57 protein-coding genes, 1 tRNA gene and 1 riboswitch (2 of these 59 only partly in view) are annotated in these 54,792 nt (G+C 73.1%); of the genes, 38 read left to right on the forward strand and 20 right to left on the reverse strand.

What is annotated here, in order from left to right; all coding sequences use genetic code 11:
- A protein-coding gene (locus tag AB0B20_RS12955) for a hypothetical protein (protein ID WP_357470448.1) crosses the window boundary here: on the forward strand, positions 1 to 281 show its final stretch. The gene continues 412 nt to the left of window position 1, outside the view; 281 of the gene's 693 nt are visible here — the last part of the coding sequence; its start codon lies beyond the left edge, outside the window; it ends in the stop codon at positions 279 to 281.
- Between the two features lie 574 nt (positions 282 to 855).
- Here AB0B20_RS12955 and AB0B20_RS12960 read toward each other — a convergent pair.
- Together AB0B20_RS12960 and AB0B20_RS12965 are read right to left on the reverse strand one after the other, a co-directional pair.
- Entirely contained in the window at positions 856 to 1,389 is a 534-nt protein-coding gene (locus AB0B20_RS12960) for a kinase (protein WP_357470451.1), read from the reverse strand.
- Positions 1,389 to 2,270 (reverse strand): AAA family ATPase, encoded by an 882-nt coding sequence (locus AB0B20_RS12965; RefSeq protein ID WP_357470455.1) that lies wholly within the window; start codon positions 2,268 to 2,270, stop codon positions 1,389 to 1,391. The genes AB0B20_RS12960 and AB0B20_RS12965 overlap by 1 nt, the downstream gene beginning before the upstream one ends.
- Positions 2,271 to 2,439: 169 nt before the next feature.
- On the opposite strand from AB0B20_RS12965, the gene AB0B20_RS12970 reads away from it, so the two are divergent.
- From AB0B20_RS12970 to AB0B20_RS13030, 13 genes are all read left to right on the forward strand, one after another.
- Positions 2,440 to 2,757, forward strand: coding sequence for a hypothetical protein (locus AB0B20_RS12970; RefSeq protein ID WP_357470458.1), 318 nt, complete (start codon positions 2,440 to 2,442; stop codon positions 2,755 to 2,757).
- A 295-nt stretch (positions 2,758 to 3,052) separates the two neighbouring features.
- Positions 3,053 to 3,946 (forward strand): hypothetical protein, encoded by an 894-nt coding sequence (locus AB0B20_RS12975; protein WP_357470461.1) that lies wholly within the window; start codon positions 3,053 to 3,055, stop codon positions 3,944 to 3,946.
- A gap of 85 nt (positions 3,947 to 4,031) precedes the next feature.
- Positions 4,032 to 4,904, forward strand: a complete 873-nt coding sequence (locus AB0B20_RS12980; protein ID WP_252454779.1) for an FtsK/SpoIIIE domain-containing protein — start codon at positions 4,032 to 4,034, stop codon at positions 4,902 to 4,904.
- Complete coding sequence (locus AB0B20_RS12985; protein ID WP_210883953.1) at positions 4,901 to 5,113, forward strand: hypothetical protein; 213 nt, start codon at positions 4,901 to 4,903, stop codon at positions 5,111 to 5,113. The genes AB0B20_RS12980 and AB0B20_RS12985 overlap by 4 nt, the downstream gene beginning before the upstream one ends.
- Positions 5,114 to 5,197: 84 nt before the next feature.
- Entirely contained in the window at positions 5,198 to 5,635 is a 438-nt protein-coding gene (locus AB0B20_RS12990; protein ID WP_357470464.1) for a hypothetical protein, read from the forward strand.
- Entirely contained in the window at positions 5,635 to 5,934 is a 300-nt protein-coding gene (locus tag AB0B20_RS12995) for a hypothetical protein (protein ID WP_357470467.1), read from the forward strand. The genes AB0B20_RS12990 and AB0B20_RS12995 overlap by 1 nt, the downstream gene beginning before the upstream one ends.
- On the forward strand, positions 5,931 to 6,281 hold the full coding sequence (locus AB0B20_RS13000; RefSeq protein WP_357470472.1) for an RRQRL motif-containing zinc-binding protein: 351 nt from the start codon (positions 5,931 to 5,933) through the stop codon (positions 6,279 to 6,281). Before AB0B20_RS12995 ends, AB0B20_RS13000 begins: the two co-directional genes overlap by 4 nt.
- Positions 6,278 to 6,574: a hypothetical protein gene (locus AB0B20_RS13005; RefSeq protein ID WP_357470476.1), complete on the forward strand. Its 297-nt coding sequence runs from the start codon at positions 6,278 to 6,280 to the stop codon at positions 6,572 to 6,574. The genes AB0B20_RS13000 and AB0B20_RS13005 overlap by 4 nt, the downstream gene beginning before the upstream one ends.
- Positions 6,561 to 7,316, forward strand: a complete 756-nt coding sequence (locus AB0B20_RS13010; protein ID WP_357470480.1) for a hypothetical protein — start codon at positions 6,561 to 6,563, stop codon at positions 7,314 to 7,316. The genes AB0B20_RS13005 and AB0B20_RS13010 overlap by 14 nt, the downstream gene beginning before the upstream one ends.
- Entirely contained in the window at positions 7,313 to 7,576 is a 264-nt protein-coding gene (locus AB0B20_RS13015; RefSeq protein WP_357470484.1) for a hypothetical protein, read from the forward strand. Before AB0B20_RS13010 ends, AB0B20_RS13015 begins: the two co-directional genes overlap by 4 nt.
- Positions 7,576 to 9,363, forward strand: a complete 1,788-nt coding sequence (locus tag AB0B20_RS13020; protein ID WP_357470488.1) for a replication initiator — start codon at positions 7,576 to 7,578, stop codon at positions 9,361 to 9,363. The genes AB0B20_RS13015 and AB0B20_RS13020 overlap by 1 nt, the downstream gene beginning before the upstream one ends.
- A gap of 60 nt (positions 9,364 to 9,423) precedes the next feature.
- A complete protein-coding gene (locus tag AB0B20_RS13025) occupies positions 9,424 to 9,591 on the forward strand; it encodes a helix-turn-helix domain-containing protein (protein ID WP_225853851.1) in 168 nt (55 codons plus the stop codon).
- Complete coding sequence (locus AB0B20_RS13030; protein WP_357470492.1) at positions 9,591 to 10,829, forward strand: site-specific integrase; 1,239 nt, start codon at positions 9,591 to 9,593, stop codon at positions 10,827 to 10,829. Before AB0B20_RS13025 ends, AB0B20_RS13030 begins: the two co-directional genes overlap by 1 nt.
- A gap of 77 nt (positions 10,830 to 10,906) precedes the next feature.
- On the opposite strand, the gene AB0B20_RS13035 is transcribed toward AB0B20_RS13030, so the two are convergent.
- The 5 genes from AB0B20_RS13035 to AB0B20_RS13055 form a co-directional block, all read right to left on the reverse strand.
- Positions 10,907 to 10,978: transfer RNA gene (locus AB0B20_RS13035), tRNA-Val, on the reverse strand.
- A gap of 83 nt (positions 10,979 to 11,061) precedes the next feature.
- Complete coding sequence (locus tag AB0B20_RS13040) at positions 11,062 to 11,529, reverse strand: peroxiredoxin (RefSeq protein WP_128138072.1); 468 nt, start codon at positions 11,527 to 11,529, stop codon at positions 11,062 to 11,064.
- A gap of 81 nt (positions 11,530 to 11,610) precedes the next feature.
- Entirely contained in the window at positions 11,611 to 12,045 is a 435-nt protein-coding gene (locus AB0B20_RS13045) for a DUF3052 domain-containing protein (RefSeq protein WP_013287823.1), read from the reverse strand.
- A gap of 111 nt (positions 12,046 to 12,156) precedes the next feature.
- Positions 12,157 to 14,721 (reverse strand): transketolase C-terminal domain-containing protein, encoded by a 2,565-nt coding sequence (locus tag AB0B20_RS13050; protein WP_357390299.1) that lies wholly within the window; start codon positions 14,719 to 14,721, stop codon positions 12,157 to 12,159.
- A gap of 62 nt (positions 14,722 to 14,783) precedes the next feature.
- Entirely contained in the window at positions 14,784 to 15,254 is a 471-nt protein-coding gene (locus tag AB0B20_RS13055; RefSeq protein ID WP_357390301.1) for a MarR family transcriptional regulator, read from the reverse strand.
- A 185-nt stretch (positions 15,255 to 15,439) separates the two neighbouring features.
- Between AB0B20_RS13055 and AB0B20_RS13060 the strand changes: the two genes are divergently transcribed.
- Positions 15,440 to 17,083, forward strand: coding sequence for an alkaline phosphatase D family protein (locus tag AB0B20_RS13060; protein ID WP_357470495.1), 1,644 nt, complete (start codon positions 15,440 to 15,442; stop codon positions 17,081 to 17,083).
- Between the two features lie 40 nt (positions 17,084 to 17,123).
- Here AB0B20_RS13060 and AB0B20_RS13065 read toward each other — a convergent pair whose 3' ends face one another.
- Positions 17,124 to 17,528, reverse strand: a complete 405-nt coding sequence (locus AB0B20_RS13065) for a secondary thiamine-phosphate synthase enzyme YjbQ (RefSeq protein ID WP_357390305.1) — start codon at positions 17,526 to 17,528, stop codon at positions 17,124 to 17,126.
- Between the two features lie 189 nt (positions 17,529 to 17,717).
- Between AB0B20_RS13065 and aceE the strand changes: the two genes are divergently transcribed.
- Positions 17,718 to 20,462 carry a pyruvate dehydrogenase (acetyl-transferring), homodimeric type gene (aceE, locus tag AB0B20_RS13070; RefSeq protein ID WP_357390307.1) on the forward strand — a complete coding sequence of 915 codons (2,745 nt, stop codon included), beginning with the start codon at positions 17,718 to 17,720 and terminating at the stop codon, positions 20,460 to 20,462.
- 131 nt (positions 20,463 to 20,593) lie between these two features.
- Here aceE and AB0B20_RS13075 read toward each other — a convergent pair whose 3' ends face one another.
- Positions 20,594 to 21,040, reverse strand: coding sequence for an SRPBCC family protein (locus AB0B20_RS13075; protein ID WP_357390309.1), 447 nt, complete (start codon positions 21,038 to 21,040; stop codon positions 20,594 to 20,596).
- 197 nt (positions 21,041 to 21,237) lie between these two features.
- Between AB0B20_RS13075 and AB0B20_RS13080 the strand changes: the two genes are divergently transcribed.
- The 3 genes from AB0B20_RS13080 to gltX are packed head-to-tail and all read left to right on the forward strand — an operon-like array spanning position 21,238 to position 25,284.
- Entirely contained in the window at positions 21,238 to 22,551 is a 1,314-nt protein-coding gene (locus tag AB0B20_RS13080; protein WP_357470660.1) for a GH1 family beta-glucosidase, read from the forward strand.
- A complete protein-coding gene (locus AB0B20_RS13085) occupies positions 22,548 to 23,825 on the forward strand; it encodes an MFS transporter (protein WP_357470500.1) in 1,278 nt (425 codons plus the stop codon). The genes AB0B20_RS13080 and AB0B20_RS13085 overlap by 4 nt, the downstream gene beginning before the upstream one ends.
- A 49-nt stretch (positions 23,826 to 23,874) precedes the next feature.
- A complete protein-coding gene (gene gltX / locus AB0B20_RS13090) occupies positions 23,875 to 25,284 on the forward strand; it encodes a glutamate--tRNA ligase (RefSeq protein ID WP_357390315.1) in 1,410 nt (469 codons plus the stop codon).
- Between the two features lie 148 nt (positions 25,285 to 25,432).
- Here the strand turns inward: gltX and AB0B20_RS13095 are convergent, their stop codons facing one another.
- Positions 25,433 to 26,032 carry a copper resistance protein CopC gene (locus AB0B20_RS13095; RefSeq protein WP_357390317.1) on the reverse strand — a complete coding sequence of 200 codons (600 nt, stop codon included), beginning with the start codon at positions 26,030 to 26,032 and terminating at the stop codon, positions 25,433 to 25,435.
- 191 nt (positions 26,033 to 26,223) lie between these two features.
- Here AB0B20_RS13095 and AB0B20_RS13100 point away from each other — a divergent pair, with 191 nt between their 5' ends.
- On the forward strand, positions 26,224 to 26,892 hold the full coding sequence (locus AB0B20_RS13100) for a hypothetical protein (RefSeq protein WP_357390319.1): 669 nt from the start codon (positions 26,224 to 26,226) through the stop codon (positions 26,890 to 26,892).
- A 58-nt stretch (positions 26,893 to 26,950) separates the two neighbouring features.
- Here AB0B20_RS13100 and AB0B20_RS13105 read toward each other — a convergent pair whose 3' ends face one another.
- A complete protein-coding gene (locus AB0B20_RS13105) occupies positions 26,951 to 27,280 on the reverse strand; it encodes a hypothetical protein (RefSeq protein WP_357390321.1) in 330 nt (109 codons plus the stop codon).
- Between the two features lie 104 nt (positions 27,281 to 27,384).
- Between AB0B20_RS13105 and AB0B20_RS13110 the strand changes: the two genes are divergently transcribed.
- The 5 genes from AB0B20_RS13110 to fabF all read left to right on the forward strand — a co-directional run bounded on the left by AB0B20_RS13110 (position 27,385) and on the right by fabF (position 32,423).
- Complete coding sequence (locus tag AB0B20_RS13110; protein ID WP_357390323.1) at positions 27,385 to 28,659, forward strand: helix-turn-helix domain-containing protein; 1,275 nt, start codon at positions 27,385 to 27,387, stop codon at positions 28,657 to 28,659.
- A gap of 97 nt (positions 28,660 to 28,756) precedes the next feature.
- Positions 28,757 to 29,926: an acyltransferase domain-containing protein gene (locus AB0B20_RS13115; RefSeq protein WP_357390325.1), complete on the forward strand. Its 1,170-nt coding sequence runs from the start codon at positions 28,757 to 28,759 to the stop codon at positions 29,924 to 29,926.
- The gene (locus AB0B20_RS13120; RefSeq protein ID WP_357390327.1) at positions 29,927 to 30,871 is read left to right on the forward strand and encodes a beta-ketoacyl-ACP synthase III; all 945 of its coding nucleotides are present in this window, start codon (positions 29,927 to 29,929) and stop codon (positions 30,869 to 30,871) included.
- An 83-nt stretch (positions 30,872 to 30,954) separates the two neighbouring features.
- Complete coding sequence (locus AB0B20_RS13125; RefSeq protein ID WP_007072348.1) at positions 30,955 to 31,194, forward strand: acyl carrier protein; 240 nt, start codon at positions 30,955 to 30,957, stop codon at positions 31,192 to 31,194.
- Between the two features lie 2 nt (positions 31,195 to 31,196).
- Positions 31,197 to 32,423, forward strand: a complete 1,227-nt coding sequence (fabF, locus tag AB0B20_RS13130) for a beta-ketoacyl-ACP synthase II (protein ID WP_357470503.1) — start codon at positions 31,197 to 31,199, stop codon at positions 32,421 to 32,423.
- Positions 32,424 to 32,517: 94 nt separating this feature from the next.
- On the opposite strand, the gene AB0B20_RS13135 is transcribed toward fabF, so the two are convergent.
- From AB0B20_RS13135 to AB0B20_RS13145, 3 genes are read right to left on the reverse strand one after another with little or no spacing between them, the layout of a single operon-like run.
- Positions 32,518 to 32,739, reverse strand: coding sequence for a hypothetical protein (locus AB0B20_RS13135; protein ID WP_357390331.1), 222 nt, complete (start codon positions 32,737 to 32,739; stop codon positions 32,518 to 32,520).
- A 54-nt stretch (positions 32,740 to 32,793) separates the two neighbouring features.
- A complete protein-coding gene (locus AB0B20_RS13140; RefSeq protein WP_357390333.1) occupies positions 32,794 to 34,518 on the reverse strand; it encodes a glycoside hydrolase family 3 protein in 1,725 nt (574 codons plus the stop codon).
- A 33-nt stretch (positions 34,519 to 34,551) separates the two neighbouring features.
- Entirely contained in the window at positions 34,552 to 35,043 is a 492-nt protein-coding gene (locus AB0B20_RS13145; protein ID WP_135241468.1) for a DUF3145 domain-containing protein, read from the reverse strand.
- Between the two features lie 326 nt (positions 35,044 to 35,369).
- Between AB0B20_RS13145 and AB0B20_RS13150 the strand changes: the two genes are divergently transcribed.
- A complete protein-coding gene (locus AB0B20_RS13150; protein ID WP_013287842.1) occupies positions 35,370 to 35,699 on the forward strand; it encodes a hypothetical protein in 330 nt (109 codons plus the stop codon).
- A gap of 21 nt (positions 35,700 to 35,720) precedes the next feature.
- On the opposite strand, the gene AB0B20_RS13155 is transcribed toward AB0B20_RS13150, so the two are convergent.
- Positions 35,721 to 36,359, reverse strand: coding sequence for a carbonic anhydrase (locus tag AB0B20_RS13155; RefSeq protein ID WP_357390335.1), 639 nt, complete (start codon positions 36,357 to 36,359; stop codon positions 35,721 to 35,723).
- Positions 36,360 to 36,506: 147 nt separating this feature from the next.
- Here AB0B20_RS13155 and AB0B20_RS13160 point away from each other — a divergent pair, with 147 nt between their 5' ends.
- From AB0B20_RS13160 to AB0B20_RS13175, 4 genes are all read left to right on the forward strand, one after another.
- Positions 36,507 to 37,421 carry an alpha/beta hydrolase gene (locus AB0B20_RS13160; protein WP_357390337.1) on the forward strand — a complete coding sequence of 305 codons (915 nt, stop codon included), beginning with the start codon at positions 36,507 to 36,509 and terminating at the stop codon, positions 37,419 to 37,421.
- 123 nt (positions 37,422 to 37,544) lie between these two features.
- A complete protein-coding gene (locus tag AB0B20_RS13165) occupies positions 37,545 to 39,659 on the forward strand; it encodes an AAA family ATPase (protein ID WP_357470507.1) in 2,115 nt (704 codons plus the stop codon).
- Between the two features lie 104 nt (positions 39,660 to 39,763).
- Positions 39,764 to 40,678 carry a cation diffusion facilitator family transporter gene (locus AB0B20_RS13170; protein WP_357390341.1) on the forward strand — a complete coding sequence of 305 codons (915 nt, stop codon included), beginning with the start codon at positions 39,764 to 39,766 and terminating at the stop codon, positions 40,676 to 40,678.
- A gap of 143 nt (positions 40,679 to 40,821) precedes the next feature.
- Positions 40,822 to 40,952, forward strand: a riboswitch (cyclic di-AMP (ydaO/yuaA leader).
- 4 nt (positions 40,953 to 40,956) lie between these two features.
- Positions 40,957 to 42,030, forward strand: coding sequence for a hypothetical protein (locus AB0B20_RS13175; protein WP_357390343.1), 1,074 nt, complete (start codon positions 40,957 to 40,959; stop codon positions 42,028 to 42,030).
- A gap of 23 nt (positions 42,031 to 42,053) precedes the next feature.
- Here the strand turns inward: AB0B20_RS13175 and AB0B20_RS13180 are convergent, their stop codons facing one another.
- On the reverse strand, positions 42,054 to 42,506 hold the full coding sequence (locus tag AB0B20_RS13180; RefSeq protein ID WP_357390345.1) for an SRPBCC family protein: 453 nt from the start codon (positions 42,504 to 42,506) through the stop codon (positions 42,054 to 42,056).
- Positions 42,507 to 42,607: 101 nt separating this feature from the next.
- Positions 42,608 to 42,967, reverse strand: coding sequence for an STAS domain-containing protein (locus AB0B20_RS13185; protein WP_354872311.1), 360 nt, complete (start codon positions 42,965 to 42,967; stop codon positions 42,608 to 42,610).
- Positions 42,968 to 43,385: 418 nt separating this feature from the next.
- On the opposite strand from AB0B20_RS13185, the gene AB0B20_RS13190 reads away from it, so the two are divergent.
- The 3 genes from AB0B20_RS13190 (at position 43,386) to AB0B20_RS13200 (ending at position 45,284) form a co-directional block, all read left to right on the forward strand.
- The gene (locus AB0B20_RS13190; RefSeq protein ID WP_357390347.1) at positions 43,386 to 43,790 is read left to right on the forward strand and encodes a hypothetical protein; all 405 of its coding nucleotides are present in this window, start codon (positions 43,386 to 43,388) and stop codon (positions 43,788 to 43,790) included.
- A gap of 160 nt (positions 43,791 to 43,950) precedes the next feature.
- Positions 43,951 to 44,625 (forward strand): BON domain-containing protein, encoded by a 675-nt coding sequence (locus AB0B20_RS13195; RefSeq protein ID WP_357391175.1) that lies wholly within the window; start codon positions 43,951 to 43,953, stop codon positions 44,623 to 44,625.
- Between the two features lie 107 nt (positions 44,626 to 44,732).
- Positions 44,733 to 45,284 (forward strand): thioredoxin domain-containing protein, encoded by a 552-nt coding sequence (locus AB0B20_RS13200; RefSeq protein ID WP_357391177.1) that lies wholly within the window; start codon positions 44,733 to 44,735, stop codon positions 45,282 to 45,284.
- 6 nt (positions 45,285 to 45,290) lie between these two features.
- Here the strand turns inward: AB0B20_RS13200 and AB0B20_RS13205 are convergent, their stop codons facing one another.
- Entirely contained in the window at positions 45,291 to 48,059 is a 2,769-nt protein-coding gene (locus AB0B20_RS13205) for a LuxR C-terminal-related transcriptional regulator (protein WP_357470510.1), read from the reverse strand.
- A gap of 151 nt (positions 48,060 to 48,210) precedes the next feature.
- Here AB0B20_RS13205 and AB0B20_RS13210 point away from each other — a divergent pair, with 151 nt between their 5' ends.
- The 5 genes from AB0B20_RS13210 to serS all read left to right on the forward strand — a co-directional run bounded on the left by AB0B20_RS13210 (position 48,211) and on the right by serS (position 53,827).
- Positions 48,211 to 48,654, forward strand: coding sequence for a hypothetical protein (locus AB0B20_RS13210; protein ID WP_357391181.1), 444 nt, complete (start codon positions 48,211 to 48,213; stop codon positions 48,652 to 48,654).
- Positions 48,651 to 49,787, forward strand: a complete 1,137-nt coding sequence (locus AB0B20_RS13215; protein ID WP_357470513.1) for an alcohol dehydrogenase catalytic domain-containing protein — start codon at positions 48,651 to 48,653, stop codon at positions 49,785 to 49,787. Before AB0B20_RS13210 ends, AB0B20_RS13215 begins: the two co-directional genes overlap by 4 nt.
- A gap of 31 nt (positions 49,788 to 49,818) precedes the next feature.
- Positions 49,819 to 50,994, forward strand: coding sequence for a saccharopine dehydrogenase NADP-binding domain-containing protein (locus AB0B20_RS13220; protein WP_357470516.1), 1,176 nt, complete (start codon positions 49,819 to 49,821; stop codon positions 50,992 to 50,994).
- A gap of 31 nt (positions 50,995 to 51,025) precedes the next feature.
- Positions 51,026 to 52,126, forward strand: a complete 1,101-nt coding sequence (locus tag AB0B20_RS13225; protein WP_357470519.1) for a MerR family transcriptional regulator — start codon at positions 51,026 to 51,028, stop codon at positions 52,124 to 52,126.
- A 417-nt stretch (positions 52,127 to 52,543) separates the two neighbouring features.
- Complete coding sequence (gene serS / locus AB0B20_RS13230) at positions 52,544 to 53,827, forward strand: serine--tRNA ligase (protein WP_184975299.1); 1,284 nt, start codon at positions 52,544 to 52,546, stop codon at positions 53,825 to 53,827.
- Here the strand turns inward: serS and AB0B20_RS13235 are convergent.
- Together AB0B20_RS13235 and AB0B20_RS13240 are read right to left on the reverse strand one after the other, a co-directional pair.
- The gene (locus tag AB0B20_RS13235) at positions 53,814 to 54,776 is read right to left on the reverse strand and encodes a cytochrome c biogenesis CcdA family protein (RefSeq protein WP_357470522.1); all 963 of its coding nucleotides are present in this window, start codon (positions 54,774 to 54,776) and stop codon (positions 53,814 to 53,816) included. The genes serS and AB0B20_RS13235 overlap by 14 nt on opposite strands.
- Positions 54,773 to 54,792 carry the final stretch of a redoxin family protein gene (locus AB0B20_RS13240; protein WP_357470525.1) on the reverse strand. Its footprint extends 568 nt past the window's final position, so the window shows 20 of its 588 coding nt (coding positions 569-588); its start codon lies beyond the right edge, outside the window; its stop codon occupies positions 54,773 to 54,775. The genes AB0B20_RS13235 and AB0B20_RS13240 overlap by 4 nt, the downstream gene beginning before the upstream one ends.

The following is a 54,792-nucleotide window of genomic DNA, read 5'->3' on the forward strand; positions in this document are numbered from 1 at the left end:
TCGCCGGCCGTCTTCTCTACTCCCGCGCCGCTTCGATTGCGGCTGCGGCCCCTGAAGTGCAATCGGCGACGGTGCCGGCCCGATGCCGGGCGACTACCCGCAAGGGGCAGCCCTGCCCGATCGGTCCCCGCCCGTCGGGTCTCTGCCACCTTCACGACCCCGCCGTGCAATGCGGTGCCCGCAAGAAGAACGGCCAACGCTGCGGCAATGCAACCGGCGGCGGGCGCTGCGCCGCCCACGAGAACAGCCCCATGTACAACGACGCACCCACCCTGCTTTAGCCGGCGGCAGCAGCCCCGAGCGGTGTTGCCATCCCGTCTGCCGTCGACCCGCCCTCCTGGGGAGCGGGCCTCCGCCCGGCCCGCCACGTCAAGACGTCCTTGACGCACGGTCGGACGCTGGCGGGTCGGGCGGTGGTCTGCTCGGCTTGCCCGGGTCGAGGGCAGGCGGGATGGCCCGCGCAACCACCCACGGACCGCAACCCGCCGACGGGGTTGCAACCATCTCGGAGCCCGAGCGCCCCCGCCGGAGGCGCAGTAACCGCAACCCCACGACCACCGCCAGCTCGCCGACGCGGTCGGCGTGCCCTCCCCTACGCCGCGCGGGCTCTTGGCCGCGCGGCCCGGCCGGCTGCCGGCTCGCCACCACCCGGTCAACCGTGCTGTCGTTCTGCGGCGGCCCCTTGGGCTCCCCGCTTCCGCGCCAGCCGCCGGGCGTGTTGCGTGGCCGGAGTCGGAGCGCCAGCGGAGCGACGGACGCGCGCCCAGGCGGCGGCGCGTGCGGCCCGTTCAGGGCCGCCTTGAAGACGTACAGAAACTTTGAACCACTTCGCCGGCGGCCGGCCGGCCATGCCCTCTACCGCGCCGCAGATCGCGCTGCCTGGTCAACGAGCAGTGCTGCCTCGTCCGGCTTTGCCTGCGACGTGTCGATGGTGATGTCGGCAGTCGACGTAGGCGCGGTCTCGTCCCATGCTCTGAGCCGCTCCCAGGTGTCGCCGGTCCCTCGCCGAACTATTCGCTGTTCGGCCACGTCTCGGGGGCAGATGAGAGCCACAACGGTCCAACGCACATCGGGGAAGGCTTGCCGTACAGCGTCGATCGCCTCGACCTGGCCGAGATGCACGACGGGGACGGCGTCGTCGAGCTGCTGACGAAGGCCGGGCCTGTCGACCACATACACCGACCCATACCGCCGGTTCTCCCAGACCACATCACCTGATGCCCGAAGTGCGGTCAGCTCGGCTTCGGTGGTCATGCGGTAGCCATCGGTGCGCCCAGGTCCAACCTTCAGGCGTTCGAACTGTTGGTAGTGGGCGTCGAGTCGGTGCAAGGCCGCTGTGATCGTGTCCTTCCCTGATGCTGGCGGACCATAGAGGATCACGCCGTGCATCAGTCGAGCTCCAACCCCATCAAGGACTTAACCAAGGTTTCCGCCTGTTCCTGTAAGGGCTTCGCAGACACACAGTTGTTGATGACCGTGTGATCGACTGGCGGCCGGAAACCTGTGTCGATGCGGCTGAGGTAGCCCGCCCAGTCAGCGAGCTTTGCGGCATCGCGTGCAGCTCCCCGTCTCCGCAGGTAGAGGTTCATCGTGTCCGCGTCGCAGTAAACCCAAACCACGCTCAGTGAGGCGTCCATGCTGGCGAAGCGTGCGCGCGTCCGGTCTAGCCACTGCGGGTTCTGAAACTCGGCAAGGAAGGGCGCAGTCACGATGACGCTGTTGCCGCACTGCACGTTCTCTTCCGCCGCAGCACTCAGGGCTTCGTACTCGCGGGGCCGGACGAGCTTCAGGTAAGTCTCCGACTCTCGGTCATGCGGTGACTGGCCCAGAATCTCCAACGCGGCTTCAACGATTGGCCGGGTCAGGGTGTCCTTGTCGAGCATGGGCCAGCCGGTGGCACGAGCAAGCATTCGGCCCAACTCGGTCTTGCCGCTGCCGGCGTACCCGCCGATGAGCACCACGCGCGGCTTCGGCAGGCGAACCGGCCCCCGTCGCTCCTGGTTGGGTGCGCGCACAACCCTCTTGGACCGGGACTTGCTCTCAATGACGCCTTCTGCTTCCAGCAGCTTCATGGCTGAGGTGACGGTGAAGGCGCTCGTGTTCCACTCGGCCGCCAGCTCGCGGCTAGATGGCAGGACATCGCCATCCCGTCTGATGCCAGCGGCGATCTCGTTCCGGATGTGCCGGGCGATCTGCTGGTGTACGGACTCGCCCCGGACCTGCCGAGGGCGTGACGAAGCCGGGTCCGGCTTCTCGGTAGAAGCGTCCACTACCAGAGCCTACCAGCGACCTAACATCTGGCTTCCCCTGTAACCGCAGGTCAAGTCGCCGTTTCAGATAGTGATGACCTAACAGTTGCTTTGCTTGCCAACCAACTGTTAGCTTCGGTGCATCGAGCAGTCGTCCACAGGGGATGCGCTCAACTACGGGAGGTCTGTTGTGAAGCTGTACGTGGACACCACGCGCAAGCAGGTGACGGCGTCGAAGGACCCGGAGCCGAAGCAAGACCAGAACGGCAATCAGAAGTCCGAGAAGAACACGGGCCGGCTCATGTGGTCCACGCAGGTCTTCGTTCTCGACGAGACGGGCGGCGAGGTCATCACCATCACCACGGCGGGTGAGAAGCCGGACGTGAAGGTGGGCGACTTCGTCGAGGTCGAGCAGTTGGAGGCCATTCCGTGGGCGACGAACGGGCGTAACGGTGTCGCGTTCCGGGCGGTGTCGCTGAAGCCGAAGACGGCGTCTTCGGGCAAGTAGTCCTTCGCACGTCGTGCTGTGTGAGCCGCTGGTGTCCGTGGCTCGCTGAAGCGGCCTGACGGGTCGCTGACCCAACCTCTGATGCGGTCCGGGAGTGTTCCTGACTCCTGCATCTCCCGGCCTGGTCGTCACCGGCGGTGGCGACAACAAGGAAATTGGCCCGGGGTCGGTACTGACTCCTACATCTGCCGACCCCGGTGCCGTCAACTCATCCGATCCCAACTGGCACTTGGGAGGACTCGTCGTGTCCAAGTCTAGCCCTCGCCGTTCCTTCGGCGGGAAGTCAACCGGAACGGTGACGGTCATTGAGGCCAGGGTTCACCGTTCCTCGGCCCGTAACGCCCGGCTGGCGTTCGTTCTGTCGGCGGTCATCGTCGGTCTTCTGTCGGCTGTGGTGGCCGCGTCGTACATGCACCCGATCCTGGCTCTGGTCCTCGGCGCGCTCGTCGGCGTGCCGGTCGGTGGCATCGCGTGGGTGCTGGTCCGGATCTGGCCGGTGCTGCGGCTGCTGTGGTGGTGGGCGATCGAGATCGTGCTCGCGGTCGCCGTGCTCACCTTCTGGGTGCAGCTCGCCGACCACACCCCGGCCGTGGTGACGCTGCTCGTGGTCGCCCTGGTCGTCGGTGTCCCGGCCGCCGTGCCGGTCTGCCGTCGCCAGGTGATCGCCTGGGCGTGGTGTCTCGTGGTGAGGCATCGGCTGCGGGTGTGTTTCTCGCAGTTCATCATCGCCAACCAGTCCGGTTCGCTGCCGCTGATCCTGTGGGCTCGTCCCACACCGGTCGGTGAGCGGGTCTGGGTGTACCTGCGCCCGGGCCTGTCGGCCAAAGACCTGGAAGGCCGCCTCGACAAGATCGCCGTGACCTGTCACGCCTCCACCGTGCTCATCGAGCGCGCCTCGGAGCGGACCGCCGCGTATCTGCGGTTCGACATCAAGCGCCGTGAGGTGCTGACCGCCACTGTGGGTTCGCCGCTGGTCGACGTGATCGACCCGGACGCCCCGACGGTCGAGCAGGCACCGCTGACGGTGCCGACCGCCCTGGACCTGCCGGACGTCGACGTCCCGACGATCACCCTCCCGGCACAGGGCAAACCCGCCGGCAAGAAGCCGGCCCCCACCACGACGGCCAACGGCAGCAAGCCCGCGGCCTCGTCCTCGACGCCCGAGGACGACGTTTCCGACTGGATCTAACCCCCATTTCACCTGGGACGCGAGGAGCCCTGCGGGCTCGTTCGTGTGGTTCCTCGCGTCCACCAACCGCCCAAGGAGGGCACCGATGACCGCGATTCCCGCCCCCGCTGCTGCGGTGCCGGTGGGTCCTGGCCTGTCGATGTTCGACCCGATCTTCATCGGGATCGACGAGTTCGGCCAGCCCGTCTACATCACCCTCGCCTACCGCAACCTTCTCGCCGGTGGTGAGCCCGGCGGCGGTAAGTCCGGGCTGCTCAACTGCATCGCGGCCCACGCCGCGCTCAGTGTCGACTCCCGGCTCGTGCTGCTCGACGGCAAGCTCGTCGAGCTGGGCCAGTGGGAAGACTCCGCTGATGCCTTCATCGGCCCGGACATCACCGAGGCCCTGACCGTCCTCAAGCGGCTGCAACTGGTGATGAACAACCGCTACGCCTGGCTGCGCGCCCACGGGCGCCGCAAGGTGACCGCCGACGACGGCCTGTCGGTCATCACCGTCCTGGTCGACGAGATCGCTTTCTACTCCGCCACCGTCGGCAGCAAGCAGGAGCAGGAAGAGTTCGTGGCTCTCCTGCGTGACCTGGTCGCCCGGGGCCGGGCCGCCGGTATCCCGGTCGTGGCCGCGACGCAGCGGCCGTCGTTCGACATCATCCCCACCTCGCTGCGGGACCTGTTCGGCTACCGGGCCGCGTTCCGCTGCACCACCCCGAACAGCTCGAACATCGTTCTCGGCCACGGCTGGGCCGAGCAGGGCTACACGGCCACCGACATCGCCCCCACCAACCAGGGCGCGGCCTACCTCATCGCCGAAGGCGGCGTCCCGCGCCGCATCAAGGTCGCCTATCTGACCGATGACCAGATCGCGGGCATCGCGGACTACGCCGCTTGGATCCGCCGTCCCCGCCGGTTACCGGACCAGGTTCCGGACCTCACCCGCGTCGACTTCGGGGTGGCGGCATGACCACCCGGGAACGCACCTACGCCAAGGCCAACAGCCAGCGGGCCGCGCAGTACACGGAACTGTGGATCGTCGGCCGTCCCGAGGACATCGCCGCCATGGTCCAGGTCGCCTCGGCCAGCGGCCGACTCGTCTACCTGTCCGCCCCGCGATCGATGGGCGGCGACGACACCCGACAGCGCCGCTACCTGCGGCTGCGCACCACCCGATAAGCGGCCGACAGGACCAGGACATCGCCTGGCAGCAGTGCTGGTCCTGCCGACCTCCACCAACAGCCCCGAAAGGACGTGGCTGCCATGAAGGCTACCCAAAACCCTGCCACCGGAGTCCAGGTCACACCCGCTGACCTGCTCCGCTGCGCTGCCCTCTACCTGCGCCGGCACGGCTGGCACCAGGGCACCTACTACGCCCCCACCACCGACACCCTCACCCCGCCGGCCTGCGCCGCCGGGGCCATCGGCATCGCCACCGCCGGACACCGCGTCGAGCACTTCGCCCAGCTCGACCCGAGCGCGCTCGCCGACTACCTCGCGGCCATGGCCGCGTTCGTCGACTACCTCGACGACCACGCCCCGGTCTTCCACATCGATGAAGACGGCTACCTGCTCGACGAGCACACCTCTCCCTACTCCTGGAACGACGACCCCGCCCGCACCGCCGAGCAGGTCATCACCGCCCTCGACGCGGCTGGCGACGAGTGGGACCGCCTCCACAACCGGGGAGGCGAGAACTGATGTTCACCGTCAAGGCGTCCTTGACGCGCACCCCCTCCCGCCGCAAGCGGCGTGAAGTCGTCGAGAACGACGCGTTCGCAGCGTTCGCCCGGCGCATCATCCGCGCCCACGGCCGCCGCGTCGCCGCCGGTGACGTGGAAGCCCTCCGCGACCTCGTCGCACTGTCGGCCAACCTCGACGACGCCATCGGGGAAGCCGTCGTCGGACTGCGGGCCTTCGGCTACTCCTGGGCCGAAATCGGCACCCGGCTCGGCATCTCCAAGCAGGCCGCCCAGCAGCGCTGGGGAGGCCAGTCATGACCACCTACACCTACGACCCGGCCAACCCCGCCGACGAATTCCCCACCTACCCGTACCGGCTGGCCCCCGACGGCCTGGCCACCCGCCGCCAGCTCCGCGCCGCCGGACTCCGTCCCGGCGGACATCACGCCGTCGCGCAAATCCTGTGGCGTCGCGGTAAGCGCGTCGCGTATCTCTACCGCCTCGACCTCGCCGCGCCCAAACGGGTCGCGACCCCGGCCCAGCGGGCCGCTATCGCCAAAGCCCTGCGGGCTCGCCGCACCTGCCGCGTCTGCGACGCGGTCAAGCCCTACTACATCCCCCGCCGTTACGGCTGCTGCCTCGACTGCCACGGAGGCGACCGATGACCTTCAACCTGTCTGACCCGTGCCTGTGGTGCATCGAGGGCAACTCGCCCGCTGGCGTCCACGACATCCTCGGCCCGGTCTACACGCCCTGCCCCGTCTGCCTCGGCCGCTGCGCCCTCTGCGAAGGCGACGGCCTCTTCCCCGCCGACTTCACCTGCCTGCCCTGTTTCCGCAACCAGCTCGCCGCCCAGAGCCTGGCCCCGATCATGTGCGCCCACTGCTCCGGCGTGGTCGACCTCATCCCCCTCGACAGCATCCCGGCACCGGAGGTGACCCCCCATGCCCACCACTAACCCGCCCGCTGCCTGGCCTGCCCGCCTGGAAGGCGGCGTCCTGGTCCTCATCGTCATCTTCGTCGGCCTCGCCGCTGGGGCGGCTTCCTTCACCCACGTCCACGACTGGACCATGGCCAACAGCCCGGAAGGCACTTCCGGCTGGTTCGGCTGGGCCAACGCCGTCATCTCCGAACTCGTTCCCGTGGCCTGCCTGCTCGTCATCCGCCGTCGTAAGCGCCACGGCGGCCCGATCGGCTATCCCCTGGTCCTCCTGATCGCCTTCGCCGGCTTCTCCCTCGCCGCGCAGCTCGGCGTCGCCGTCGGCCAAGTTGGCCCCTCCGGCTGGCTCCTGTCCGCCGTCCCCGCTCTGGCCTTCATGGCCCTGGTCAAACTCGTCCTCGCCCCCGTCAGAACCACCACCGACGACACCGACACCAACGACGCTGCTGACCAGCTCGTCGACGAGCCGCCGACCGTCGACACCCAGCCAGCCGTCGACACCCCGCCGGCAGTCCCGGCCGTCGTCGAGGCACCCGTCAACCCGGTGCCGATCACCCGACCCGAGGTGCCCGCGCACCTCATCCCCACCGCCCGCTTCGTCATCGGCCGCCACGAACAGAGCACCGGCCGCCCCATCACCATCGACGAACTCGCCGGACTGCTCACGGTCACCCCGGACATCGCCCGGGAACTGCTGCACACCCTTGGCGGACACACCCCGCCCGTCAATGGCACCCCCGTGACCGGTGGTGCCCGATGACCATTCACGTCGTCGACATCGAGCAGGTCACCCACACCTGCCCGGCCCACCCGGACGAGCCGCACCCCTACGACACCCGACGCACGGTCATCCACGTCATCCCCGGCGGTCCCTGCCGGACCCCGGTCACCATCCGCTGCGGCCAGACGACCGCCACCATCGCGTGCCACCGGCACGAACCGGCCGCCCGCCAGTGCGGCGCCTGCCGGATCATCGTCACGCAGCACTCCATCACCAACCGGCCCGAGGTGGCCGCCTGATGGCGTCGACGCTGGACCTCACCCCCCGAGCCTCGGCCCGGGGGGTGGGCTCGAACGCCGACACCACTACCCCCGTCTACGCCTACACCGCCGCCGGGTCTGCCTTTCAACGCGCCACCCGACCCGACTACTTCGGCTGGCTCGAACACGTTCGCGCCGCCGCCGGCTGCACCCGCCCAGTCCGCCTGTCCGGTCAGATCCTCACCGTCGAACAGGCCACCGGCCGTGTCCTGGACGCCCGGTACACCGACGGCATGCCCGACGCCGCCATCTACACCGCCTGCGGCAACCGCCGCGCCACCGTCTGCCCCGCCTGCGCGCAGACCTACCAACGCGACGCCTTCCAACTCCTGCGCGCCGGCCTGGTCGGCGGCAAAGGCGTCCCGGAATCGGTGGCATCGCATCCGGCGGTGTTCGCCACCTTCACCGCGCCGTCGTTCGGCACCGTCCACGCCCGGAAGGTGAAGCGGCACACCTGCCGCAACCGACGCCGCTGCGACTGCCGCGCCGAACCCTGCCACGCCCGCCGCGACGCCGGCCAGTGCGCACACGGCCGACCCGCCGTCTGCTGGGCTAGGCACGAGCAGGGTGACGCGGTGCTCGGGCATCCGTTGTGCCTGGACTGCTACGACCACGACCACCAGGTCGTCTGGAACATCTTCGCCGGCGAACTCTGGCACCGCACGAAACAAGCCGCGGAACGCTGGCTGGCGAAACTCGCCCAACGCCGCGGCGTCCCCCGGGTCCAGGTGGTCACCGCCTCCGGCAAGACCCGCAAAATCTCTCCGGTGCGGCTGTCGCCCGGGAAGGTCGCCGAACTGCAAGCGCGGGGAGCGGTGCATTTCCACGCCATCGCCCGCCTCGACGGCGTCGACCCCACCGACCTGGAAGCGGTCGTGCCCCCGCCGGCCGGTTTCACCGTCGACGACCTCGTCGACGCGCTCCGGCACGCCGCCCGGCAGATCGCCTTCCACACCCCGCCGCACCCCGACCGGCCCGAAGGATGGTCGATCGCCTGGGGCGAGCAGGTCGACTTGGAACCGATCGTCACCGACGGCTCGGGGGAGGTCACCGATGGGATGGTGGCGGGCTACCTTGCCAAGTACGCCACCAAGAGCACCGAGGCCACCGGGCACACCTCCACCCGACTGACCGCCGAGAGCATCGGGGACTACGCCGACCCCGACGGCGACCACACCGCCCGCCTCATCGACGCCTGCTGGCGCATCGGCCGACCCGTCCACACCCCGGCCCCACTAGCCGACCGGCCCCGGGAACCCCGGCCACGGCCCGGCTTCGTCGCCCGCTGGGAATGCCCCGACTGCGGCACCCACACCCGATACCCGGCCTGCCCCGTCTGCGTCGCCGCGCGTCAAGCCGCCCTTGACACCGAACCGGCGAAAACAGCAACGGCCACCCCGTACGCCCGGCTGCGGCGGTGGGCGCACATGCTCGGCTACGGCGGCCACTTCCTCACCAAAGCCCGCCGCTACTCCGTCACCTTCCGGCTCCTGCGGGACACCCGCGTTGCATTCCGGCGCCACGAGCACCAGGACCACGAACACCCGACCGCCAGCGGACCGCCCGCCGAGCAGGTCGACGAGGACACCACGCTCATCGTCGGCACCCTCACCTTCGCCGGAGTCGGCTGGCACACCTCAGGTGACGCGCTGCTCGCCAACACCGCCGCCGCTATGGCACGCGAGCGACGAACCGCCGGCCGCGAAGAACTCGCCCACGAACTCAGCGCCATCACCCCGGCCGGCATCACGCCGGTTGCCGCCTGACCACCGCCGACACACGAGGAAGGCCACCCGTTGGACACCCCGACTCCGATCACTCCTCGCGTGCTGCGCGTCGAGGAAGCCGCCCGAGCACTCGGCATCGGCCGGTCGCTCGTCTACGACCTCATCCGCTCCGGACGGCTGCGCTCCTTCAAGGTCGGCAGCCGCCGCCTCATCCCCGCCGCCGCCATCGACGAAGTCATCACCACACTCACCGAGGAAGCCGCCTGATGCCCAGACAACCCACGCCCCGCCAACCCGCCCGCCGCAACCCCAACGGCGAAGGCTCCATCTACCAACGCGCCAGCGACGGCCGCTGGGTCGGACAGGCCTACGTCCTCACCACCGACGGCACCCGCAAACGCAAGTTCGTCTACGGCGCCACCTGGGAGGAAGCCCACGCCAAACTCGTCGAACTCAAGTCGAGATCCCAGCGCGGCATACCCGTACCCGACCGGGCCTGGAAACTCGCCGACTACCTGCCCTACTGGCTCGCCGCCTACGTCACCGACCTCAAACCCACCACCGCACGCGGCTACGAAAGCGCCGTCCGACTGCACCTGATCCCGGCACTGGGCACCAAACGTCTCGACGGCCTCCAAGTCCAACACGTCAAGGCATTCATGGACGACTTCCGCCGCAAGTGCCTGTGCTGCACGGCTGGCCTCGACACCAGTCGTCGGCCGGATCGGCGCTGCTGCTCGGTTGGCCGCTGCTGCCAGCGCTACCCGAGCCCTCGGCAGATCCAATTCGTGCATGCCGTGCTGCGCAACGCCCTGCAACACGCCATGCGGGAAGAGTTGGTGTCGCGCAACGTCGCCAAGCTGGTCCGCGTACCGTCGCCTCGCTACCGGGTCGGCAAGGGCCTGTCGGTCGAGCAGGTCCGAAAGCTCCTCGCCGCCACGGAGGGACACCGGCTCCACGCGCTGTACGTGGTGGCCGCGACTCTCGGACTGCGGCGGGGAGAACTGCTCGGGCTCCGCTGGTCGGACCTTGACCTCGACAACGGCACCGCCACCATCGGGCAGACAGTGCAACGTGCTGGCGGCGAGCTGCGCCTACAGGACACCAAGACCGAGGACTCGGACAGCATCCTCCCGCTGCCCGACTGGACCTGGTTGGCGCTGCTCGACCACCAGGAGCGCCAGCGCCGGGAACGTGATCGCCTCGCCGAGGTCTGGCAGGATCACGGCCTGGTCTTCCCCTCCGAGGTCGGTACCCCGATGGAACCGCGCAACCTCAACCGACACTTCGCCGGCCTCCGGGAGAAAGCCGGCTGCCCCGAGGTCCGGCTGCACGACCTGCGGCACACCGTCGTCTCGCTGCTGATGGAGTTGGGCGTCCCGCCGCACGTCGTCCAGGCCATCGCCCGGCACGCCGACGTGAAGATCACGCTGAAGGTCTACTCGCATGCCAACCTCGACGCGATGCGTCAGGCGCTCGGCAAGCTCGATGGACGGCTGTCATAGACCCTATTGCTGTCAGCGTTGCTGTCACCGCCCCGAGGAACGATCTTCTCGGGGCGGTTTTTGCTGGTGGTGAAGGGTGGGCGCGGCAGGTTTCGAACCTGCGACCCCTCGCTTGTAAGGCGAGTGCTCTCCCACTGAGCTACGCGCCCGGAACGCCCGTACGGCGGGCCGGAGCGGCCAGCTTACCTGCCCGCCTCCGGCCCCGCGCAACGACGTGCCTGGGGTGTGGGACTCAGGCGGCGACGGCCTCGGCCAGCGCCTTGCGCCAGCCCTGCTGGTCGCGCGCCTCGCCGGGCATGTTCATCTCGGCGAACCGGACGACGCCGGCCTTGTCGATGACGAAGGTGCCCCGGTTGGCGATGCCCGCGACGTCGTTGAAGACGCCGTACGCCTGCGCGACCGCGCCGTGCGGCCAGAAGTCGGCCAGCAGCGGGAACTGGTAGCCCTCGCGGTCGGCCCAGATCTTGTGGGCGTAAACGGAGTCGACGCTGACGGTCAGCACCTGGACGTCGTCGTTCACGTACTCGTTGAGGTTGTCCCGCACCTCGCACAGCTCACCCTGGCAGATGCCGGTGAAGGCGAGCGGGTAGAAGACCAGCAGCACGGTCTTGCGACCGCGGAAGTCGGAGAGCCGGACCTCCTGGTTGTTCTGGTCCTTGAGCAGGAAGTCGGGCGCCTCGGCGCCAACCTCGATGGGCATGCGTGCTCCCTCGGGATCGGGTCTGGAAATGATCAGCCTGCCACACCCGGCGACCGTGGTCGCCGGGTGTGCGGCGCGTCCCTACTTCTTGCTCTTCGACCCGCGCCGCATGACGAGGCGGGCGCCGCTCCAGTCGCGGCCGGCGTTGATGGTGGAGGTCTGCTGCAACCCGGCGGTCTGCGCGCTCTCGGCGACCTCGCTCGGCTCGACGTGTCCGTCGCGGCCGGCCTTCGGGGTCAGGAGCCACACCACGCCGTTGTCCGCGAGCGGCCCGAGGGCGTCGACGAGGAGCTCGAACAGGTCACCGTCGCCGTCTCGGTGCCAGACCAGAACCGCGTCGACAACCTCGTCGGTGTCCTCGTCGACGAGTTCCCCACAGCGGTCGGTCAGGGCGTCCCGGAGATCGGTGTCTACGTCGTCGTCGTAGCCCATCTCCATGACGACCATGCCCGGCTCGATACCGAACCGGTCCGCCAGGCTGCGTACCCCGTCGGCCTGGCCAGCGGTCGCGCTCACTGTCGAGTGCCTCCTCATCTCATCCCTGCTCGTGGCGTCGGGTGACACCGTCGGGCTCAGTCCACACAGTTGCGGCTCGCCGCGCAAGTGGCGCACCGGGTGGAACGGAATTTACCGTGCCAGCAGCGTACGGGCACCCTCGGTGATGGCTTCCGCTGAGACCAGAACCTGACGGGCGGCCGGACCTAATGGTACAAACGAGTCAAGTCCGGCCACGCGCCGCGCGGCACCGACGTACCCGGTGTCGACCAGCGCGGACAGCACACCCTCGCCCACTCCGCCGGACCGCCGCGTCTCGTCCACCACCAGCACCCGGCCGGTCGCCGAGGCCTCCCGGATGATGTCGGCCACCGGCAGCGGGGCCAGCCAGCGCAGGTCCACCACCCGGCTGCCCACGCCCTCCTCGGCCAGCGTGGCGGCGGCACGCAGCGACATCCGCACACCGTTACCGAAGGTGATGATGGTGAGGTCCTCGGCGGAGCCGACCCCGTAGACGCGGGCCCGCCCGATCGGCACGTGGCGGTCCCCCCAGGCGCCCGGTTCGGCGTACTCGGCGGTCCACTCCTCGTCACCGTCCGTGTGCAGGTCACGGACGTGGTAGAGCGCGACCGGCTCCACGAAGACGCAGACGCTGCCGTCCACCCGGGCCGCCGCCAGGCAGGTACGCAGCATCGGCGCGGCGTCGTCCGGCCGGGCCGGCACGGCCACCACGAGCCCCGGTACGTCGCGCAGCGCCCCCAGCGAGTTGTCGGTGCGGTCGTGCCCGCCGAGCCCGTCCGGGGCCGCCAGGCCGGCCACCCGCACCACCATCGGGTTGCGGAACGCGCCCCGGGACAGGAAGCGCATGGTGGCCGCCTCGCCGCGGAGCTGGTCCTCGGCGCCGTGCAGCGACGCGAGGTGGCGGATCTCGGGCACCGGCAGCAGCCCGGCCAGGCCGGCGCCCAGCCCGAGCCCGAGGATCGAGGTCTCGTCGGGCAGCGTGTCGAACACCCGCGCCGCCCCGAACCGGTCCCGCAGTCCCCCGGTCACCCCGTGCGTCCCGCCCCGGGAGGCCACCTCGTGGCCGAACACCGCCATCCCGGGATGGTCAAGCATCCCGTCGGCGAGCGCGGCGGTGATGCTCTGCGCCAGCGTCAGCCGGCCGGTCAGCTCCGGCGGCTTGCCGCCGAACGCCTCGGCCCGCGCTCCGGCACCCGGCCCGGCCGCCCGTGCACCCGCCTCGGCGACCTCCCGGGACACCCGGACCGGCCGGCGCGGCGCGAGCTCCCGCACGATCTCGACCGGCGACGCGAGCTTCGGCTCGTCCAGCACCTCCTCGGCGACACGGCGCAGTTGCCAGCCCCGCTCGTCGTACCGGGCCAGCAGTTCCTCGCCACTGGCGTACCCGGAGGTCACCAGCAGCCGCGCGGTGGCCAGCAGCGGGTCGCGGTCCGCGTCCCCGTCATCCGGCTCCATCAGCCGGACGGCGCTCAGGTGCAGCACGGCGGGACGGCGCTGCTCGCGTACCCAGTCCGCCGCCTCGGCCGCGACCCGGTAGGTCGCGGCCACGTCCGTGCAGTCGGCGGCGAAGTACCGGATGCCGGGCCGGGACCGCAACGCGGTGGCCACCCAGCCCTCGGTGGAGGCGCCGGCGTCGGCGCAGACGAACAGCACCGGGATGCGCAGGCCGGTGTGGTCGTACCAGCCGGTCGTGTTGAGCGCGGCGGTGACCGTGGCCCGGTTGATCGCGCCGTCGTCGAAGGAGCAGACCACCACCGCGTCGGCGGGCCAGGACGCCGCCTCCGCCGCGCCCTCGGCAGGTCGCGCGCCGCGGCGCAGCCGCTCCAGCGCCAGTCCCAGGCCGACGGCACGCGGCAGGTGCGAACCGGCGGCCGAGGTGGTCGGCACGACCGCCAGGTCCGCGCGGCCGAACACCTTCGCCCGCCCGCCGGCGGCCGGCTCCTCGGCGGAGGCGACGATGCCGCGCAGCACGTCGCGCGCCGCCGCCGCGAACGCGTCGTCGGGCGCGGGCTGCGGCAGATCGGGTACGCCGACAGTCGCGTCCCCGTCCGCGTCCACGACCACCCCGGCCCCCACCGGAAGGCTCTCCGCCTCCCGCTCATCCGGGTCGACGTCGAGATCCTGGTACGAGACGGCCCCCAGCGGGGCACCTTCGCTCCGAGATCTTCCTGGTTCCCGGGGAGCGGAACGGTCGTCTCGGACAGCAGGAGCGGGGTGGGGATCGGCGTCGGAGTCGGTCGCGGGCGGCAGGTCCGGCGGGGTGGACGCGGCAGGGATCGGCTCGCCGGGTGAGGTGCCCGGGGCGGCGCCCGACGCGGGCGGCGGGGTGGCGGGGAAGGCGCCGGCGGCCTGGGCGGCGCGCAGGCAGTAGAACGCGCCGGAGCGGGCGTGCAGCAGCGCGGGGTCGGTCGGCCGCAGCGCGGCGGCCACCGCGGCGTCGCCCTCGTGCCCGGCCGACTGGATCGTGAAGTACCCCTCACCGAAGCCGGACAGCCACCGCCCGGCCAGGTCGAGCAGCCGGCTGGTCGACTGCGCGTCGAACAGCGCCAGCGCCTGCGAGCCGGTCAGCGGCCCGCCGTCGGGCAGCGGTTCGCCCAGGTCGCGCCGCTGGTCGGGCGCACCGAGCGCGGCCAGTGCGGCTCGGAGCCGGTCGTCGAGATCTTGCGGGGTGCTCACGCGGACAGCATTACCGACTCCGGCCCGCCGCGCCCAGTCGGACACGTTCCGCCCGGCGTGGCTCAGACCTCGCCGCAGTCCTCCGGGCAGCCGCCGTCGGAGACCTTGAAGACCAGGTCACGCAGCGCGGCCAGCTCGGCGGTGCTCAGGCCGTCGAGCAGCCGGGGGTCGGACATGACCTGACCGACCCGCTCACGGACCTCCCGGCCGCGCCGGGTGACCACCAGCGCCTTCTGCCGCCGGTCGGCCGGGTCGGTACGGCGTTCCACGAGCCCGGCCCGCTCCAGCTTGTCGGCCAGGCCGGTGACGTTGGACCTGTCGCAGCCGAGCTGCTCGGCGAGGTCACGGGCGGGCAGCGGGTGGTCCGGGTCGAGTTCGTGCAGCGCGCGGGCGGCGGCCGGGGTCAGTCCCAGCGCGGCGATCCCCTCGTCCTGGTGGTGCCGCATCGCGGCGGCGACGTGCAGGATCCGGCGCACCGTCTCCCCGGCCAGTTCGGCCCGGTCGCGGACGGTGGGAACGGTGGAATGCGCCATCCGTTCATGTTATGGGCGAGTCGATCTTCAATCAGCCGAACGGTGAGGCACCTCATGCAACCGATTGCCGATCATGAGGCGCTGTTCGGCGGAAATTCCCGCCCGGTCGTCCGCCCTTCACCTGGCGGCCATCGACGTCCGTGAGGCTTCCCGGAGTCGACGAACCGGACTCCGGGGAGGAAAACGTGGCTCTGTCCCGACGTACCATTTTGCTCAGCGGCGCGGCGCTCGGCGCCGCCGGCGCGGCAGCCGGCCTGCCGCTCGCGGCCGCCGCGTCGCCGGGCCCGCTGCGACGCGACCCGTTCACGCTCGGCGTGGCCTCCGGCGACCCGGACCACGACGGCTTCGTCCTCTGGACCCGGCTGGCGCCGGAGCCGCTGGCCGAGGACGGCCTGGGCGGGATGCCGTCGCGGGTCGTGCCGGTGGCCTGGGAGGTGGCCGCCGACGAGCGCTTCCGGCACGTGGTGCGCCGCGGCGTGGCCCTGGCGCGGCCGGAGTCGGCGCACAGCGTGCACGTCGAACTGGGCGGCCTGCTGCCCGGACGGGAGTACTTCTACCGGTTCCGCGCCGAGCGCTGGCTGTCCCCGGCCGGGCGGACCCGCACCGCCCCGGCGCCGTGGCTGATGCCGTCCGCCCTGGCGATGGGCTTCGCCTCCTGCTCGCAGTACGAGCACGGCTACTTCACCGCGTACCGGCGCCTCGCCGAGACCGAGCCGGAACTGATCCTGCACCTCGGCGACTACCAGTACGAGTACGCGCCGGACACGTACAACGTGCCCGGCGGCAACCCGCGCGACCACGAGGGGCCGGAGACCCGCACGCTGGCCAACTACCGGCAGCGGCACGCCCAGTACAAGACCGACACCGACCTGCAGGCGGCGCACGCTGTCGCGCCCTGGGTGGTGGTCTTCGACGACCACGAGGTGGAGAACAACTGGGCCGACGAGGTGCCCGAGGCGCCCGACCCGGACTTCCTCGCCCGGCGGGCGGCGGCCTTCCAGGCGTACTACGAGAACATGCCGCTGCGCCGCACCTCGATCCCGCGCGGCATCGACATGCGGCTCTACCGGCGGGTGCGCTGGGGCCGGCTGGCCACCTTCCACATGCTCGACACCCGGCAGTACCGGGACGACCAGGCGTGCGGCGACGGCTACAAGAGCTGCGACGCGGCGTCCGACCCGGCCCGCTCGATCACCGGCGCCGCCCAGGAGGCGTGGCTGCTGGACGGCTTCCGCCGCTCCGAGGCGCGCTGGGACCTGCTCGGCCAGCAGGTCTTCTTCGCCCAGCGGGACAACAACTCGGGCCCGCTGACGGTGACGAGCATGGACGCCTGGGACGGGTACGTCGCCTCCCGGGACCGGATCACCAGGGGCTGGCTGGCGGCCGGGGTGCGCAACCCGGTGGTGCTCACCGGCGACGTGCACGCGCACTGGGCCAGCGACCTGAAGCTGGACTACGCCGACCCGACCTCGCGGACGGTCGGCAGCGAGCTGGTCTGCTCGTCGATCACCTCGACCGGTGACGGCGCGGACTCGCCCACCGGCTCGCACCCGTGGCTGGCGTTCAACCCGCACCTGCGCTTCCAGAACAACCTGCGGGGATACGTCCGGACCACGATCACCCCGACCGAGCTGACAGCGGACTTCGACGTGTTGCCGTACGTGAGCCGGCCGGACGCGCCCGCGTACACCCGGGCCCGGTTCGTGATCGAGGACCGGGTGCCCGGGTTGAACCTGACGTACGACCGCCCGCCGGCCGCGGCACGCACCGCCGCCCCCGGCGTCGACCAGGGCCGGCAGACGGTGGAGACGGAGACGGTCCGCCCGTGACGGCGCGGCCGGGCCGGGCGCGTCGCGCCCGGCCCGGCCGTCAGCCGGCCAGGAACGAGAAGCGCACCTGACGGTCGGGGTTGTCGCCGTTGGTGTCGACCAGGCAGATCGACTGCCAGGTGCCGAGCTGGAGGCGCCCGCCGAGCACCGGCAGCGTCGCGTACGGCGGCACGAACGCCGGCAGCACGTGGTCGCGGCCGTGCCCGGGCGAGCCGTGCCGGTGCCGCCACCTGTCGTCGGTGGGGAGCAGGTCGTCGAGCGCCCGCAGCAGGTCGTCGTCGGACCCGGCGCCGGTCTCGATGATCGCCAGCCCGGCGGTGGCGTGCGGGACGAAGACGTGCAGCAGGCCGTCGCCGGCCCCGGACACGAACCGCTCGGCCTCGCTCGTGATGTCCCGGACGGCCGGCCGGGAGCCGGTCCGGACGGTGATCACCTCACTGCGCATAGGGCGCATTCTGCCGCAGCGTCCGACTCCGCGCCGCGCCCGCCGATAGCGCATCCCGTGATCGCGCAAAGTTACCGACGGGTACCTGTGTTCAGCGTCGCGTCTGGGGGTGGGAGAGGTGACGGCACGCGCCACCAGGGGGCAGGATGGCGCTAGAGACCTATCCCACACGAAACCGAGGGAACGCCTGTGGCTACGGAACGCAAGCGCCCGGTGATCACCGCTGGTCTGCCGAGCCAGCTTCCGGACATCGACCCTGAAGAGACCAGCGAATGGGTCGAGTCACTCGACGGTGTCATCGACGAGCGCGGGACAAAGCGAGCCCGGTACGTCATGCTGCGCCTGCTGGAGCGGGCCCGCGAGCGGCAGGTCGGGGTGCCGTCACTGACCACCACCGACTACATCAACACGATCCCGCCGGAGCGCGAACCGTGGTTCCCGGGTGACGAGCACGTCGAGCGGCGGCTGCGGGCGTACATCAGGTGGAACGCCGCGATGCTGGTGCACCGGGCGCAGCGCCCGGAGATCGGCGTCGGCGGCCACATCTCCACGTTCGCCAGCTCGGCGTCCCTCTACGAGGTGGGCTTCAACCACTTCTTCCGGGGCAAGAACCACCCCGGCGGCGGTGACCAGATCTTCTACCAGGGTCACGCCTCCCCCGGCATGTACGCGCGGGCGTTCCTGGAGGGCCGGCTCAGCGAGAACCAGCTCGACGGGTTCCGGCAGGAGCTGTCGCACCCCGGCGGCGGGCTGCCGTCGTACCCGCACCCGCGCCTGATGCCGGACTTCTGGGAGTTCCCCACCGTCTCCATGGGCCTCGGGCCGCTGAACGCGATCTACCAGGCGCGGTTCAACCGCTACCTGCAGCACCGCGGCATCAAGGACACCTCCCAGCAGCACGTCTGGGCGTTCCTCGGCGACGGCGAGATGGACGAGGTCGAGTCGCTCGGCGCGATCGGCGTGGCCGCCCGCGAGGAGCTGGACAACCTCACCTTCGTGATCAACTGCAACCTCCAGCGCCTGGACGGACCGGTCCGCGGCAACGGCAAGGTCATGCAGGAGTTGGAGGCGTTCTTCCGGGGCGCCGGCTGGAACGTCATCAAGGTCGTCTGGGGCCGGGAGTGGGACCCGCTGCTCGCCGCGGACACCGACGGCGCGCTGGTCAACCTGATGAACACCACGCCCGACGGTGACTACCAGACCTACAAGGCGGAGTCCGGGGCGTACGTGCGGGAGCACTTCTTCGGCCGCGACCCGCGGACCCGCAAGATGGTCGAGCACCTCTCCGACGACGAGATCTGGAACCTCAAGCGGGGTGGCCACGACTACCGCAAGCTCTACGCGGCCTACAAGGCGGCGATGGAGCACACCGGCCAGCCGACGGTGATCCTCGCCAAGACGATCAAGGGCTGGACGCTCGGCTCGCACTTCGAGGGCCGCAACGCCACGCACCAGATGAAGAAGCTGACGCTGGAGGACCTGAAGCTCTTCCGCGACCGCCTCTACCTGGACATCCCGGACAAGTCTCTGGAGGAGAACCCGTACCTCCCGCCGTACTACACGCCGGGCGAGAAGTCGGACGAGATCACCTACCTGAAGGACCGGCGTCAGCAGCTCGGCGGCTACCTGCCCACGCGCAGCACCGCGCGCAAGACGCTGGCCATCCCGGGCAGCGAGCGGTTCGCCGACGTCAAGCGCGGGTCGGGCAAGCAGAAGGTGGCCACCACGATGGCCTTCGTCCGCCTGCTCAAGGACATCATGAAGGACAAGGAGTTCGGCAAGCGCTGGGTGCCGATCATCCCGGACGAGGCCCGTACCTTCGGCATGGACTCGCTCTTCCCGACCCAGAAGATCTACTCGCCGCACGGCCAGCGCTACACCGCCGTCGACCGGGACCTGTTCCTGTCCTACAAGGAGTCGACCACCGGCCAGATCCTGCACGAGGGGATCAACGAGGCCGGGTCGGTGGCCTCGTTCACCGCCGCCGGCACGGCGTACGCCACGCACGGCGAGCCGATGATCCCGCTGTACATCTTCTATTCGATGTTCGGCTTCCAGCGCACCGGCGACGGGTTCTGGGCGGCGGCGGACCAGATGGCGCGGGGCTTCGTGCTCGGCGCGACCGCCGGCCGGACCACGCTCAACGGTGAGGGCCTCCAGCACGAGGACGGCCACTCGCTGCTGCTCGCCGCCACCAACCCGGCGGTGGTCTCCTACGACGCGGCGTTCGCCTTCGAGCTGGCGCACATCGTGGAGAACGGCCTGCACCGGATGTACGGCGAGGCGCAGGAGAACATCTTCTACTACCTCACCATCTACAACGAGCCGATCTTCCAGCCGGCCGAGCCGGAGGGCGTGGACGTCGAGGGCATCGTCAAGGGCATCCACCGCTACTCCCCCGCGCCGCAGGTCGGCGACGACGCGCCGAAGGCGAACATCCTCGCCTCCGGCACCGGCATGCAGTGGGCGCTCAAGGCCCAGCAGCTGCTCGCCGAGGACTGGGGCGTGTCCGCCGACGTGTGGTCGGTGACGTCCTGGACCGAGCTGCGCCGCGACGCGGTCCAGTGCGAGGAGCACAACCTGCTCAACCCGGGCGAGGAGCCGCGCGTGCCGTACATCGCGCGGAAGCTGGCCGACGCCGACGGGCCGAAGGTCGCGGTCAGCGACTGGATGCGCGCGGTACCGGACCTGATCGCCCGCTGGGTACCCGGGGACTACACCTCGCTCGGCACCGACGGCTTCGGCATGTCGGACACCCGGCACGCGCTGCGCCGCCACTTCCACGTGGACGCCGAGTCGGTGGCGGTGGCAACGCTGCGCCAGCTCGCGCTGCGCGGCGTGGTGCCGGCGCACGTGCCGGCCGACGCCGCTCGCAAGTACGCGCTGGACGACGTCAACGCCGCACCGGTCGGCGAGACCGGCGGCGACAGCTAGTACCCGTCATACGAGAAGGGCCCGGCGCCAGGTGCGCCGGGCCCTTCTCGTCCCCCGATGCGACGACGGCCCGGCGTCCCTGGCGGGAACGCCGGGCCGTCACAACGCGGGCGACGCCGGGACGGGCTCGGTCAGCCGACGGCGGCCAGGTCGGTCAGCCGGGCCAGCGAGTCCTCCAGGTCGGCGCCGACCCGGCGCAGGCCGAGCCGGAGCAGGGCCGCCTTGACGGGTCCGGCCGGCCACCGCACCACGATCAGGCGTACGACGCTGCCGCCGTCCTCCTCGTCCGGGGTCAGCTGGACGTAGATCTCGGTGCGTGCCTCGGCCCGGGCGCCGGCGCCCTTCGCGCGTTCACGCCAGCCGATCAGCGTCGGCTCCTGGAAGGCGATCACCTCGGCCTCGTGCGCGGCACCGCGTCCGGCCTGGACCAGCTGCCGCCGCCCGAATCCCTCCCCGGACAGGACCTCGGCCGCGCGGACCCCGGCCAGCCAGGCCGGCAACTGCTCGGCGCGCTGCACGACGTCCCAGACCACTTCCACCGGCGCCGCCACGTGTGCGCTGCGTTCCACGAGGATCATGAGTACTTTCCCCCACTTAAATCACATCCGCGATATTCGGCACTCTATGTGTAAATCGGACTTAAGCGGACGGGTTCGGAAAAGACACGCCGAACTCCCTTGCGCCACCCAGTCATCTCGGCCTATGGCGCAGCGGTCCGCGGAGCCCTAGAGTCGCGAGCACGCCTCACGTCCTGGAGGGTGACTTGACGACCGCGATGCCCGAGTTCCCTGCCGGCTTCCGCTGGGGGGTCTCCACGTCCGCGTACCAGATCGAGGGTGCGACCACTGCCGACGGTCGCGGTCCGTCCATCTGGGACACCTTCGCCCACGAGCCGGGCCGGGTCGCCGACGCCAGCACCGGCGACCGGGCGTGCGACCACTTCCACAGGTACGCCGAGGACACCGCGCTGCTGGCCGGGCTGGGGGTGTCCGCGTACCGGTTCTCGCTCGCCTGGCCCCGGATCCAGCCGGCCGGCTCGGGCGCGGCAAACGCCGCCGGGCTGGACTTCTACGACCGGCTGGTGGACGGCCTGCTCGCCGCCGGGGTGGACCCGGTCGCCACGCTGTTCCACTGGGACCTGCCGCAGCCGCTGGAGGACGCCGGTGGCTGGCTGAACCGGGACACCGCCTCCCGCTTCGCCGAGTACGCCGACCTGGCCGCGGCCCGCCTCGGTGACCGGGTGAAGCTCTGGATCACGCTCAACGAGCCGTTCATCCACATGAGCATGGGCTACGGCATGGGCGTGCACGCTCCCGGCCGGATGCTGCTGTTCGACGCCTTCCCGGTGGCCCACCACCAGCTCCTCGGGCACGGTCTCGCGGTCGCCGCGCTGCGCGCCCGCACCACGTCACCGGTGGCGATCGCCAACAACTACTCCCCGGTGCGGGTCGCCGGCGACACCGACGCGGACCGGGCCGCCGCGGCGGCGTACGACGCGCTGCACAACCTCCTGTTCACCGATCCGCTGCTCGGGCGCGGCTACCCGGACGCGCCGGGCATGGACCCGACGGTGATCCGCGACGGCGACCTGGACGTCATCGCCGCCCCGATCGACGTGCTCGGGGTCAACTACTACAACCCGACGGGCATCCGGGCGCCCGAGGCGGACTCGCCGCTGCCGTTCGACATCGTGCCGCTGGAGGGCTACCCGCGCACCGCGTTCGACTGGCCCGTGGCCCCGGACGGCCTGCGGGACCTGCTCCTCCAGCTGCACGAGCGGTACGGCGACGCGCTGCCGCCGGTCCAGGTCACCGAGAGCGGCTGCGCGTACGACGACGCGCCGGACGCCGACGGCCTGGTGCACGACCCGGAGCGGATCGCGTACCTGGACGGGCACATCCGCGCGGTACGCGAGGCGATGGCCGAGGGCGTGCCGGTGACCGGGTACTTCGTCTGGTCGCTGCTGGACAACTGGGAGTGGGCAGAGGGCTTCACCAAGCGGTTCGGCCTGGTGCACGTCGACTTCGACACGCAGCGGCGGACGCCGAAGTCGTCGTACACCTGGTTGCGGGACCTGGTCCGGCGATGACCACAGTGAACCCGACGCCGGCCTCGCTGCCGGCGGCGCTCGCGGAGCCGACAGTGCCGGTGCGGCGCGGCTGGATCGCGCTGATCTTCGCGGCCAACCTGGGCGTCTGGATGGCGTTCTTCACCCCGATCCAGGTGCTGCTGCCGCAGCAGGTGGAACGGATCGCCCCGGCCGACAAGGAGACCATGCTGGCGGTGGTCACCGGCATCGGCGCGCTCGCCGCGGTGCTGGCGAACCCGCTGGCCGGGGCGCTGTCCGACCGCACCTCGCTGCGGCTGGCCAACCGGCACTTCGGCCGCCGGCACGTCTGGACCGCGCTCGGCGCTGTCATCGGCGCGCTCGCCCTGGTGCTGCTGGCCCGGCAGAACACCATCGCCGGGGTGGCGGTGGCCTGGGTCGCCGCGCAGGTCTGCTTCAACGCGATGCTGGCGAGCCTGACCGCGGCGATCCCGGACCGGGTGCCGGTGGCGCAGCGCGGCGGCGTGTCCGGCTGGGTCGGCATCCCGCAGGCGCTGGGCCTGGTGCTCGGCGCGGTGCTGGTGACCGCGGTGGTCACCGGCAACGCGGCCGGGTACGCGGCGATCGCGCTCGCCGTGCTGCTGCTCTCGCTGCCGTTCGCGCTGCTGACCCAGGACGACCACCTGCCCCGGGAGCACCGCTCGCCGCTGCGGCTGCGGTCGCTGTTCGCCTCGATGTGGATCAGCCCGCGCCGCCACCCCGACTTCGCCTGGGCCTGGTTCACCCGGTTCCTGGTGCAGACCGGCAACGCGCTGGGCACGCTCTACCTGCTCTACTTCCTCACCGACGGGGTGCGGGTGGCCGACCCCGAGGGCTCACTGCTGGTGCTGATCCTGCTCTACACGGTCGGGATGATGCTGACCGCCGTGGTCGCCGGGCGCATGTCCGACCGCTCCGGCCGGCGCAAGGTCTTCGTGATCACCTCCGGGCTGATCATGGCGGTGGCGGCGGTGCTGCTGGCGGTGGCGCCGACCTGGTCGATGACGGTCGTGGCGGCGCTGCTGCTCGGCGCGGGCTATGGCGTCTACCTGTCGGTGGACGCCGCGTTGATCACCCAGGTGCTGCCCACCGCCACCGACCGGGCCAAGGACCTCGGCGTGATCAACATCGCCAACTCGGCGCCGCAGGTGCTCGGGCCGGCGCTGTCCGCGCCGATCGTGGTGCACCTCGGCGGCTACCCGACGCTGTACGCGGTCACCGCGGCGGTCACCCTGCTCGGCAGCGCCCTGGTCGTGAAGATCAAGTCGGTGCCCTGACCCGGCCCCCTGCCGGAAACCCGTAGCGGCCCGCCGTAGGCTGGGGGGCGTGACGGTACGTGTACGCTTCGCCCCTTCCCCGACCGGTATGTTCCACGTCGGCGGCGCCCGTTCGGCGCTGCAGAACTGGATCTTCGCCAAGCAGCAGGGCGGGGTGTTCGTGCTGCGCATCGAGGACACCGACGCGGCACGCAACCGGCCCGAGTGGACCGAGGGCATCCTGTCCGCGCTCGACTGGATCGGCATCGCGCGGGGCAGCTACGAAGGGCCGTACTTCCAGTCCTCGTACGCGGGTGAGCACCGAGCCGCCGCGCAGCGGCTGTACGAGGGCGGCCGGGCCTACTACTGCGACTGCACCCGCGAGGACGTGCAGGCGCGTACCGGGCCTCAGCAGCGCGGCTACGACGGCTTCTGCCGCGACCGCGACCTGGGACCGGGCGAGGGGCGGGCACTGCGCTTCCGTACGCCGGACGAGGGCGAGACGGTGGTGGTCGACCTGGTCCGCGGCGAGCCGACGTTCGAGAACAAACTGATCGAGGACTTCGTCATCGCCCGCGGCGACGGCTCCCCGGTGTTCCTGCTGGCGAACGTGGTCGACGACATGTCGATGGGGATCACCCACGTGATCCGGGCCGAGGAGCACCTGCCGAACACCCCGAAGCAGCAGCTGCTGTGGGACGCGCTCGGTGTGAAGCCGCCGATCTGGGCACACGTGCCGGTGGTCGTCAACGAGAAGCGGCAGAAGCTGTCCAAGCGGCGGGACAAGGTCGCGCTGGAGGCGTACCGGGACGAGGGCTACCTCGCCGACGCGATGCGCAACTACCTGATGCTGCTGGGCTGGGCGCCCTCGGGCGACCGGGAGATCGTGCCCTGGTCGGTGATCGAGGAGGAGTTCCGGCTGGACGAGGTCAACCCGTCCCCGGCGTTCTTCGACGAGAAGAAGCTGCGCGCGTTCAACGGCGACTACATCCGGGCACTACCGGTGGCCGACTTCGTCGAGGCGTGCCGGCCGTGGCTCACCGGCACCGACACCATCGCCCCGCCGCCGTGGCAGCCCGACGAGTTCGACCCGGCCGCGTTCGCGGCGGTTGCCCCGCTGGCCCAGACCCGGATCGCGGTGCTCAGCGAGATCGTGCCGAACGTCGACTTCCTGTTCCTGGCCGACCCGCTGATCGACGAGGCGGCCTGGGCCAAGGCGATGAAGGAGGGCGCCGCCGAGCTGCTGGACGCCGCGATCGTCGCGTTCGAGGCGCTGGAGTCCTGGGACGCCGAGTCGCTGAAGGCCACGCTGGAGGCGGTCGGCGCGGAGCGCGGGCTGAAGCTCGGCAAGGCGCAGGCGCCGGTACGCGTCGCGGTCACCGGGCGCACCGTCGGCCTGCCGCTGTTCGAGTCGCTGGAGGTGCTCGGCCGCGACCGTACGCTGACCCGGCTGCGCGCCGCCCGCGTACGCCTGGTCTGAGCCACCGGCCCGCGTCCGGGCGCGTCGCGGCCGGGCAGCGGTATCCCTCGTGAGCGATATGCCTCTGAGTCATCTTTATGACTCAGAGGCATATCCGTTCGCAGCGGTCGTTGCTCCGCGCTGGCTCACCGAGAGTGTTCGCCGCCGTTCAGCGGCGGGTCGCGCGGCGGCGCACCAGCAGCCCTCCCCCGAGCGCGAGGAGCACCACCACGGCCCCGGCCGCCCAGAGCCAGCCCGTACTCCCGCCGTCGTCCGCCCCGGCGGCTGCCGGGGTGGGGCTCGCCGGGGACGGCGCGGCGCTGGTCGGGACCGCACTGACGGTGGGGGCGGCGCTGGTCGGCGGCGCGCTCGCCGAGGGCGGGGTGCCGGTGGTCAGGGTGAAGCGGACCTCTCCCTTGATCGGATGCCCGTCGTCCGAGGCGAGACGGTAGGTCACGACGTAGAGCCCGGCCGGACCCGGCCGGAACGGCACGCTCACCCGCTTGCCGGAGAAGGCCGGTGCCCCGCCGGTAGCGGCCACGTTGTCCGGGCCGGTCACGGTGACCTCGGTGGTGGCCTCCTTCGGCGTGGCCAGGAACCGCAGCTCGATCCGCTCGGGTGCGGCGGCCAGCCGGGCCCCGTCGCGCGGGTCGCTGCCGGTGAGTGAGTTGTGCGCCGCGGCCGGCGCGGCCGGCAGCAGCGCCGACGCCGCCACCACCCCCAACACCACCGCCCAGGTACGCGCCACACGGGCGACCCTGCCCCCCATGGTTCCCTCCGTCCGGGTAGGATCCGGCCGATGATCATCGACCGTTCGTTGGTCGGTCTCAGCTCGCAGATAGTTCCAAATACTCTTCCACCTGCTGCGACCGAGCGCCGTTATGCGGAGTCTTGTGGTGGACACCGGTCCAGTGTGACCCGCAGCGGAAGCCAGCCATCGAACGGGGCGAGGAGGCGGCGATGATCCGAAGGGTGAAACGGCTGCTGGTCGCCGTGACCGGGAGCGTGGCGGCTCTGGCGTGCTCGCTGGCCCTGGCCGGCACGGCGGCGGCCCAGGCCGCGCCCAAGCCCAAGCCGGCCGCCCCGACCGGCGTGGACATCACCGGCGAACGGCTCGACGCGCCGCTGAAACTGCGCACCGACGTCAGCCCCAACGAGGTCAACCTGGTGATCGACCAGGTCAAGTGGCTGGGCACGACCGGTCAGCTGCGCGGCCCGGCCGCCAAGGACCTCGGTCCGAAATACACGGTGCTGGTGCTCGCCGCCGCCGGCCCGCAGCGCACCTACGACCTGTTCCCGCTGGCAAAGGGCGGTCCGCGGATCTACCGGCCGGGCAAGCAGCCGGATTCGAGCAGCACCCGGGCCGGCTGGTTCTTCGGGCGGCTCAACATGCCCGAGACGCTGCGCTCGGTCGGTGTGCCGATGCCGGCGCAGTTCGACACGCTCGCCGGCGGCGTCGGCGGCGGCGGGGAGCGGGTACTGCCGGAGGAGGCGCTCGACCCGGTGCAGGACCTCGACACCGCGCTCGGCGAACTCCAGCGGCTGCTGCTGCTCAACGTGGGCGTCGTGCTGGTGATCACCGCCGGGCTGGCCGGCATCGCGCTGCTGGTCCGCCGCCGCACCCGCTGAGGCCGGACCGGGCCTCGCCCGACCCGGCCGGAGCCGGATCAGCCCAGTCGGTGCCGCGTCAGCACCAGCGGCGCGGCGGACGCTCGCGGCGGATCGTGCGGTTACGCGGGCGTACCGCGCCGTGCCGGTGGGCGCCCGCCCAGCCCGCCAACTCGCTGCGGCAACTCGGGTCGGCAGGTCCGTCGTCGGCCAGGTGCACCGGCTCCGCCGCCCGCTGCCGGGGCACGCCCGGCTCGTCGTCGCCGCGTTCCGGCGACCGGCCGGCCGGCTGCTCGCCCTGGTGGTGCAGGCACGGCCGGCGCTGGTGCATGGCAGTCGCCGGCTGGTCGTGGCCCCGCCGGCAGGCCTCCCCCTGGGCGCAACCGTGCTCGGCCTCCCCCTGCGCCATCCCGGCCTCCCTCACGCGTCGCCCTCGCCTGCCCGGCCGGAGTCTGGCCCGCCGTGCCCTGACACCGTACTGGCCCGGCCGAACAAGATCGTCAGCGCGTACCGGTGCGGCTCGTCACGCCGCCCCGGGCCCGTCACCTCGACGTGCAACAGCTGGTCACGCCGTGTCAGGCTGGGGCGGTGAGCGAACCGGGCGGAACGGAGACGTCGGCGACGCTGCGCCGCATCGAACGGGCGGCGGGCGGGCTGGCCACCGCCAGCGTGGCCCGGATGGACGAGACGCTGCCGTGGTTCCGGGAGTTGCCGGCCGACCAGCGCTCGTGGGTCATGCTCGTCGCCCAGGCCGGTGTGCGCTCGCTGGTGCAGTGGCTGCGCCAGGGCGGCGGCGCGACCGACCGCACCCAGGAGGTGTCGGACGAGGTCTTCGCCGCCGCGCCGCAGGCGCTGGCCCGCACGATCAGCCTCCAGCAGACCGTGGCGCTGATCAAGGTGACCATCGACGTGGTCGAGGAGCAGGTGTCGGACCTGGCCGTGCCGGGCGAGGAGCAGTCACTGCGGGAGGCGGTGCTGCGCTTCTCCCGGGAGATCGCGTTCGCCGCCGCGCGGGTGTACGCCCGGGCCGCCGAGAGCCGCGGCTCCTGGGACGCCCGGTTGCAGGCGCTGCTGGTCGACGCGCTGCTGCGCGGTGACTCCCCCGACGTGCTGGCCAGCCGGGCCGCCGCGCTGGGCTGGACGGACGCGCCGCCGGTGGCGGTGGCGGTGGGCCGCTCCCCCGGCGGCGAGGTGGCCGCCGTGCTGCACACCGTCTACCGGCAGGCCCGGCGGATCGGCGTCGAGGTGATCGGCGGCGTGCACGGCGACCGCCTGGTGATCGTGCTGGGCGGGGCGGCCGATCCGGTGGCGGCCACGGAGAAGCTGCGTACCGCCTTCGGGGACGGGCCGGTGGTGGTCGGCCCGGCGGTGCCCAGCCTGGACGAGGCCACCGAGTCGGCGCGGGCCGCGCTGGCCGGGTTCCGGGCCGCGCCGGCCTGGCCGACCGCGCCCTGCCCGGTCGCCGCCGACGAGCTGCTCCCGGAGCGCGCGCTGGCCGGGGACACCGAGGCCCGCCGCCGGTTGCGCCACGACGTGTACGCGGCACTGGCCCGCTCCGGCGGTGAGCTGCTGGAGACGCTGGACGCGTTCTTCGCCGCCGGCGGCACGCTGGAGAGCGCGGCGCGGGCTCTATTCGTGCACCCGAACACCGTGCGCTACCGGCTGAAGCGGATCGCCGAGGTGACCGGCTTCTCGCCGCTGGCCCCGCGCGACGCGTTCGCGTTGCAGGTCGCGGTGACGGTGGGCCGGCTCGACCCGGTGGCGCCGACGGCCTCCGATCGGCGATGACATCCGACGATCTTTGTAGGTTTCCTCCAAAGGTTCTAGTGCGGTTTCGTGCCGTACGTTACAGCGCGGCACGCCGCGATCCGTCAAAGTCGTACACGTGCTCGCCGTACTCTCCCCTGGACAGGGCTCGCAGAAGCCCGGTTTCCTCGCGCCGTGGCTCGACCTTCCCGGCGCCGAGGCGCGTCTGCGCTGGTGGTCGGCGCTGGCCGGGGTGGATCTGATCCACCTGGGCACCCAGGCGGACGCGGACGAGATCAAGGACACCGCCCGTACCCAGCCGCTGCTGGTCGCCGCCGCGCTGCTCGCCGCCGAGCACCTGCCGATGCACGACGTCGGGCTGGTCGCCGGGCACAGCGTCGGTGAGCTGGGCGCCGCCGCGCTGGCCGGGGTGCTGCCGGCCGAGGCCGCCGTGACGCTCGCCGGCGTACGCGGCCGGGAGATGGCCGCCGCCTGCGCGCTGGAGCCGACCGGGATGGCCGCCGTGCTCGGCGGCGACCCGGAGGAGGTGCTCGCCGCGCTCACGGCACACGGGCTGCACCCGGCCAACCGCAACGGCGCCGGTCAGATCGTGGCCGCCGGTCCGCTCGACGGCCTGGACAAGCTCGCCGCCGAGCCGCCCGCCCGGACCCGCGTCATCCGGCTCCAGGTGGCGGGCGCGTTCCACACGCCGTACATGGCACCGGCCGAGACCGCCCTCGCCGCGGTGGCCGCCGGTGTCCCGGCCACCGCCCCGGCCCGGATCCTGCTGTCCAACCTCGACGGCGCGGCGGTCGGGCACGGCCCGGAAACGATGCGGCGGCTGGTCCGGCAGGTCACCGCCCCGGTCCGCTGGGACCTGTGCATGCGTACGCTGGCCGACCTCGGCGTCACCGGCGTGATCGAACTGCCGCCGGCCGGCACGCTGGCCGGGCTGGTCAAGCGGGAACTCAAGGGCGAGGGCGCGCCCGAGATCGTCACCCTGAACACCCCGGCCGACCTGCCCGCCGCACGGCGGCTGATCGCCCGGCACGCCGGCCCCGCCGCCCGCCCGCCCGCGCCGTGGTTCCGGGTGGTGGTCTCCCCCGCCGCGGGCCGCCTCGACCGGTCGGCCGGGCCGGCCGAGGGCGCCGAGGTGAGCGCCGGCCAGGTCCTCGGCCACGTCGCCGGACCGCACGGGCCGGCCGAGGTGACCGCGCACGACAACGGGCTGCTCACCGAGTGGCTCGCGCACCACGACGACCCGGTCGCCCCGGGCCAGCCCCTCGTCCGCATCGGAGGAACGCAGTAAATGGCCGGCAGCCGGATCGTCGCGATGGGGCACTACCAGCCCTCCCGCGTCGTCACGAACGACGAGATCGCACAGATGGTCGACACCAGCGACGAGTGGATCCGGGACCGGGTCGGCATCGCCACCCGGCGGATCGCGGGCGACGAGACGGTGGCCGACATGGCCGCCTCCGCCGCCGGCAAGGCGCTCGCCAACGCCGGCCTGACCGCCGCCGACATCGACCTGGTCGTGGTGGCGACCTGCTCGTCGGCGGACCGCAGCCCCAACGTGGCCTGCCGGGTCGCGGCCAAGCTGGGCATCAGCGCACCGGCGGCGTACGACCTCAACACCGCCTGCTCCGGCTTCGCGTACGCGCTGGGCACGGTGGACCACGCGATCCGGGCCGGCGCGGCGCGTAACGCGATCGTGGTCGGCGCGGAGAAGCTCTCCGACCTCACCGACTGGACCGACCGCTCGACCTGCATCATCTTCGCCGACGGCGCCGGGGCGGCGGTGGTCACCGCGACCGCCGACGACGAGCCGTCCGGTATCGGGCCGGTGGTCTGGGGTTCCGCGCCGGAGAAGAGCGACGCGGTACGGATCGAGGGCTGGCAGCCGTACATCGCCCAGGAGGGGCAGTCGGTGTTCCGCTGGGCCACCACCGCGCTGGCCCCGCTCGCGCTGCAGGCGTGCGAGCGCGCCGGGGTGGACCCGTCGGAGCTGGCCGCGTTCGTACCGCACCAGGCCAACGCCCGGATCATCGACGGCATCACCAAGCGGCTGAACATCCCGAACGCGATCGTCGCCAAGGACATCGTCGAGTCCGGCAACACGTCGGCGGCGAGCATCCCGCTCGCCCTGTCGAAGCTGGTCGAGCGGCGCGAGGTGCCCTCGGGCGCCCCGGTGCTGCTGTTCGGCTTCGGTGGCGGTCTGACCTACGCCGGTCAGGTCGTGCGCTGCCCCTGAGACCCCCTCGGGCGCGAACGCGCCGAGGCGTGTGGCCGGCGACGCCGGCCACCGGTAACCCCCGATGAGAGGAACCAACCGTAATGACCCGTGACGAGATCACCGCCGGCCTCGCCGAGATCCTCGAAGAGGTTGCCGGGGTGAACCCGGACGACGTGGCCGAGGGGAAGTCCTTCACCGACGACCTCGACGTCGACTCGCTCTCCATGGTCGAGGTCGTGGTGGCGGCCGAGGAGAAGTTCGGCGTCAAGATCCCGGACAACGAGGTGCAGAACCTCAAGACCGTCGGGGACGCGGTCAGCTACATCGAGGCGCAGTCCTGACCATGAGTCGCCCCGACGTCGTCGTCACCGGGCTCGGCGCGACGACCCCGCTCGGCGGGGACGTCGCGTCGACCTGGGACGCCATGCTGGCCGGCCGCTCCGGGGTGAGTGCGCTCACCCAGGAGTGGGCGGCGCAACTGCCCGTCCGGATCGCCGCCGAGCTGGCGGTCGGCCCGTCCGAGGTGCTCGACCGGGTGAAGCTGCGCCGGCTGGACCGCTCGGAGGCGATCGCCATCATCGCCGCCCGGCAGGCGTGGGCCGACGCCGGCCTGACCGACGCCGCGCCGGACCCGGAGCGGCTGGCGGTGAGCGTGGGCTCCGGCATCGGTGGCGCCACCACCCTGCTCGCCCAGGACGACATCCTGGAGGCGTCCGGACCGCGGCGGGTCTCCCCGCACACCATCCCGATGCTGATGCCCAACGGTCCGGCCGCCTGGGTCGGTCTGGAACTGGGCGCCAAGGCCGGCGTGCACACGGTGGCCAGCGCCTGCGCCACCGGCGCGGAGGCGATCGCGCTGGGGCTGGACATCATCCGCGCCGGCCGGGCCGACGTGGTGGTGGCCGGCGGCACCGAGGCGGTCATCCACCCGCTGCCGATCGCCGGCTTCAGCTCGATGCGGGCCATGTCGACCCGCAACGACGAGCCGGAGCGGGCGTCCCGGCCGTGGGACTCGGGCCGCGACGGCTTCGTGCTCGGTGAGGGCGCGGGCGTGGTGATCCTGGAGCGGGCCGAGCACGCCGCCGCCCGGGGTGCCCGGGTGTACGCGCGCCTGGCCGGCGCGGGGATCACCTCGGACGCGTACGACATCGTGCAGCCGCACGCCGAGGGTGAGGGCGCCATCCGGGCCATCGCCCGGGCGGTCGCCGACGCGGACGTGGCCCGTACCGACATCGTGCACGTCAACGCGCACGCCACCTCCACCCCGGTCGGCGACATGCTGGAGATCGGCGCGCTGCGCCAGGCGATCGGCGACCACCCGGTGCTCACCGCCACCAAGTCGATGACCGGGCATCTGCTCGGCGCGGCCGGCGCGCTGGAGTCGATCGCCACCATCCTGGCCATCCGGGACGGCGTGATCCCGCCGACGATCAACCTGGACGACCCGGACCAGGGCCTGACCCTGGACGTGGCCGCGCACAAGCCGCGTCACATGGAGATCCCGGCGGCGCTGAACAACGCGTTCGGCTTCGGCGGGCACAACGTGGCGCTGGTCTTCACCCGCCCCTGATCGGATGTAAGGAAGGGCCCCTTCTTAACAGTCGCCTGTTAAGAAGGGGCCCTTCCTCTACCGCAGGCGTTAAGAGGGGGCCCTTCCTTACACCTCAGCGGCGGTTGCGGGGGTGCTGCCGGGCGGTGCGCTCGTTGCCGTGCCGGTAGTTGCCGGTCCACCGGGCCATGGTCAGCTGCGGATCGTCGCCGACCTCGGCCAGGAACTGCGCGGCCCGGCCACCGCGAAGCGTGCCGGCGACCCGGCCGTGATGCGTGATGACCACCGTGCCGTCGGCGCGCTCGACGTAGCGGAAACCGTGTGCTGCCTCTCCCATTCGCGCCACCCTGCCAGCCGGCCGCCCCGGGCCGCACCCGAGTTACGGCGGCGGTCAGGTACGGCAGGTGGTGGCGGGCAGGCCGGAGACGGGCACCGGGGAGCGGCCGGCCGGGCGGGCCTTGCCGGCGAGCACCGCGGCGAGCCCGGTCATCGAGGCGCGGGTGGACGAGTAGGTGGCCATCAGCGTCGGCGACTTCGCCCCGGACAGCACGTACGGCGTGTCCATCGCCACCGTCACGGCGGCGTCCGCGCGCAGGTCCTTCGCGCCGTCGCCGTACCCGACCAGGTGCACCACGGTGCCGCCGGAGGGCACCACCTTGACCCCGGCCGCGGTGAGCGCGTCGGTCAGCAGCTTGCGGGTGCGCTCCCGGCCGCCGGAGGACGTGACGCTCACCGGTCCGTTCACCGCGCCGCCGCACTTTCCGCGCAGCACCGTCACCGCGGCGGTGGCCAGGGCGTCGGCGGCCTTGTGGTGGGCGGCGCCGCCCAGCGTGGACAGCGCGGGCGTGTCCCGCCCGGCCAGCCGGAACTTCATGGTCAGCACCCGGGTGACCGCCTCGACCAGGCGGGCCCGGGGCAGCGAGCCGTCCTTGAGCGCGGCGCGCAGCCCGTCGTACGCCTGCTTGACGTTCGGGGTCATCAGGATGAGGTCGTTACCGGCGTTGAGCGCGCGTACGGCCGCCTCGCCCGGGGACCACTTCTTCGCCGGGGCCATGTTCATCCCGTCGGTGATCACCACGCCCTGGAAGCCGAGCTGGTCGCGCAGCACGTCGGTGAGCAGCTTGCGGGAGAACGTGGCGGCGGTGCCCGGGTCGACGGCCCTGACGTCCAGGTGGGCCGACATGACCGCCATCGTGCCTGCGCCGATCCCGGCCCGGAAGGGCGGGAACGCGAGGCGGTCCAGCTCGGCGCGGGACTGCTTGATAACTGGTAGTTCGGTGTGTGAGTCGTCGGCACTCAGGCCGTGCCCGGGGAAGTGCTTGACGACCGCGCCGACGCCCTCGGCCTGCAGGCCGCGTACCGCGCCCGCCACCTGCGGCGAGGCGGTCGCCGGGTCGGCGCCGAAGGAGCGGGAGCCGATCACCGTGCTGCGGGTCGCCAGCACGTCGGCGACCGGGGCGAAGTCGAGGTTGATGCCCATCGCGGCCAGCTCGGCCCCGGCGGCCCGCCACGCGGCCTCGGTCAGCGCCGGGTTCCCGGCGGCGCCGGCGGCGAGCGGGCTGGGCAGCAGCGTCACCCCGTCGGTGATACGGGTGACCACGCCGTACTCCTGGTCGGTGCCGATCAGGAAGGGCGCGGAGCCGGCGGGAAGCTTGCCGGCGGCGGCGCGGAGCCCGTCGGTGAGCGCCCGGACCTGCTTGGGGTTGTCCACGTTCGTGGTGGCCTGGTTGCCCGAGGTCGGGTCGTCGGCGCTGAAGCCGACCAGGATCACCCCGCCGAGCCGGTACTTGGCCACCATCTCGGCGGGGGTGTCGACACCGGCCAGCGCCCGGTTTCCGGCCGCCGAACCGGCTGAGACCTCGGTGGCCGAGCTGCCGTACGCGTACGGCATCAGCACCTGCCCGACCAGGTCCTCGTCGCTCAGCGTGCGGACGAGCGCGGCGGCCCGGGCGGCCGGGTCGGCGGTCGGCGGGTCACTCGGCGCCGGCGCGGCCGACGACGGCGCCGGGCTCGACGGCGCGGGCCGGGGCCGGTCCGGCCCGTCCGAGCACCCGGAGACGAGCAGCGCGGTCAGTGCGGCGAGCGCGACGGCGGAGCGCCGCGAGGAAATCGACACGCGGCCCACCGTATCGGGGCAACTCGACCTTCGTCACCCGACCCGGGTGAGCAGCGTGACCGGCGCACCGTCACCGGCGTACCGGTAGGGCTCCAGCTCGGCGTCCCAGGCGGTGCCGAGCGCCTTGTCCAGGGCGTGGGCCAGCGCCTCCGGGCCGCGCGCGGCGGCCATCAGGCTGCGCAGCCGGTCCTCGCCGAGCTGGATGTCGCCGGCCGCGCCGACAGCGGCCCGGAACAGGCCCCGACCCGGCACGTACATGAAGCGCTCGCCGTCGACGCCGGGACTGGGTTCCTCGGTGACCTCGAAACGGATCATGGGCCACTGCCGGAGGGCAGCGGCCAGCTCCGCGCCGGTCCCCGGGCTGCCGGTCCAGCCGCACTCGGCGCGACGGGCGCCCGGATCGACGGGCTGCGCCGTCCAGTGCAGGTTGACCGGCGCGGCGAGGACGCGCGCGATCGCCCACTCGACGTGCGAGCACACGGCGAGCGGGGTCGAGTGGACGTATACGACGCCACGCGTTGGCACGGTGACCTCCCGGTGAGCCGAGGTGCGTCTTCCCCTACGACCTCGTCCTGCCGAGCGGTCCCTGGCACACATGATGACTGTTGTGACTGGTGGTGCGCCAGCGAATCGGAAAATTCGCCGGACCCCGGGGGCGGGAAATACCCGGGCGGCGGACCTGGTTGTGCCCTCTGACGCCGCGATCACCAGCCAGGTGTCGTGGTCGTGTACAGTTCTCTGGGCGGTTCTGTGCCGCCGTACATCTTCGCGGGCCGGCGCTCATCCGGGCGTCATCCGCACAGCCCCCGGACGGCTTCCGTCCCCACCGTACGTCTGCAAGGAGTACCTCCGTGGCGAGCAACACCTCTAAGACCGCGCGCGCGTCAGTCCGGGCCGGCCAGGCTGGCCAGGGTGGCGCCCTCAGCGTGCTGGGCGAGTTCAAGTACCTGATCCCGCTCAACGGCGGCAAGCACGCCTACGTGCGCAACCTGACCAACGGCAAGACCGCGCACCTGCGCACCGACTCCGACGCCTTCGTCGAGGAGATCCGCGTGCTGGCCGCCGCCGGCCACGCCGCCAAGATCCGCGCCGAGATCAACGGCCTGGCCGCGTCCTACCCGGACCACGGCTGGGACGCCACCGAGAAGCGCCTGGTCGAGGCCGGTGTCTTCGAGGGCTGAGCACCCTCACCCGCACCACCGCTACCGCCCGCCGGGATCACCCGGCGGGCGGTTTCGCGTCTGCTCCTGCGGCAGCAGCGCCACCTCGCCCGTGGCCAGGTCGTAGAGGGCGCCCTCCACCGCCAGCTCACCGGCCTCCACAGGACCGGCGAGCCGGTCGTCGCGGCGCAACGCGGCCACGGTGCGCCGGACGTGGCGGCGGATGGCCAGCGGGTGCGCGTCCGGGTCGTCCACCCCGACGTCGGTCACCGCCGGGGCGATCCGGTCCACCACGTACGCCAGGTCCCCGCCGGGTCGCCGCCCGGCGCGCAGCGCCTCGACGGTCGAGCCGACCGCGCCGCAGCGCTCGTGGCCCAGCACCATCACCAGGCGTACGCCCAGTTGCTCCACCACGTACTCGATCGAGCCGCGGACGGCCCGGTCCAGCACGTGCCCGCCGGTACGGATCACGCAGATCGAACCGAACGTCTGGTCGAAGATCGCCTCCAACGGAACCCGGGAGTCGATACAGCCCAGCACCACCGCGTACGGCTGCTGGTCGCCGGAGGCCACCGCCGCGGCGGCGGTGACGTCGTGCCCGTGCACCGGCTGCCCGCTGACGAAGCGGCGGTTGCCGGCGAGCAGCTCGGCCAGCGCGGCACGCGGACTGGTGGTCGGCATGTCTCCAGCCTGGTCACCGATCCGACGACGTGGGGCCGGACGGGAATCTTCTCTCCGGACCGGTTGCCGTGGTCTCATGGCGGGTAACGCCGGTGTCACCGCCGGGTCATCCGGTGGACACACATCGGCGGGCCCGGGAGGTGGACGATGCCGGACCTGGAACTGCGGCTCCCCGACGACGTACGGCTGCACGTGTCCGTCACCGGGCCGGTCGACGCCGACGTCACCGCCGTGCTGCTGCACGGCTGGACGCTCGACGGGCGCAGCTGGCACCGCCAGGTCGCCGAGCTGCGGGAACGCTTCGGCGGCCGGGTCCGCGTGGTCACCTACGACGCGCGCGGCCACGGCCGGTCGAGCTGCCTGGCGCTGCGCGACGCCACCCTCGCCCAGCTCGGCGACGACCTCGCCGCGGTGATCGACGAGATCGTCCCGGCCGGTCCGATCGTCCTGGTCGGGCACTCGATGGGCGGGATGACGGTGATGGAGTACGCCCACCGGCACCCCGACCGGTTCGCCGCGCGTACCGCCGGGCTGGTCTTCGTCTCCACCACCGCCGAGGGGCACACGCACACCGCGTACGGCCTCTCCCCCCGGATCACCCGGCTGATCCGCCTGGCCGAGACGACAGGCGCCGGGGTGCTGGCCCGCTGCGGCGGCTGGCGGCCCCCGCACGCGCTGCTGCGCGCGCTGCGCCCGAGCATCCGCTGGATGCTGTTCGGCGACCGCTGCGACCCGGCGGACATCCGGCTGGTCACCTCGGCGGTGGCCCGGGCCACGCTGCGCTCGATCGGCGGTTTCCGCGCCTCGATCGGCGCCCAGCACCGGCTGGAGACGCTCGCCGCGCTCGGCGGGCTGCCGGCCGCCGCGCTGGTCGGCGACCGGGACCGGCTCACCCCGCCGCCCTGCGCCGAGTCGATCGCGGCGGCGCTGCCCACCACGGAGCTGACCGTCTGCCCGGGTGCCGGGCACATGTTGATGATGGAGCGCCCCGAGAAGGTCAACGCCGCTCTGGCCGGCGTGCTGGACCGGGTACTGGCCGACCGCCCGGCGGTCCGCCGCTGAGCGTCCCCGCACGCGGGCGGCACCGACGTACGCCACGTGCGCGGCATGCCCCGGTGTGCCGGTTGCCGGCGGCCCGTACCCTCATTCAGCCCGTCGTGCCCTCCGAACACAGGAGCATCCGCGTTGACCGACCAGACCACGCTGGACCGGGAGATCGCCGCCGAGCAGCGTCACCTCGACCGGGTGTACGCCCGGCTGGCCGAACTGCGCCGGTCTGCGGCCGACGCCGAGCGGGAGGGCTACCTGCTGGCCCGGGTCGGCAACTTCGGCGCGCTGGTCGAGCGGGACGCGATGGTCTTCCACGCCGCCCAGCGCCGGCACGTGCTGGACGCCGAGCACGAGGGTCTGGTGTTCGGCCGGCTGGACCTGCGGACCGGGCAGGTGCTGCACGTCGGCCGCCTGGGCGTGCGGGGCGTGGACGCGGAGACGCTGGTGGTGGACTGGCGGGCGCCCGCCGCCGCCGCGTTCTACCAGGCCACGCCCGCCGAGCCGCGCGGCGTGGTGCGCCGGCGCACGATCCAGTCCGCCTCCGAGAAGGTCACCCGGATCGAGGACGACCTGCTGGATCCGGAGGCCGCGCCGCCGGACATGGCGGTGGTCGGTGACGGGGCCCTGCTGGCCACGCTGTCCCGGGCCACCGGCCGGGGCATGCGGGACATCGTCGCCACCATCCAGCGGGAGCAGGACGAGGCGATCCGCTCCCCCGGCGACGGCGTCACGATCGTCTCCGGCGGCCCGGGCACCGGCAAGACGGCGGTGGCGCTGCACCGGGCCGCGTACCTGCTCTACTCCGACCGGGCCCGGTACGCCGGCGGCGGCATCCTCGTGGTCGGCCCGTCCGGCGTGTTCGTCGAGTACATCGCCTCGGTGCTGCCCTCGCTGGGCGAGGAGACGGCCACGCTGCACTCGCTCGGCTCGCTGTTCCCCGGCCTGTCCGCGTCCCGCGCCGACCCGCCGGACGTGGCGGCGGTGAAGGGTTCGCTGCGGATGCGCCGGGTGCTGGAACGCGCGGTCCGCGACGCGGTGCCGGACTCCCCGGCCGAGCTGCGCCTGCTCTACCGGGGCGAGCTGCTGCGCCTGGAGCGCGCCGCGCTGGACGCGGTCCGGGACCGGACGCTGGCCCGGGGCGCCCGCCGCAACGAGGTGCGCCGGGCGGCGTTCGACGCGGTGCTCGCCGCGCTCTACGCGCAGGCCCGCACGCTGCGGGTGGGCCGGCTGCCGGAGCAGCCGGCGTTCGAGGACGAGATCATCGAGCGGCCGGAGTTCCGCGAGTTCCTCAAGGCGTGGTGGCCGCGGCTGCACCCGCGGCACGTGCTGGACTGGCTGGCCCGCCCGGACCGGCTGCGCCGCTACGCCGGGGGGATCCTCTCCTCGGCCGAGATCCGGCTGCTCGGGCAGGCGTACCGCACGCTCGGGACCGACGGGCTGACCGTGGCGGACATCGCGCTGCTCGACGAGCTGGACGCGCTGCTCGGCAAGCCCGTGCAGCGGGCCCGGCCCAGGCGCGACCCGTACCAGCTCGCCGGTGGCGTGCGCGAGCTGAGCACGTACGCCGACCGGCAGCGTGCCGCCCGCGCGGCGGCCCGGGAGCGTCCGGCCGACTACCGCGACTACGCGCACGTGGTGGTGGACGAGTCGCAGGACGTCTCGCCGATGCAGTGGCGGATGGTCGGGCGGCGCGGGCGGCTGGCGTCCTGGACGGTGGTCGGCGATCCGGCGCAGACCGCCTGGACCGGCGACCCGCAGGAGCTGGACCGCGCCCGGGACCAGGCGCTGGGCCGACGCAAGCGGCACCGCTACGAGCTGACCACCAACTACCGCAACTCGGCGGAGATCTTCGCGGTGGCGGCGGCGGAGATCCGCCGGCTCTACCCGGACCTGCCGCTGCCCGACGCGGTGCGGTCCACCGGCGTGCCGCCGGTCGAGCGCACGGTGCCCGCCGCCGACCTGCCGGCGGCCACCGTCGAGGCGGCCGAGGCGCTGCTCGCGCAGGTGGAGGGCACCGTTGGTGTGATCACGCCGGTGCCACGCCGGGACGAGGTGGCCGGCTGGCTGGGCGCGCTCGGCGCGAGCCGGCTCCAGGTGGTCACCAGCCTCCAGGCGAAGGGCATGGAGTACGACGGCGTGGTGCTGGTGGCGCCGAGTGAGATCCGGGCCGACCCCGGTTCGGGGGTACGCACGCTCTACGTGGCGCTGTCCCGGGCGACCCAGCGCCTCACCACGCTCGACCCGCTCTGAGGGACACCCGTCCGCGCCCCTGACGTCACCCACAGTTCAGTTGCATACATAGCGATGTGAACATACATTGGGCCTGGCCGGTACGGGGCAGGAAGGGTGTTGGCGTGGGCGCAGGTCATGACCACAGCGGCGCGGTGGCCAACGCGGCACACCGCCACCGGGGCCGCCTCTGGGCCGCCTTCGCGCTGCTCGCCGTCCTGATGGTGGTCGAGGCGGTGGCCGCCTTCACCACCGGCTCGCTCGCGCTGCTCTCCGACGCCGGGCACATGTTCACCGACGTCCTCGGCATCGGCATGGCACTGGCCGCGATCACCGCCGCCCGCCGCGCCGGCACCGACCCGCAGCGCACGTTCGGGCTCTACCGGCTGGAGGTGCTCGCCGCCCTGGCCAACGCCGTGCTGCTCGGCGCCGTCGCGCTCTACGTCCTGGTCGAGGCGGTACGCCGGTTCGGCGAGCCGCCGGAGGTGCTGGCCGGCCCGATGCTCGTGGTGGCGGTGCTCGGCCTGCTCGCCAACATCGTCGCGTTCGCGCTGCTGCGCGCCGGGGCGAAGGAGAGCATCAACCTGCGCGGGGCGTACCTGGAGGTGCTCGGCGATCTGCTCGGCTCGCTCGGCGTGATCGCCGCCGCGCTGGTCATCGCCGCGACCGACTGGTGGTGGGCCGATCCGCTGGTAGCCGTCGGGATCGGCCTGTTCATCCTGCCGCGCACCTGGCGGCTCGGCCGGGCCGCGCTGCGCATCCTGGTGCAGGCCGCGCCGGAGCACCTCCAGGTGACCGCCGTGCACGACCGGCTGGCCGCCGTACCCGGCGTGGCCGAGGTGCACGACCTGCACGTGTGGACGCTCACCTCGGGCATGGAGGTGGCCTCGGCGCACCTGACCACCGACCCGGGCGTGGACCCGGGGCAGGTGCTGGCCGCCGCGCGGGCCGCCCTGCACGAGGACTTCTCCATCGATCACGCCACGTTGCAGGTCGAACCCGGAGCGTCGGCCGGCGTGTGCGGGAAGACCGAGTGGTGATTAGGGCAGACTTAAATCACTGTGGCTGTTGTAGTCTTATGCCGGTTTTGCCCCACCTAGTGGCGTTGCTCCACCGAGCCACGCCCGGGCAGCGCCGGTAGTGTCGGTCGCGGCCGCACCCGCGGACGCCACCGGCCCCGGTGGGGCGGCCGTCGCCTAATCGTCCGCAGGGACGAGCCGGGGAACCACGTACGTGGGGTGCATCCGCGTCAGCGGTAGGGATCTTCCGTCCCGAACCCGTCAGCTAACCCGGTCGGCGTTGACGGAAGGACGTGTGAATGCCCCACGTGGCACCTGTACGACGGACAGCCGCCCGGTTGGCGGCCCTGCTCGTCGCGACGCTGGCCCTCGGCGTCGCGACTGTTCCGGTCTCCCCCGCCTCGGCGGGGCCGGCGACCGGCCTGCTCGCCGCCGCGCCCGGCGGCGACGACGAGGGCGGCACGCCCGAACTGCGTGCCCAGCTCGACGCCGCCAGCAAGGGCTGGCTGGAGGCCAAGGCCGCGCTGAACCGGTCGGTGAGCCGCCAGAAGCAACTGAACGAACAGCTCAAGACGGTCGGCGCCGAGCTGGCCGTACGCGACGCCAAGGTCGGCGAGATCGCCGCCGTGGCGTACCGCAACGGCCGCCTGGGCACCGCCGGGGTGCTGCTGGGCAGCAGCAGCCCGGAGGGCTTCATGGACCGGGCCGCCGCGCTGGAACAGGTCGCCGCGCACGAGGACCGTACGCTGCGCGACCTGATCGCCACCCGGGACCAGGCCACCCGCACCCGCGCCCAGCTCGACGGCGAGATCCGCGAGCAGCGCAAGCAGGTGACGGTGATGGCCAAGCGCAAGGAGCAGGCCGAGCGCGCCCTGGAGGTGGCGAACGACCGCGCCACGCGCAGCAGCAGCGGCGGCAGCGTCCAGGGCACCTCCACCAAGAACGCGAAGCCGGCGCCGCGCAACTCGGACGGCTCCTGGCCCCCGGAGTCGTGCAGCGTCAACGACCCGACCCCGGCCAACGGCTGCATCACCCCGCGCACGCTGCACGCGCTGCAACAGGCGAAGGCGGCCGGCTTCACCAGGTACGTCTCGTGCCACCGGCCCAGCGGCTCGGGCGAGCACCCGAAGGGGCGGGCCTGCGACTTCGCCGCGCAGAAGAACGGCTTCGGCGGCGTGGCCTCCGGCGGCGACCGGACGTACGGCAACAACCTGGCCGCGTACTTCGTGCGCAACGCCGACCCGCTCGCCGTGCTCTACGTGATCTGGTTCAAGCAGATCTGGCTGCCCAGCAGCGGGTGGAAGTCGTACAGCGGGGGCAACGGCGACCCGTCCAGCGACCACACCAACCACGTGCACCTGTCGGTGTACTGAGCGCCCGGAAGGGGCCGGCCGGATCAGGCCGGCCGGCCCTCCAGGGTCGCTCCGAGACGCGCCGCCAGGCCCAGGTGAGCCGCCCGGGCCTGGCGGAACGCGTACCCGAACAGCGGTGCCGGCGCGGTGAGCGTGATCTCCACCTCGACGCGTACCGTGCCGTCGTCCTCGTCGCGCAGCCGGGTGTGGTTGCGTACGGTCGTCGCCGGCTGCTGCCGGGCGACGGTGACCACCTCGTCCTCGCTCGCGATCAGCACGTCCGCCTGGTAGGTCACCGGGAAGTGCAGCGGGCCGAGTTGCAGCCGGTCGGTGATCGCGTAGCTGGCCAGCGCGCCGGGCCGGGCCGGCAGCTTCCGGACCCGGACGATCAGCGGATGCAGCTCACCCTGGCGACTCAGGTCGCCTAGCAGGGCCACCGCTTCGGCCCGGCTGCACCGGGCCTGCACGGTGTAGCTGAAGCTGTCGCTGCTCTGCAAGCGGGCCCCCTCGCCGTCGTGCGTCGCGACGATCGTCCCGTACCGACGCCGGACTGGCAACGGGTAGAAGGTCCCCTGGCCGCAGGGGGTGCGAACGGCGCTCAGGCGCCGGGCAGCACCTCGGGGGTGTCGTCGGCGAACCACGGCTCGGGCGCGCCGAAGAGGCCGAGCAGGCCGGTCACCCAGAGCTGCCGGTGCACGAACCGGCTCGGCTCGGTGACCACGAGCTTGACGCCGCTGACCTCGCAGGTCTGGAAGCCGGCGACCATGGCGCTGATGCCGACCGAGTCGATGAACGTGACAAGCCGCATGTTCAGCTCGATCCGCGCGGGGCGGGCCTTCGCGAGCACCTCGGCGATCGCTTCCCGCACCTCGTACGCGGTGTCGACGTCGATCTCCCCACGGGGCGCGATCTCGACGACACCACCCGGCCGCACCGACTTCACGATCGACAGGCTCACGCGAGCACCTCCACTCGCCCATGACGGGCGCCTCATCAGTACGCGGGCCGCGACCGAGAGTATTCCTCCCACGCCCCGGTCGCCACCCCCCGGGATGAGCAATTCGCGAACTGGGCACACCTGGGCGTACCCAATCCGGACCACCGGGTTCCAGTTTCCCCCTGTGGCGGGCCACGGCCAACCGTGCGACCGGGCGGGCCCGCCGATCCCGCGGACCAGGGTAGCTGGCGCACGCACGTCCCGTCCGCACCCGTCCCGGCGCGTTCGGGTGCTTCGTCCCGTTCACCGGCCGCACCCGCCATGACCCGGGCGTGGTTTGCCGCCGGGTCCGGTGGGGCACTGCCCGGGACAGTGACCGCCGGATGGACACCGGAGTCCGAAGTGGCCGCCGGCCTTCGGCACCCGAGGAGGTAGAACGATGTTCGGAACCAACCTGCTGGACCGCCGGGGCAAGGCCGAGCGGGTCGCCGACCAGGCGTGGCAGCACCTGCTCTCCGCCGTCGGTTCCGCCGGTGACAGCATGCGCGACGCCACCCGGACCGCCCGCCGCAGCTCCTCCGGCCTGGCCGACGACGCCACCGACCTGGTCGGCTCCGCCGCCGAGGAGGCACGCCGCCGGGCCGGTCTCGCGTTCGACGCGCTCGCCGGCCGCCGTCCCGCGCTGCCCTGGACGCTGCTGATCGCGGCGGCGCTCGCCGGCGCGGCGATCGGCTGGGCCGCCGGCACCGCGGCACGCGCCGCCGGCAGCCGGGACCGCGCCGCCGACGACATCGAGTTCGTGGACGTGGACCGGCCGAACTCCCCGGCCGGCCTGGACGGCTGACCCCAGACGCGCCAGACACGGTGGCCGCCCCCGGGACTCCCGGGGGCGGCCACCGTGCTGCCTCACCCGGATCGGGCGAGGGCCGCTCACCCGGAACGCGCGCAGGATCGCGGGTGCGGGACCACGTGCCCGTGCCGCGACCGACGGGAGGGAGAGCCGGATGGCCACCGACACGATCACGCGTACCGACCGGGACATCCAGTCCGCCGTGCTCGACGAGCTGACCTGGGAACCCCGGGTCGGCCCGGACGAGATCGGGGTGACTGTCACCGAGGGCGTGGTGACGCTCACCGGCCGGGTGGACAGCTACGCCAAGAAGTGGGCCGCCGAGCGGGCCGCGCACCGGGTCACCCGGGTCCGCGCGGTCGCCAACGACCTCGCCGTCCGGATCGGCACCGCGGCCGGGCGGGAGGACCCGGAGATCGCCATCGCCGCCGTCCGGGCGCTGGAGTGGGACGCGTTCGTGCCGATCGAGACGTTGCAGGTGACTGTGGCCGACGGCTGGGTCACGCTGCACGGCGAGGTCGAGTGGGAGTACCAGCGGCGGGCCGCCGAACGCGCGGTCGCCCGGCTCACCGGCGTGTGCGGGGTGAGCAACGGCATCGCGGTGCGTCCCACCGCCCACCCGGACGGAGACGACCTGGCCGAGCGGATCGTGGACGCGCTGGCCCGCAACCGCGCCACCGAGGCCGAGGAGGTCGACGTGCGGGTGCACGGCGACACGGTGCTGCTGGACGGGCAGGTCCACTCGGCCGGCGAACGCGAGGAGATCGAGCGGGTGGTGTGGAACGCCCCCGGCATCCGCGAGGTGCGCAACCACCTCGCCGTGCGATGAGGCGGAACCACCCCGCCCGGGTGAGCCCGGCTCACCCGGGCGACCGCCACCGTGGGAGGCATGAGTGATCCGAACCGGCTGACCACGAGCGGGCGGGTGAGTGCCGGATGACCACGCCACTTCAGGTCACCACCGCGCGGCTACGGGTCCCGGTGACCGAACGCGACCATGTCCGCGGGCCGGTGGACGCGCCGGTCACAGTCGTCGAGTACGGCGACTTCCAGTGCCGGTTCTGCGGCGCCGCGTACCCGAACCTGACCGAGGTGCTGCGTCAGCGGGCCGACGTGGTGCGGCTGGCGTACCGGCACTTCCCGATCACGAACGTCCACCCGTACGCGGAGAACGCCGCGGAGACCGCCGAGGCCGCCGCCGCGCGGGGCCGGTTCTGGGAGATGTACGACTGGCTCTACCAGCACCAGGACCAGCTCGACCCGGTGCACCTGTCGCTCGGCGTCGAGCAGATCGGCCTGTCGCCGGAGGAGGTCGCCGCGGAGGTCGGCCGCCAGGAACACGCCGACCGGGTCCGGCAGGACTTCGTCGGCGGCATCCGCAGCGGCGTCGACGCCACCCCGACGCTGTTCGTGAACGACATGCGCCACGACGGCGGCTACGACCTGGCCGAACTGCTCGCAGTGGTGGACGCCGCCGCCGACGCCTGAGAGCTGTCAGATCAGGCGCAGCTCGCGCGCCCGCCGGACGGCGTCCCGCCGGCGGGTCGCGTCGAGCTTGCGATAGATGTTGCGCACGTGCGTCTTCACTGTATTCACCGACAGTGACAGCTCTGCGGCGATCTCCACGTTGGACAGGATGCTCTGGAGGTAGCGCAGGACGGTCAGCTCCCGCTCGGTGAGCGGCTCGTCGAGCGTGCGGGCCGGACCGTCCGGCGTCGCGGTGGCCGGTCGCGCGTCCACGCCCCGGACCAGCTCGGTCACGGTGGCCCAGTACGCGGTGCCGGAGTCCAGGCGCGCGGCGAGCAGATCGCGTACCCCCGGGTCGGCCCGGGTGAAGACGCGCCGGAAGCCGTCCGGCTCGGCGAGCGCCAGCACCTCCTCCAGCAACCGGCCGGCCCGCCGGGCGTCACCGGCGGCGTCGGCCAGCGCCGCGTCGAGCAGCCCGGCGCCCAGCCGCACCGGCAGCGGCCAGTCCGCCGCGCCAAGCCCGGTCCAGTCGGGCAACGCACGCTCGGCCGCGTGGGCGTCACCGGCGCGCAGCCGCAGCCGCGCCGACGCGAGCGCCGGCGCCGGCCCGTCACCCGCCGCGTCGAGCAGCGCCCGGGCACCGTCGAGGTCGCCGACGGCGGCGCGTACCTGTGCCTCGGCGGCGGCGAGCCGTCCGCCCAGCTCCGGGCCGGGCGCGGCCGTCCGCGCCTCGGTGAGCGTGCGCAACGCGCCGCCCGGGTCGCCGCCGTCGGCCAGCAGTCCCGCGCGGCAGAGCGCGGTGAGGGCGGCGCCGCCCGGCTCCGCGCCGGCCGGCCCGGCGAGCGCCAGGTGGGCGGTGGCCTCCGCCGGCCGGTCCCGCTGCCAGTCCACGAACGCCAGCGCCAGGTACGCGTAGCCGCAGTCGGACCGCGACGACCAGCCCTGGCAGGGCGGCATCGCCAGCGCCTCCCGGGCCAGGTCCTCGGCGGCCCGCAGCGCGCCCCGGGCCGCCTCCAGCAGCGCCGCACGGCTGACGCAGAGCAGTTCGGTACGCGGTCGCCCGGCCCGCCGCGCCGCCTCCCGCGCCGCGGCGAACCGCTCCCAGGCCGTCGACAGGTCCCCCTCGGCCAGCGCGACCAGCCCGTGCGCGGCGCCGGCCACCGCGCGCACGTCGTCCCGCTCGGCCGTCCCGGCGCGCGGGTCACCGGCTCCGGCCTCCGGGCCGCCCGAGGACTCGTTTGCGGCGACGGTGGACAGCAGGCGGTCGGCGGCCCGGCGTACCTCCTCGTGGTCGCCACCGGCCCGGGCCAGGCTGAGCTTCACGGCGGCGGCCAGCCGGCCGAACCGGTCGCGGCGCGGCGCGGGCAGGTCACCGGCCCGGGCGAGCGCCCGCCGCAACTGCGCGTCGGCGGCGGCCCGGTCCCCGGCGTACGCCCGCTCGGACGCCGCGGCCAGCGCCAGCTCCGGATCGCGGCGGACCGCCTCGGCGGGCGGCTCGGGCGGGGCCGGAGCGGCGGCGGATTCGTCCGGCGCCAGCTCGGGCCAGCGGGTGACGAGCAGGTCGGTGGCGGCGGTCCACTCGCCGGCCAGGAGCGCGTGCCGCAGCGCGTCGGCCGGGCGGCCGTGGGCCCCGTACCAGCCGGCTGCCCGCCGGTGCAGCTCACGCACCTCGTCGGCGGGCAGCCGGTCCAGCTCGTCGCGCAGCACGTCGGCCAGCAGCGGGTGCGGCCGGAACCACTGCGGGTCGCCGCCGTCCTGGTGGAGGAAGCCGCCCTCCCGGGCCGTCTCGGCGAGCAGGTGCCCGGCGTCGGAACGCCCGGTCAGCGCGGCGGCCAGGTCGGCGTGGACCGCGCCGGCCACCGCCACCCGGCGCAGCACGTCGCGGGCCGCCGGTGCCAGCGGGGCGAGCACCTCGTCGCGCAGGTACGCGGCGACGTCCGGCTGGTCACCGGCGAACCGGTCCACCGCGCGCGCCGGGTCGGCGTCGGCACCGAGCGCGAGCGCGGCGAAGCGCAGCCCGGCCGGCCAGCCGGTGGTGCGCTCGGCCAGGCGGCTCACGGCCGGGGCGGGCACCGACAGTCCGTGCGCGACGAGCAGGTCGGCCACCTCGTCGGCGGTGAACGCCAGGTCGGCGGGGCCGATGACGGTCAGCTCGCCGGACAGCCGCCAGTGGTGCAGGGCCAGCGGTGGTTCGCGGCGCGCCCCGGCCACCAGCCGCAGCCGGCCGTCGGCGTGCCGGAGCAGGAACTCCAGCCCGGTCAACGCGTCCGGTTCGGTGACCCGGTGCAGGTCGTCCAGGACCAGCAGCACGTGCCGTTCCCGTGCGGCGAGCGCGGCGGCGAGCGCTTCGAGCTGCTCGGCCCGGGGCGGGCCGTCCGGCACCGGTGGCGGTCCGTCGTCCGGGTCGTCGGCGGCGGCGGTGCGCAGGGCCGCGGCCAGGTAGCCCCAGAGCCGCCCGGTGGTCTCGCCCTCGGCCACCGTCACCCAGGCCGGCGACGGCCCGTCCCGCTCCCCCTGCGCCCAGGTCGACAGCAGCGTGGTCTTACCCCAGCCGGCCGGCGCGCAGACGAGCGTCACCGGACCGGACGCGCCCTGCTCCAGCCGGTCGAGCAGCCGGGGACGCAGCAGGACCGGCTCGGGCGGCGCGGGCGGCGCCAACCGGGACGCCAGCAGCGGCGGCCCACCCGGCAGCGCGGCACCGGCGGGTGATTCGACGCCGGCGGTGAGCAGATCGGGCGTACCGGTGATGTCGCTCGTGTCGCTCGGTGCGACGACCTGGTCTGCCTCCTCCGGCATGCGTCCCTCCCCCGTCGGTGCGGGCAGCGGTTACCCGGACCGGGCCGGTTCACCCCTTCCGGGCGAACCCGGCTCACCCGGCCGCCCCGCACCCTGTAGGCACACGGGACGGCCGGCCGACGCCGGCCACCCGGAGACGGCGGGAGGTCGGGTGGCGCGGAGCGGACGGCTGGCGGTCGGCGCGCTGGCACTAGCGGGAGCGCGGGTGCTGGCGCCGGCGGGGGCGCGGATGCTGGCACGCCGCCGGGCGCGGCGGGCCTGCGTCGATCCACGGCCGGGCCGGTGGCAGGTGGTGACGGTGGCCGCGCCGCCCGAACAGGTGCTCCCGGCCGGGCGGTGGCCCGAGCCGCTGCGCCGCCTCGACGGCGCGGTCGAGGTGTGGGCCCGCCCGGCTCCCGGCGGGCGCGGCACCGAGCTGGCGGTACGCCCGCTGGGCGGGGAGTGCGCGCTCCCGGGATTAGCCGCACACCTGGTCGGCGACGACCCGGGCCGGTTCCTGCGCCACGTGCTGCGGCAGACCAAGCAGCTCCTGGAGACCGGCGAGGTGCTGCGCGCGGACCGTTCGCCGCTGGACCGGCCGGGAGCCGTGAGATGAGGGCGCTGTGCTGGGCCGGAGCCGACCTGCTGGAGGTGTGCCGCGTCCCGGACCCGGAGCTGCGCAACGCCCAGGACATGATCGTGCGGGTCCGGCGGAGCACGACCTGCGGCGCGGACCTGCCGCTTCTGGCCGGGCGGGTGCCCGAGGCGTCCGCCGGTGAGGTGCTCGGACGCGAGTTCCTCGGCGACGTGGTCGAGGTCGGCCCGGAGGTACGCCGGCACCGCGTCGCCGACCGGGTGGTGGTGAGCGCGGCGGTGGCGTGCGGGGCGTGCTGGTTCTGCCGGCAGGGGCTGCCGGCCTGCTGCGACAACGGCACGAGCGGCGTGACGGCCGAGCCGGAGTGGGGGCAGCCGTCCGCCGGCGGCTACGGACGGCCGGCCCGGCTCGGTGGCTTCGCCGGTGGCCACGCCGAGTACGTGCGGGTGCCGTACGCCGACGTGGGCGCGTTCGCCGTGCCGGAGTCGGTGAGCGACGACCGGGCGGTGTTCGCCGCGGACGCCGCGCCGGCCGGCTGGTACGGCGCCGAGCTGGGCGAGGTCGCCCCCGGTGACGTCGTGGCGGTGTGGGGCGCGGGAGCGGTCGGCCAGCTCACCGCCGGTGCTGCGGTGGCCCGGGGCGCGCACCGGGTGATCGTGGTCGACGACCGGGACGACCGGCTGCGGATGGTCGCCGGGCACGAGGGCGTGGAGGCGCTCAACCACAGGTACGTGGACGTGCTCGCCGAGCTGCGCGAACGCAGCGGCGGCCGGGGCCCGGACGTGTGCGTCGACGCCTGCGGGGTGGCGACCGTACCGGTCCGGTGGCCGGTGGCCGAGCCGGACGGCGGGGCGGCGCTGCGCGAGGCGGTGCACGCCTGCCGCAAGGGCGGCGTGGTGGTGGTGCTCGACGCCCGGCCCGGGTTCGTGGACCGGTTCCCGCTCGGCGCGCTCGCGGACAAGGGGCTCGCCGTCCGTGCCGCCCGCCGCCGGGGCGGGGCCGCGATCCCGGCGCTGCTGGCGCGGATGGCCCGCGACGAGCTGGTCACCGAGCACCTGGCCACGCATCGGATGCCGCTGGAGCGCGGCGCCGAGGGGTACGCGTTGTTCCGGGACCGGACCGACGGCTGCGTCCGGGTGGTCTTCACGCCGTGAAGGTGAGCGTCATCGGTGGCACACTCGGCGGATGCGCGCAGACCGTCCGTACGACCTCGTCCTGTTCGGCGCCACCGGCTTCACCGGCGGGCTGACCGCCGAGTACCTGGCCCGGCACGCGCCGGACCGGCTGCGCTGGGCGCTGGCCGGGCGTAACCCGGATAAGCTGGCCGCCGTACGGGACCGGCTGGCCGCGATCGACCCGGCCCTGGCCGAGCTGCCGCTGCTCACCGCCGACGTGACGGACACGGCGTCGCTGCGCGCGGTGGCGGAGTGCGCCCGGGTGGTGGCCACCACCGTCGGCCCGTACGTGCACCACGGCGAGCCGCTGGTGGCCGCCTGCGCCGCGGCCGGCACCGACTACCTGGACATCACCGGTGAGCCGGAGTTCGTGGACCGGATGTACGTGCGGCACCACGCCGAGGCGGTGCGCACCGGGGCACGCCTGGTGCACGCCTGCGGCTTCGACTCGATTCCGCACGACCTGGGCGTCTGGTACACGGTCAAGCAACTGCCCGCCGACGGGCCGGTCGCCGTGGACGGGTACGTGCGGGCCGGTGGCCGGTTCTCCGCCGGGACGTACCACTCGGCGCTCACCGCGTTCTCCCGTACCGGTGAGATGAGCCGCGCGGCGCGGGCCCGCCGGGCGATGGAGCCCGGCCCGGACGGGCGCCGGGTCCGCGCGGTGCCGGGCAAGGTCGGCCGGGTACGCGAGTTCGGCCAGTGGGCGGTGCCGCTGCCCACCATCGACCCGCAGGTGGTCCGCCGATCGGCGGCGGCCCGACCGGAGTACGGCCCGGACTTCCGCTACCGGCACTTCGCGGCGATGAAGCGGCTGCCCACTGTGCTCGTCGCGGGTGTCGGGCTGGCCGGCGTGATGGGGCTGGTGAAGGTGGCGCCGACGCGGCGCTGGCTGCTCGGGCGGCTCGCCTCCGGGCAGGGGCCGACCGCCGAGCAGCGGGCGAAGTCGTGGTTCCAGGTGCGGTTCGTGGGCACCGGCGGCGGCCGGCGGGTGGTGACCGAGGTGTCCGGCGGCGACCCGGGTTACGACGAGACGGCCAAGATGCTCGCCGAGTCGGCGCTGTGCCTGGCCTTCGACGACCTGCCGGAGACCGCCGGGCAGGTCACGCCGGTCGCGGCGATGGGCGACGCGCTGCTGGACCGGCTGGTACGCGCGGGCATCACGTTCCGCACGCTGTCGGCGTGAGGTTGACCCTCGACCCGCTTGAGGTCACAGGATGACGGCCGTGGAGAGCGAGCTTCGCAGCATCGGCGAACTGGCCCGGGCCAGCGGGTTGACGGTCAGCGCACTGCGTTTCTACGACCGTTCCGGCGTGCTGGCGCCGGCCCGGGTCGACCCGGTGACCGGCTACCGCTGGTACACCGAGGAGCAGGTGGGACCGGCCCGCCTGGTGGCCGGGCTACGCCGGGTCGGGATGCCGCTGACCGGCATCGCCGAGGCGCTGCGGCACCGGCACCGGCCGGCCGAGGTGCACCGGCTGCTGGACGCGCACCTGCGCCGCCTGGAGGACGGCCTGGCCGACGCGCGTCGCGAACTCTCCCGGATCCGCAGCCTGATCGACCCGGAGGAGACCATCGTGACCACCCGACTCGTGCTGTCCCGCACCGACCTCGCCGCCGCCTTCGACGCCGTACGTTTCGCCGTCGGCGCCGACCCCGGCCTGCCGGTCCTGTCCGGTGTGCTGCTGGAGGTGGCCCCGGACGGGGTGCACCTGTTCGCCACCGACCGGTTCCGGCTGGCCGTGGCCCGGGCCGGCGGCACCGTCGACGGCCCGCCGGTGAGCGCGCTGCTGCCGGTGGCCGCCGTCGACGAGCTGCGGGCGCTGCTCGGAGCCGACGGCGCGGGGGACGCCGAAGTCGTCGTCGCCCCCGACCGGGTGACTGTCACGGTGGCGGGCCGGCCGCTGACCGCCGCCCCGCTGCCGTACGACTTCCCCGACTACCGGCGGCTGCTGCGGGCGCAGCTCGGCGACGCGCCCGCGTACCGGATCCCGTTCGACGGCGCGGCGCTACGGGCGGCGCTCACCGCCGACGGCGTCCCGGTCTGCCGCCGCGCGCACGAGGGCGTCGAGCACGAGGTGGTGGCGCTCGGCCTGGACGGCCGCGGCGAGCTGCGCCTGGTCGACCCGAGCGGCGCGGGCGGCGCGGGCGGCGCGGATGCGCTTCGGGTGGCGGTGAACCGGGAGTACCTGCTGGACGCGCTGGGCTCCGGCGACGGCCAGCTCGTGCTGGAGCTGGACGGCCCGATCACCCCGCTGGCCGTGCGGCGGGCCGACGACGCGAGCGCCTTCTCCGTCCTGATGCCGGTACGCCTCTGAGGTTCCGCGCGCAGCGCCACCTTGCGACGCCGATCTGTGACCGTGCGTGACGCCGCCACTCTCCGGATGCTTCACCCCTTGCGCACTTTGCTCTGCAGCCATCCGCGCATCGCTTACGGTCCGTCGAACGTCGCGTCGATGGCTGCAGAGCAAAGTCGCCGGAGGGACATGCCCGTCGGGGAGCGGAGCCGCGAGATTGACCAGCTCAGGGCGCTCGTGAGCCGAAGCGGGGCGACGAGTGCATCAATGCGCCATCACGGAAAGTGAGCACCCTCCGCCGACGGCACCGTCACCACGCACAGTCACCGGAACGGGCCCCGCGACGGCGGGCTGCGCGGGCCGGGCCGGGGCAGCGGGGGCGCGACGGTAGCATCTGGAGGTCCCACCTGACTGCCTGGACGGAGGCGTACGAGCAGCATGCTCGACATGGAGTTGATCCGGAAGGATCGCGAGGCGGTGGCGACCGCGCTGGCGAAGCGTCTGGATCCCGCCGAGGTCACCCGGGCGCTGGACGATATCCAGCGGCTCGACCAGGAACGACGCGCCCTGATCACGGAGATCGACGCCGAGCGGCAGCGCCGCAAGGCCGAGGCGCGCGCGTACGCGGAGGCGAAACGGTCCGGCGGCACGCCGCAGCCGGTCGCCCCGGAGGCCGAGCGCAAGCAGCTCGCGGAGCTGGAGTCCCAGCTCGACGAGGTGCAGTCCCGGCTGCGCTCGGCGATGAGCGAGCTGCCGAACCTGCCCGCCGACGACGTGGTCCCCGGCGGCAAGGAGGCCAACCGGGTGGTGCGCACGTTCGGCGAGGCGCCGGCCATCGAGAAGGTACGCGACCACGTGGAGCTGAGCCGCGCGCTCGGCCTGGTCGACCACGAGCGGGGCGTGAAGCTCGGCGGCTCGGGCTTCTGGATGTACACCGGTCTGGGCGCCCGGCTGGAGTGGGCGCTGGTGAACTGGCTGATCGAGCAGAACATCCAGGCCGGGTACGAGTTCCTGCTCCCGCCGCACCTGCTGCTGGACAGCGCCGGTTTCGCCGCCGGCCAGTTCCCGAAGTTCCACGACGACGTCTACCACATCGACAAGCAGTCGTCCTCGCGCGGCCAGTTCCTGCTGCCCACGGCGGAGACGGCGATCCTCGGCGCGTACCAGGACGAGATCCTGGAGACGCCGAAGCTGCCGTTGAAGGCGTTCGCGTACACGCCGTGCTACCGGCGTGAGGCGGCCGGTTCGCACTCCGACGAGCGCGGCACCGTACGCGGCCACCAGTTCAACAAGGTGGAGATCTTCCAGTTCACGCTGCCGGAGCAGGCGGGCGAGGCGCTGGAGGCGATGGTCGGCCACGTCGAGGGCCTGGTCGGCAAGCTCGGCCTGCACTTCCAGACCAGCCTGCTGGCCGCCGGTGACGCGAGCGCCTCGATGAAGAAGACGCTCGACGTCGAGGTGTGGATGCCGAGCACCGGCAAGTACAAGGAGGTGTCGTCGGTCTCCTGGGCCGGCGACTACCAGGCGCGACGGGCGGCGATCCGCTACCGCGAGCCGGGCGCGAAGCAGACGCGTTTCGTGCACACGCTCAACGGTTCGGCGCTCGCCACCAGCCGCCTGTTCCCGGCCATCCTGGAGCAGTGCCAGCAGCCCGACGGCTCGGTGGTGGTCCCGGAGGTCCTCCGCGACAAGCTCGGCACCGACCGCCTCACCCCGCGCTGACCCGCTCCCCCGCACACGCCGCACCCGCCTCTCCCCCGCGATCTTGCACTTGCAGCCCGCCAGAAGTCCGGTTCACCCCTTCTGCCCGGGCACCAAGTGCAAGATCGCGGGAGCGGGAGCGGGAGCGGGGGCGGGGGCGGAGGGCGGCTAGGAGCAGCGCGGTCAGGAGAAGCGCCGCCAGGACGGCGGGGCCCAGCGTGTTGACAGCGCTCACCAAGGACTGCTGGATAGCGGCTGCGGTGCGGATGACCGGGTCGGTGAAGGCGTCGTAGCGGCCCCGGGCGAGGCGTACCTCGTACCAGCCGTACCAGGCGACGTAGCCGCCCGCGACCACCAGCACCAGGCCGCTCAGCCGCGGCACCCACGCGCCCGCGCCGCGCAGCCGCGCCACCACCCGACCGCGCAGCAGCGCCACGGCGAGCGCGGCCACGCCGACCACGAGCGCCATGCCCAGCGCGTACGCCCCGAACAGCGCCAGCCCGCGCCACGGCGACCCGGCCCGCAGGCTGGTCACCACGATCGCCAGGAACGGCGCTATCGCGCAGGTCAGCGACGTGAGCGCGTACGCCGCGCCGAACAGCGCCATGGACGGCCAGGTGCGGCTGAGCCGGGGCGCGACGCGCAGCGGGCGCGGCGCGGGCAGCCGACGGCCGGCGAGCAGCCAGCACCCGGCCAGTGCCAGCAGCACGCCGAGCGTCACGGTCAGCCACGGCAGCCGGGGCCGCAGCCAGTCCGCCGCCGGTGCCAGGGCCAGCCCGAACGCGCCGAACACCAGCACGTACCCGAGGGTGAGCCCGGCCGTCGCGGTGAGCGCGCGGCCGACCGCGCCGCGTTCGCCGTCGGGGCCGGCGACGAGCAGCGACAGGTACGCGGGCAGCATCGCGAAGCCGCACGGGTTGACCGCGCCGAGCATGCCGGCGGTCAGCGCGAGCAGCAGCGCGCCGGTCATCCCCGGGCCAGCGTCT

The organism is Micromonospora sp. NPDC049151, assembly GCF_040648395.1.
Lineage (GTDB): Bacteria > Actinomycetota > Actinomycetes > Mycobacteriales > Micromonosporaceae > Micromonospora.

What these genes read in the sequence shown, in the direction of transcription:
- AB0B20_RS12960 (WP_357470451.1), bottom strand. Translation starts at nt 1,389, where the DNA reads ATGCACGGCGTGATCCTCTATGGTCCGCCAGCATCAGGGAAGGACACG.
- AB0B20_RS12980 (WP_252454779.1), top strand. Translation starts at nt 4,032, where the DNA reads ATGACCGCGATTCCCGCCCCCGCTGCTGCGGTGCCGGTGGGTCCTGGC.
- AB0B20_RS12985 (WP_210883953.1), top strand. Translation starts at nt 4,901, where the DNA reads ATGACCACCCGGGAACGCACCTACGCCAAGGCCAACAGCCAGCGGGCC.
- AB0B20_RS12990 (WP_357470464.1), top strand. Translation starts at nt 5,198, where the DNA reads ATGAAGGCTACCCAAAACCCTGCCACCGGAGTCCAGGTCACACCCGCT.
- AB0B20_RS12995 (WP_357470467.1), top strand. Translation starts at nt 5,635, where the DNA reads ATGTTCACCGTCAAGGCGTCCTTGACGCGCACCCCCTCCCGCCGCAAG.
- AB0B20_RS13000 (WP_357470472.1), top strand. Translation starts at nt 5,931, where the DNA reads ATGACCACCTACACCTACGACCCGGCCAACCCCGCCGACGAATTCCCC.
- AB0B20_RS13005 (WP_357470476.1), top strand. Translation starts at nt 6,278, where the DNA reads ATGACCTTCAACCTGTCTGACCCGTGCCTGTGGTGCATCGAGGGCAAC.
- AB0B20_RS13010 (WP_357470480.1), top strand. Translation starts at nt 6,561, where the DNA reads ATGCCCACCACTAACCCGCCCGCTGCCTGGCCTGCCCGCCTGGAAGGC.
- AB0B20_RS13015 (WP_357470484.1), top strand. Translation starts at nt 7,313, where the DNA reads ATGACCATTCACGTCGTCGACATCGAGCAGGTCACCCACACCTGCCCG.
- AB0B20_RS13020 (WP_357470488.1), top strand. Translation starts at nt 7,576, where the DNA reads ATGGCGTCGACGCTGGACCTCACCCCCCGAGCCTCGGCCCGGGGGGTG.
- AB0B20_RS13030 (WP_357470492.1), top strand. Translation starts at nt 9,591, where the DNA reads ATGCCCAGACAACCCACGCCCCGCCAACCCGCCCGCCGCAACCCCAAC.
- AB0B20_RS13040 (WP_128138072.1), bottom strand. Translation starts at nt 11,529, where the DNA reads ATGCCCATCGAGGTTGGCGCCGAGGCGCCCGACTTCCTGCTCAAGGAC.
- AB0B20_RS13055 (WP_357390301.1), bottom strand. Translation starts at nt 15,254, where the DNA reads ATGGCGCATTCCACCGTTCCCACCGTCCGCGACCGGGCCGAACTGGCC.
- AB0B20_RS13065 (WP_357390305.1), bottom strand. Translation starts at nt 17,528, where the DNA reads ATGCGCAGTGAGGTGATCACCGTCCGGACCGGCTCCCGGCCGGCCGTC.
- AB0B20_RS13075 (WP_357390309.1), bottom strand. Translation starts at nt 21,040, where the DNA reads ATGATCCTCGTGGAACGCAGCGCACACGTGGCGGCGCCGGTGGAAGTG.
- AB0B20_RS13080 (WP_357470660.1), top strand. Translation starts at nt 21,238, where the DNA reads ATGCCCGAGTTCCCTGCCGGCTTCCGCTGGGGGGTCTCCACGTCCGCG.
- AB0B20_RS13085 (WP_357470500.1), top strand. Translation starts at nt 22,548, where the DNA reads ATGACCACAGTGAACCCGACGCCGGCCTCGCTGCCGGCGGCGCTCGCG.
- AB0B20_RS13095 (WP_357390317.1), bottom strand. Translation starts at nt 26,032, where the DNA reads ATGGGGGGCAGGGTCGCCCGTGTGGCGCGTACCTGGGCGGTGGTGTTG.
- AB0B20_RS13100 (WP_357390319.1), top strand. Translation starts at nt 26,224, where the DNA reads ATGATCCGAAGGGTGAAACGGCTGCTGGTCGCCGTGACCGGGAGCGTG.
- AB0B20_RS13105 (WP_357390321.1), bottom strand. Translation starts at nt 27,280, where the DNA reads ATGGCGCAGGGGGAGGCCGAGCACGGTTGCGCCCAGGGGGAGGCCTGC.
- AB0B20_RS13120 (WP_357390327.1), top strand. Translation starts at nt 29,927, where the DNA reads ATGGCCGGCAGCCGGATCGTCGCGATGGGGCACTACCAGCCCTCCCGC.
- AB0B20_RS13125 (WP_007072348.1), top strand. Translation starts at nt 30,955, where the DNA reads ATGACCCGTGACGAGATCACCGCCGGCCTCGCCGAGATCCTCGAAGAG.
- fabF (WP_357470503.1), top strand. Translation starts at nt 31,197, where the DNA reads ATGAGTCGCCCCGACGTCGTCGTCACCGGGCTCGGCGCGACGACCCCG.
- AB0B20_RS13135 (WP_357390331.1), bottom strand. Translation starts at nt 32,739, where the DNA reads ATGGGAGAGGCAGCACACGGTTTCCGCTACGTCGAGCGCGCCGACGGC.
- AB0B20_RS13155 (WP_357390335.1), bottom strand. Translation starts at nt 36,359, where the DNA reads ATGCCGACCACCAGTCCGCGTGCCGCGCTGGCCGAGCTGCTCGCCGGC.
- AB0B20_RS13160 (WP_357390337.1), top strand. Translation starts at nt 36,507, where the DNA reads ATGCCGGACCTGGAACTGCGGCTCCCCGACGACGTACGGCTGCACGTG.
- AB0B20_RS13175 (WP_357390343.1), top strand. Translation starts at nt 40,957, where the DNA reads ATGCCCCACGTGGCACCTGTACGACGGACAGCCGCCCGGTTGGCGGCC.
- AB0B20_RS13190 (WP_357390347.1), top strand. Translation starts at nt 43,386, where the DNA reads ATGTTCGGAACCAACCTGCTGGACCGCCGGGGCAAGGCCGAGCGGGTC.
- AB0B20_RS13195 (WP_357391175.1), top strand. Translation starts at nt 43,951, where the DNA reads ATGGCCACCGACACGATCACGCGTACCGACCGGGACATCCAGTCCGCC.
- AB0B20_RS13200 (WP_357391177.1), top strand. Translation starts at nt 44,733, where the DNA reads ATGACCACGCCACTTCAGGTCACCACCGCGCGGCTACGGGTCCCGGTG.
- AB0B20_RS13205 (WP_357470510.1), bottom strand. Translation starts at nt 48,059, where the DNA reads ATGCCGGAGGAGGCAGACCAGGTCGTCGCACCGAGCGACACGAGCGAC.
- AB0B20_RS13215 (WP_357470513.1), top strand. Translation starts at nt 48,651, where the DNA reads ATGAGGGCGCTGTGCTGGGCCGGAGCCGACCTGCTGGAGGTGTGCCGC.
- AB0B20_RS13220 (WP_357470516.1), top strand. Translation starts at nt 49,819, where the DNA reads ATGCGCGCAGACCGTCCGTACGACCTCGTCCTGTTCGGCGCCACCGGC.
- AB0B20_RS13225 (WP_357470519.1), top strand. Translation starts at nt 51,026, where the DNA reads ATGACGGCCGTGGAGAGCGAGCTTCGCAGCATCGGCGAACTGGCCCGG.
- serS (WP_184975299.1), top strand. Translation starts at nt 52,544, where the DNA reads ATGCTCGACATGGAGTTGATCCGGAAGGATCGCGAGGCGGTGGCGACC.
- AB0B20_RS13235 (WP_357470522.1), bottom strand. Translation starts at nt 54,776, where the DNA reads ATGACCGGCGCGCTGCTGCTCGCGCTGACCGCCGGCATGCTCGGCGCG.